General features: G+C 61.4%; 50 protein-coding genes and 2 pseudogenes. 21 read left to right on the forward strand and 31 right to left on the reverse strand.

Annotation, left to right across the window (positions count from 1 at the left end; translation table 11 throughout):
• Positions 1-166: 166 nt before the first annotated feature.
• The 3 genes from FQ668_RS13680 to csiR all read right to left on the reverse strand — a co-directional run bounded on the left by FQ668_RS13680 (position 167) and on the right by csiR (position 2986).
• Positions 167-1558 (reverse strand): HAMP domain-containing sensor histidine kinase, encoded by a 1392-nt coding sequence (locus FQ668_RS13680; protein ID WP_019437049.1) that lies wholly within the window; start codon positions 1556-1558, stop codon positions 167-169.
• A complete protein-coding gene (locus FQ668_RS13685) occupies positions 1536-2216 on the reverse strand; it encodes a response regulator transcription factor (protein WP_010953809.1) in 681 nt (226 codons plus the stop codon). The genes FQ668_RS13680 and FQ668_RS13685 overlap by 23 nt, the downstream gene beginning before the upstream one ends.
• A 74-nt stretch (positions 2217-2290) precedes the next feature.
• Complete coding sequence (csiR, locus tag FQ668_RS13690) at positions 2291-2986, reverse strand: DNA-binding transcriptional regulator CsiR (protein ID WP_010953810.1); 696 nt, start codon at positions 2984-2986, stop codon at positions 2291-2293.
• Between the two features lie 194 nt (positions 2987-3180).
• Between csiR and glaH the strand changes: the two genes are divergently transcribed.
• The 6 genes from glaH to proP all read left to right on the forward strand — a co-directional run bounded on the left by glaH (position 3181) and on the right by proP (position 10843).
• On the forward strand, positions 3181-4158 hold the full coding sequence (gene glaH, locus FQ668_RS13695) for a glutarate dioxygenase GlaH (protein WP_014591232.1): 978 nt from the start codon (positions 3181-3183) through the stop codon (positions 4156-4158).
• A 114-nt stretch (positions 4159-4272) separates the two neighbouring features.
• Positions 4273-5523, forward strand: coding sequence for an L-2-hydroxyglutarate oxidase (gene lhgO / locus FQ668_RS13700; RefSeq protein ID WP_014591231.1), 1251 nt, complete (start codon positions 4273-4275; stop codon positions 5521-5523).
• Between the two features lie 150 nt (positions 5524-5673).
• Positions 5674-7065 carry a GABA permease gene (gabP, locus tag FQ668_RS13705; protein ID WP_144180292.1) on the forward strand — a complete coding sequence of 464 codons (1392 nt, stop codon included), beginning with the start codon at positions 5674-5676 and terminating at the stop codon, positions 7063-7065.
• Positions 7066-7152: 87 nt separating this feature from the next.
• Complete coding sequence (locus FQ668_RS13710; protein ID WP_019437052.1) at positions 7153-8046, forward strand: PA4780 family RIO1-like protein kinase; 894 nt, start codon at positions 7153-7155, stop codon at positions 8044-8046.
• A 161-nt stretch (positions 8047-8207) separates the two neighbouring features.
• Positions 8208-9182: a porphobilinogen synthase gene (gene hemB / locus FQ668_RS13715; RefSeq protein ID WP_010953815.1), complete on the forward strand. Its 975-nt coding sequence runs from the start codon at positions 8208-8210 to the stop codon at positions 9180-9182.
• 158 nt (positions 9183-9340) lie between these two features.
• On the forward strand, positions 9341-10843 hold the full coding sequence (gene proP / locus FQ668_RS13720) for a glycine betaine/L-proline transporter ProP (protein WP_014591227.1): 1503 nt from the start codon (positions 9341-9343) through the stop codon (positions 10841-10843).
• Here proP and FQ668_RS13725 read toward each other — a convergent pair whose 3' ends face one another.
• The 4 genes from FQ668_RS13725 to FQ668_RS13740 form a co-directional block, all read right to left on the reverse strand.
• Positions 10844-11545, reverse strand: a complete 702-nt coding sequence (locus FQ668_RS13725) for a YoaK family protein (protein WP_023389596.1) — start codon at positions 11543-11545, stop codon at positions 10844-10846.
• Between the two features lie 9 nt (positions 11546-11554).
• Positions 11555-12184, reverse strand: a complete 630-nt coding sequence (locus FQ668_RS13730; RefSeq protein ID WP_014591225.1) for a riboflavin synthase — start codon at positions 12182-12184, stop codon at positions 11555-11557.
• Between the two features lie 171 nt (positions 12185-12355).
• Complete coding sequence (gene treS, locus FQ668_RS13735; protein ID WP_019437054.1) at positions 12356-14422, reverse strand: maltose alpha-D-glucosyltransferase; 2067 nt, start codon at positions 14420-14422, stop codon at positions 12356-12358.
• Between the two features lie 191 nt (positions 14423-14613).
• Positions 14614-15531: a LysR family transcriptional regulator gene (locus tag FQ668_RS13740; RefSeq protein WP_010953821.1), complete on the reverse strand. Its 918-nt coding sequence runs from the start codon at positions 15529-15531 to the stop codon at positions 14614-14616.
• Positions 15532-15651: 120 nt separating this feature from the next.
• On the opposite strand from FQ668_RS13740, the gene FQ668_RS13745 reads away from it, so the two are divergent.
• From FQ668_RS13745 to FQ668_RS13755, 3 genes are all read left to right on the forward strand, one after another.
• On the forward strand, positions 15652-16410 hold the full coding sequence (locus FQ668_RS13745) for a 5-oxoprolinase subunit PxpA (protein WP_014591223.1): 759 nt from the start codon (positions 15652-15654) through the stop codon (positions 16408-16410).
• Between the two features lie 92 nt (positions 16411-16502).
• The gene (locus tag FQ668_RS13750; protein ID WP_012052525.1) at positions 16503-17390 is read left to right on the forward strand and encodes an allophanate hydrolase subunit 1; all 888 of its coding nucleotides are present in this window, start codon (positions 16503-16505) and stop codon (positions 17388-17390) included.
• Positions 17387-18358: a biotin-dependent carboxyltransferase family protein gene (locus tag FQ668_RS13755; protein ID WP_012052524.1), complete on the forward strand. Its 972-nt coding sequence runs from the start codon at positions 17387-17389 to the stop codon at positions 18356-18358. Before FQ668_RS13750 ends, FQ668_RS13755 begins: the two co-directional genes overlap by 4 nt.
• 62 nt (positions 18359-18420) lie before the next feature.
• On the opposite strand, the gene FQ668_RS13760 is transcribed toward FQ668_RS13755, so the two are convergent.
• Complete coding sequence (locus FQ668_RS13760) at positions 18421-19269, reverse strand: TIGR03915 family putative DNA repair protein (protein ID WP_014591220.1); 849 nt, start codon at positions 19267-19269, stop codon at positions 18421-18423.
• Complete coding sequence (locus FQ668_RS13765) at positions 19260-20480, reverse strand: putative DNA modification/repair radical SAM protein (protein ID WP_014591219.1); 1221 nt, start codon at positions 20478-20480, stop codon at positions 19260-19262. The genes FQ668_RS13760 and FQ668_RS13765 overlap by 10 nt, the downstream gene beginning before the upstream one ends.
• Positions 20481-20624: 144 nt before the next feature.
• On the opposite strand from FQ668_RS13765, the gene mqo reads away from it, so the two are divergent.
• Complete coding sequence (gene mqo / locus FQ668_RS13770) at positions 20625-22244, forward strand: malate dehydrogenase (quinone) (RefSeq protein ID WP_019438544.1); 1620 nt, start codon at positions 20625-20627, stop codon at positions 22242-22244.
• A gap of 9 nt (positions 22245-22253) precedes the next feature.
• Here mqo and FQ668_RS13775 read toward each other — a convergent pair whose 3' ends face one another.
• Complete coding sequence (locus tag FQ668_RS13775) at positions 22254-23582, reverse strand: UDP-glucose/GDP-mannose dehydrogenase family protein (protein ID WP_019438543.1); 1329 nt, start codon at positions 23580-23582, stop codon at positions 22254-22256.
• Between the two features lie 244 nt (positions 23583-23826).
• Here FQ668_RS13775 and FQ668_RS13780 point away from each other — a divergent pair, with 244 nt between their 5' ends.
• On the forward strand, positions 23827-24873 hold the full coding sequence (locus FQ668_RS13780; protein WP_014591216.1) for a class I SAM-dependent methyltransferase: 1047 nt from the start codon (positions 23827-23829) through the stop codon (positions 24871-24873).
• A 130-nt stretch (positions 24874-25003) separates the two neighbouring features.
• Here the strand turns inward: FQ668_RS13780 and FQ668_RS13785 are convergent, their stop codons facing one another.
• The 6 genes from FQ668_RS13785 to yghU form a co-directional block, all read right to left on the reverse strand.
• Complete coding sequence (locus FQ668_RS13785) at positions 25004-26248, reverse strand: saccharopine dehydrogenase family protein (protein ID WP_003248123.1); 1245 nt, start codon at positions 26246-26248, stop codon at positions 25004-25006.
• Between the two features lie 32 nt (positions 26249-26280).
• On the reverse strand, positions 26281-27378 hold the full coding sequence (gene nspC / locus FQ668_RS13790; protein ID WP_014591215.1) for a carboxynorspermidine decarboxylase: 1098 nt from the start codon (positions 27376-27378) through the stop codon (positions 26281-26283).
• Between the two features lie 185 nt (positions 27379-27563).
• Positions 27564-28481 carry a pyridoxal-phosphate dependent enzyme gene (locus tag FQ668_RS13795; RefSeq protein ID WP_019438542.1) on the reverse strand — a complete coding sequence of 306 codons (918 nt, stop codon included), beginning with the start codon at positions 28479-28481 and terminating at the stop codon, positions 27564-27566.
• A complete protein-coding gene (locus tag FQ668_RS13800) occupies positions 28478-29152 on the reverse strand; it encodes a transcriptional regulator (RefSeq protein WP_026031942.1) in 675 nt (224 codons plus the stop codon). The genes FQ668_RS13795 and FQ668_RS13800 overlap by 4 nt, the downstream gene beginning before the upstream one ends.
• 82 nt (positions 29153-29234) lie before the next feature.
• Positions 29235-30938 carry an amidase gene (locus FQ668_RS13805; protein WP_014591212.1) on the reverse strand — a complete coding sequence of 568 codons (1704 nt, stop codon included), beginning with the start codon at positions 30936-30938 and terminating at the stop codon, positions 29235-29237.
• Between the two features lie 191 nt (positions 30939-31129).
• Entirely contained in the window at positions 31130-31972 is an 843-nt protein-coding gene (gene yghU / locus FQ668_RS13810; protein WP_019438540.1) for a glutathione-dependent disulfide-bond oxidoreductase, read from the reverse strand.
• 201 nt (positions 31973-32173) lie between these two features.
• On the opposite strand from yghU, the gene FQ668_RS13815 reads away from it, so the two are divergent.
• Complete coding sequence (locus FQ668_RS13815; RefSeq protein ID WP_019438539.1) at positions 32174-33220, forward strand: dienelactone hydrolase; 1047 nt, start codon at positions 32174-32176, stop codon at positions 33218-33220.
• On the opposite strand, the gene FQ668_RS13820 is transcribed toward FQ668_RS13815, so the two are convergent.
• From FQ668_RS13820 to FQ668_RS13830, 3 genes and pseudogenes are all read right to left on the reverse strand, one after another.
• Positions 33182-34375 carry an MFS transporter gene (locus FQ668_RS13820; RefSeq protein ID WP_014591210.1) on the reverse strand — a complete coding sequence of 398 codons (1194 nt, stop codon included), beginning with the start codon at positions 34373-34375 and terminating at the stop codon, positions 33182-33184. The genes FQ668_RS13815 and FQ668_RS13820 overlap by 39 nt on opposite strands.
• A gap of 228 nt (positions 34376-34603) precedes the next feature.
• On the reverse strand, positions 34604-36190 hold the full coding sequence (locus FQ668_RS13825) for an ABC-F family ATPase (RefSeq protein ID WP_014591209.1): 1587 nt from the start codon (positions 36188-36190) through the stop codon (positions 34604-34606).
• 20 nt (positions 36191-36210) lie between these two features.
• Positions 36211-36567, reverse strand: a pseudogene (locus FQ668_RS13830) (site-specific integrase); the annotation flags it as partial.
• Positions 36568-36839: 272 nt separating this feature from the next.
• Here FQ668_RS13830 and FQ668_RS13835 point away from each other — a divergent pair.
• Positions 36840-37382: an AAA family ATPase gene (locus FQ668_RS13835; protein WP_019438537.1), complete on the forward strand. Its 543-nt coding sequence runs from the start codon at positions 36840-36842 to the stop codon at positions 37380-37382.
• 177 nt (positions 37383-37559) lie between these two features.
• On the opposite strand, the pseudogene FQ668_RS28990 reads toward FQ668_RS13835, so the two are convergent.
• Positions 37560-38145 (reverse strand): annotated as a pseudogene (locus tag FQ668_RS28990) (substrate-binding domain-containing protein).
• Entirely contained in the window at positions 38066-38539 is a 474-nt protein-coding gene (locus tag FQ668_RS13845; RefSeq protein WP_014591152.1) for an OsmC family protein, read from the reverse strand. The pseudogene FQ668_RS28990 and the gene FQ668_RS13845 overlap by 80 nt, the downstream one beginning before the upstream one ends.
• A 458-nt stretch (positions 38540-38997) precedes the next feature.
• On the opposite strand from FQ668_RS13845, the gene FQ668_RS29160 reads away from it, so the two are divergent.
• Both FQ668_RS29160 and FQ668_RS13855 read left to right on the forward strand, forming a co-directional pair.
• Complete coding sequence (locus FQ668_RS29160) at positions 38998-39327, forward strand: hypothetical protein (RefSeq protein ID WP_019438536.1); 330 nt, start codon at positions 38998-39000, stop codon at positions 39325-39327.
• Between the two features lie 86 nt (positions 39328-39413).
• Entirely contained in the window at positions 39414-39671 is a 258-nt protein-coding gene (locus FQ668_RS13855; protein ID WP_019438535.1) for a hypothetical protein, read from the forward strand.
• Between the two features lie 273 nt (positions 39672-39944).
• On the opposite strand, the gene FQ668_RS13860 is transcribed toward FQ668_RS13855, so the two are convergent.
• Together FQ668_RS13860 and FQ668_RS13865 are read right to left on the reverse strand one after the other, a co-directional pair.
• Positions 39945-40610 carry an SOS response-associated peptidase gene (locus FQ668_RS13860; protein WP_023389601.1) on the reverse strand — a complete coding sequence of 222 codons (666 nt, stop codon included), beginning with the start codon at positions 40608-40610 and terminating at the stop codon, positions 39945-39947.
• A gap of 119 nt (positions 40611-40729) precedes the next feature.
• Positions 40730-42100 carry an HD domain-containing phosphohydrolase gene (locus FQ668_RS13865; protein ID WP_014591150.1) on the reverse strand — a complete coding sequence of 457 codons (1371 nt, stop codon included), beginning with the start codon at positions 42098-42100 and terminating at the stop codon, positions 40730-40732.
• A gap of 197 nt (positions 42101-42297) precedes the next feature.
• Between FQ668_RS13865 and FQ668_RS13870 the strand changes: the two genes are divergently transcribed.
• The 5 genes from FQ668_RS13870 (at position 42298) to FQ668_RS13890 (ending at position 47755) form a co-directional block, all read left to right on the forward strand.
• Positions 42298-43296, forward strand: a complete 999-nt coding sequence (locus FQ668_RS13870; RefSeq protein ID WP_014591149.1) for a cytochrome-c peroxidase — start codon at positions 42298-42300, stop codon at positions 43294-43296.
• Positions 43293-45107 carry a DAHL domain-containing protein gene (locus tag FQ668_RS13875; protein WP_019438532.1) on the forward strand — a complete coding sequence of 605 codons (1815 nt, stop codon included), beginning with the start codon at positions 43293-43295 and terminating at the stop codon, positions 45105-45107. The genes FQ668_RS13870 and FQ668_RS13875 overlap by 4 nt, the downstream gene beginning before the upstream one ends.
• Positions 45104-46507, forward strand: a complete 1404-nt coding sequence (locus FQ668_RS13880) for an ATP-binding protein (protein WP_019438531.1) — start codon at positions 45104-45106, stop codon at positions 46505-46507. The genes FQ668_RS13875 and FQ668_RS13880 overlap by 4 nt, the downstream gene beginning before the upstream one ends.
• A 157-nt stretch (positions 46508-46664) precedes the next feature.
• Positions 46665-47078 carry an alternative ribosome rescue aminoacyl-tRNA hydrolase ArfB gene (gene arfB, locus FQ668_RS13885; protein WP_010953846.1) on the forward strand — a complete coding sequence of 138 codons (414 nt, stop codon included), beginning with the start codon at positions 46665-46667 and terminating at the stop codon, positions 47076-47078.
• Between the two features lie 311 nt (positions 47079-47389).
• A complete protein-coding gene (locus FQ668_RS13890; RefSeq protein ID WP_014591145.1) occupies positions 47390-47755 on the forward strand; it encodes a histone-like nucleoid-structuring protein, MvaT/MvaU family in 366 nt (121 codons plus the stop codon).
• Between the two features lie 131 nt (positions 47756-47886).
• On the opposite strand, the gene FQ668_RS13895 is transcribed toward FQ668_RS13890, so the two are convergent.
• Positions 47887-49269, reverse strand: coding sequence for a PLP-dependent aminotransferase family protein (locus FQ668_RS13895; protein WP_019438528.1), 1383 nt, complete (start codon positions 49267-49269; stop codon positions 47887-47889).
• Between the two features lie 121 nt (positions 49270-49390).
• Here FQ668_RS13895 and FQ668_RS13900 point away from each other — a divergent pair, with 121 nt between their 5' ends.
• Positions 49391-50260, forward strand: coding sequence for a DMT family transporter (locus tag FQ668_RS13900; protein WP_019438527.1), 870 nt, complete (start codon positions 49391-49393; stop codon positions 50258-50260).
• Positions 50261-50371: 111 nt separating this feature from the next.
• On the opposite strand, the gene FQ668_RS13905 is transcribed toward FQ668_RS13900, so the two are convergent.
• From FQ668_RS13905 to FQ668_RS13935, 7 genes are all read right to left on the reverse strand, one after another.
• Positions 50372-51634, reverse strand: a complete 1263-nt coding sequence (locus FQ668_RS13905; RefSeq protein WP_019438526.1) for a GTP-binding protein — start codon at positions 51632-51634, stop codon at positions 50372-50374.
• A complete protein-coding gene (gene nthB / locus FQ668_RS13910; RefSeq protein WP_014591141.1) occupies positions 51631-52293 on the reverse strand; it encodes a nitrile hydratase subunit beta in 663 nt (220 codons plus the stop codon). Before nthB ends, FQ668_RS13905 begins: the two co-directional genes overlap by 4 nt.
• Positions 52294-52334: 41 nt before the next feature.
• A complete protein-coding gene (gene nthA, locus FQ668_RS13915; RefSeq protein ID WP_019438525.1) occupies positions 52335-52916 on the reverse strand; it encodes a nitrile hydratase subunit alpha in 582 nt (193 codons plus the stop codon).
• Positions 52917-53003: 87 nt separating this feature from the next.
• On the reverse strand, positions 53004-54518 hold the full coding sequence (locus tag FQ668_RS13920) for an amidase (protein ID WP_019438524.1): 1515 nt from the start codon (positions 54516-54518) through the stop codon (positions 53004-53006).
• 189 nt (positions 54519-54707) lie between these two features.
• Positions 54708-55232, reverse strand: coding sequence for a group 1 truncated hemoglobin (locus FQ668_RS13925; protein ID WP_019438523.1), 525 nt, complete (start codon positions 55230-55232; stop codon positions 54708-54710).
• Positions 55233-55286: 54 nt separating this feature from the next.
• The gene (locus tag FQ668_RS13930) at positions 55287-56153 is read right to left on the reverse strand and encodes a transporter (RefSeq protein WP_014591137.1); all 867 of its coding nucleotides are present in this window, start codon (positions 56151-56153) and stop codon (positions 55287-55289) included.
• An 82-nt stretch (positions 56154-56235) separates the two neighbouring features.
• Positions 56236-57294: a phenylacetaldoxime dehydratase family protein gene (locus FQ668_RS13935; protein WP_014591136.1), complete on the reverse strand. Its 1059-nt coding sequence runs from the start codon at positions 57292-57294 to the stop codon at positions 56236-56238.
• Between the last annotated feature and the right edge of the window lie 244 nt (positions 57295-57538).

The raw sequence follows: 57538 nt of genomic DNA on the forward strand, positions 1-57538 counted from the left end.
CCGTCCAGGTAGGCTGTGATCGCTGTGAGCTTGAATTGCTCGGTGTACTTACCCATAGATCCCCCAAGGGTTGGATTAGTGTCCAACTTCTTGGGGGCAGTCCAAATGTCGCGCCAACTTGTGGGAGCGGGCGTGCCCGCGAAGGGCCGCAAAGCGGCCCCAGCTTTTACTTGCCTAGATCCGCAAGCGGGCAGTGCAATACCAGCCTGGCCCCACCCAATTCGCTTTCGCCAATCTCCAGCCCGAACCCATGCAGGTCGACGATTGCCGCCACGATCGACAACCCCAGCCCGAAGCCGGCATGGCGGTGGCCTTCATCGCTGCGATAGAACCGTTTCAGCACGGCCGTTCGCTCTTCTTCGGGAATACCAGGCCCGCTATCCTCAATCGCCAAGTGCACGCCGTTGTCATCCTGCGTGGCGGTGATGCGCACCCGACCACCCTCGGGCGTGAACTTGATGGCGTTGCCCACCAGATTCGCCAAGGCCTCGAACAGCAGTTCGCGGTCGCCGTGCAACGCCGGTAGCTGCGCAGGTTGGTGCAATTGCAGTTGAATGCCGCCATCCTCGGCCAATGGCAGGTAAAAATCGTGCAGTTCTACCACCAGTTCATGCGGGTCAAGCTGGACGAAGCCGGCACGGCGCTGACGGTCTTCCAGCTCGCTGATGCGCAATAACCCGCGAAAGCGCGCCATCAAGGTGTCGGTTTCGCCAATGGCCTGGTCCAGCGCTTCGGCTTGCGCAGAATCCACGTCGCTTTGCTGGCGAATACGGTACAGCTGGGCGCGCAGGCGGGTCAGCGGTGTGCGCAGGTCATGGGCAATGTTGTCGCATACACCCTTGACCTCATGCATCAGCCGTTCGATACGGTCGAGCATGGCATTGACGATCGCCGCAAGCATGTCCAGCTCGTCGCGGCGGGCCGACAGTGGCAGGCGGTGGGTCAGGTCGCCGGCGACGATCAGTTCGGCCTGGGCCTGGATCGCCCGTATACGCTTGAGCGGCCTGCGCCGTAGCAGGTACCAACCGGCAAAACCCGGGATCAGGGTCAGCGAGATGCCCCAGAGCAGGGCGTGCAGGATGATCCGGGTAACCACGAACAGCGAGCCATTGTCACGCACCAGCACCAGCCACCGGCCATCCTGTACCTTGATTGCCACCGCGTCGCAGCTGTCGCGGGGCACGCGTGGGTCGTCGGCATCCAGGCAGCGTTCCAGCTCATGGATCTTGCCGTCCAGTTTGAGCTCTGGGGGCAGGGCTCGCACGGTACCGCCAATCGGGTTGAGCTGGCTATCGAACAGGCCGTAGGCGTCAAAGCTGCGCTCCTCGAAGGCCTGGCTGGCGATCAGGGCGTCGTCCAGTTGCTTGCCGCTCATGTGGGCGAACAGGTGCTGGCGCTGCAGCATGGAGTGACGGGTAAGTTTGTTCAGGTAGCTGGAGACCTCGAAATACAGCACCCCCATGAGGATGCTGCTCCAGGCCACGAACAGAAAGCTGTAAAGCGCTAACAGGCGGCTGGTAGAAGAACTCCAGCCTTTAGACGGGTTCAGCAATGGCATAGCCGGAGCCCCGTACCGTACGGATCAGCGGCGACTGGCCGGGTGAGTCGATCTTCTTGCGCAGGCGGCCGATGTGCACGTCGATCAGGTTGGTGCCCGGGTCGAAGTGATAGCCCCAGACCTCCTCGAAAATCATCATCCGCGTGATCACTTGGCCGCTGTGGCGCATCAGGTACTCCAGCAGCTTGTACTCGGTGGGCAACAGATTGAGGGTGTTGTCACCGCGGCGCGCCTCGTGGCTGATCAGGTCCAGCTGCAGATCGGCAACCTGCAAGCGGGTCTGGGTCGTGGGTACGCTGTTACGGCGCAGCAATACCTCGACTCGCGCGGCCATTTCGTCGGAGGCGAACGGCTTGGTCAGGTAGTCGTCCCCGCCTGCACGCAGGCCGCGCACCCGCTCATCGACGTCGGAGAGGGCGCTGATCATCAGGATCGGCGTAGCGATCTTGAGGTTGCGCAGGGTGGTGACGATGGTCAGGCCGTCGACCTCGGGCAGCATGCGGTCCAGGGTGATCAGGTCGTAGCCGCCCGCAATGGCTTTGGCCAGGCCTTCACGGCCATTGTCGGCCCAATCCACTTCCAGACCGTGGCTGGTCAGTTCGGCGACGATTTCCTGGCCGGTGACGGCGTCGTCTTCGATGGTCAGTACGCGAGGCATGCTGGTTCCTGGGCATCTAATGGAGATCTGATTGTGCCAAAGAATAGACAACCGGCGATTTAAGAAAAATTCATCTAGCGGGCACCGATGCCTTCGGCGTGCATGATCTGCGCAATGATCGGTACCGGTGTCATCAGGTGCGAGCGCATCATGGCGCTGGCAGTTTTGGCATCCCGGGCGAGGATCACCTCGACCAGTGCCGCATGCTCCTGGCGCTTGAGCGCCAGCGCCTCTTCGGAAAACACCGTCTGCGTCAGCCACAGGTGGCGGTAACGCTCGGCCTGGTCGAACAGGTAGGTGCGTGCCTGCAGCAGGTGCTTGGAGCCGCAGCCCGAGGCAATGGCAGTATGGAACGCCTTGTGCCGCTCGTCCCACACATCCAGCCGCTGCTCGCGGGTTTTCACTTCCACCACCTTGGCCAAGGTATGCGAGTGGGCCAGCACCGACGCCTCCCAGGCGTCATCGCCGCGCTCGATGGCCAAGGCAATGATCATCGCTTCCAGGTTGGCGCGGGCGTCGTAGATGTCGTTCATCTCATCCAGCGACATGGGCGCTACCCGGTAGCCTTTCTGGCTGATCGCGTTGACCAGGTGCTCGGCCACCAGTTGCGACAGCGCTTCGCGCAGCGGGCCCACACCCAGGTCGTAGCGTTCCTTGAGGGTGCTCATCAACAGCTTTTCACCGGGCTTGAACACCCCGCGGATGATGTCCTTCTTGAGCCTCTCATACCCGCTGAATGCTGAGTTTTGTCGGGGGGCGAGCGCTTCCAAGATCCTGTTCCTCAAAACGTTTTGCCGATCATACCGAAACCCTCTGTAGACGAAAAACAATGGACAAACGCAAATAGTGTCGCTGAAACATAAAAATGTAGACATTTTTGGTTAGTGGCGATATTTTTACCTCGCCCGCACTGATCCAGGTCATGACCGGACGGCGCCACCTACTTTTTAGCCAGGACACTGCCATGAACGCCTTTACGCAGATCGACGAACTTGTCATGCCACTGCCGCTCGAACCGCAGGGCTACACCATCGCCCCCTCGAAACAGTCGCCGCGCCTGCTTGAACTGACCTTTGCCCGGGAAACCGTTGAAGCGTTCGTGCAGGCCGTTGCCCAATGGCCGGTGCAGGCATTGGAGTACAAGTCGTTCCTGCGTTTTCGTGTAGGCGAAATCCTTGACGAGCTGTGCCAGGGCACGCTGCGCCCGGTGCTGCTCAACACCATCCTCGACCGCGCCACAGGCGGCATGCTGATCACCCCGATTGGCCTGGATGATGTGAGCCAGGCCGAAGACATGGTCAAGTTCACCACGGCCTGCGCTCACCTGATCGGCCGTTCCAACTATGACGCCATGAGTGGTCAGTTCTATGCGCGCTTCGTGGTGGTCAACAGCGACAACTCCGACAGTTACCTGCGCCAGCCGCACCGGGTCATGGAGCTGCACAACGACGGCACGTTCGTGAACCAGATCACCGACTACGTGCTGATGCTGAAGATCGACGAAAAGAACATGGAAGGCGGCAACTCGCTGCTGCTGCACCTGGACGACTGGGAACAGTGCGAGGCGTTCTTCCGTCACCCGATGGCCCGTCGCGAAATGCGCTGGACCGCACCGCCGAGCAAAAAGGTTGCCGAAGATGTGTTCCATTCGGTATTCGACACCGATGCCGAAGGCCGGCCGACCATGCGCTACATTGACCAGTTCGTGCAGCCGGAAAACTACGAGGAAGGTATCTGGCTGAACGCCTTGTCCGAGTCGCTGGAAGGCAGCGGCAAGAAGGTCTCGGTACCGGTTGGCGTAGGCAGTTTCCTGCTGATCAACAACCTGTTCTGGCTGCATGGCCGCGATCGCTTTACCCCGCACGAGGGCCTGCGCCGCGAACTGATGCGCCAGCGTGGTTACGTCGCCTTCCCCAAGCCGCTGTACCAGCGCGGGCAATAATGACAGGGCGCGGGGCGGGCGCCCGCCCACGCGTTTTTGCACAAAACAATGCCACCAGGCCCCGTGCGGGCTTTGGTGAGCCTGCCAGGCAATGCCTGCGTGTGAGGTAAGGCTGTGTACGATTTCATCATTATTGGCGGCGGGATTGTGGGCATGTCCACGGCCATGCACCTGATCAAGGTCTACCCGGACGCGAAGATGCTCCTGCTGGAGAAAGAGTCTGGCCCGGCCCGCCATCAGACCGGCCATAACAGTGGCGTGATCCACGCCGGCGTGTATTACACCCCCGGAAGCCTCAAGGCGCGCTTCTGCCTGGAAGGCAACAAGGCGACCAAAGCCTTCTGCACCCAGCACGGCATTCGCTTCGATGAGTGCGGCAAGCTGCTGGTAGCCACCAACGATCTGGAAATGCAGCGCATGAAAGCGCTGTGGGAGCGTACGGCGGCCAATGGCCTGGAACGCTACTGGCTGTCGGCTGACGAGTTGCGCGAGCGTGAGCCCAACATCGTCGGTATGGGGGGCATCTTCGTGCCGTCCAGCGGCATCGTCAATTACGCCCAGGTCACTGCTGCGATGGCCGCAGAGTTCCAGCGTGCCGGTGGCGAAATCCGCTATGGCGCAGAAGTGGTCGGCCTGCAGGAACAGGCAAGTGAAGTGATCGTGCGCACTCAGCGTGATGAGTTGCGCAGCCGTTTCCTGGTGACCTGCTCGGGGCTGATGGCCGACCGCGTGGTGAGCATGCTCGGGCTGCGTACCGAATTCGTGATCTGCCCGTTCCGTGGCGAATACTACCTGCTGCCCAAGCAGCACAATCAGATCGTCAACCACCTGATCTACCCGATTCCCGACCCGTCGATGCCCTTCCTGGGGGTGCACCTGACCCGCATGATCGACGGCACCGTCACCGTAGGCCCCAACGCTGTGCTGGCGATGAAGCGCGAGGGCTACCGCAAGACCGATGTCAGCCCCAGCGACCTGTTCCAGACCCTGACCACGCCCGGCATCCTCAAGGTGCTGGCGAAGAACTTCCGCCCGGGCCTGATCGAGATGAAGAACTCGCTGTTCAAGGGCGGGTACCTCAAGCAGGTGCAGAAGTACTGCCCGAGCATTACCAAAGCTGACCTCACGCCTTACCCGGCCGGCGTGCGTGCCCAGGCGGTGTCGCGCGACGGCAAGCTGATCGACGATTTCCTGTTCGTCAACACCGCGCGCAGTGTCAACGTATGCAACGCACCGTCGCCAGCCGCTACCTCGGCCATCCCGATCGGCGCCTACATCGTCGAGAAGGTGTGCGAGCAGGTCGGCCTGCAGGGCGGCAGCTTCCCCAAGGCCGACCTGTCGGCCAACCAGAGGGCTGCCAGCTGACACCCCGGTAACACCTCCTGCGGTTTCGTTTTACTCAACCCGTACTGCCCTGCTCACCATTCAGGGCAGGGCGGGCTTTTTCGCGCCTGCGTCGGTGACGTGCAGCCGGCGGCCCCTGCGTGGGCATGACAAAAACAACAAGGTAGCGCCATGCAAACCCACAAGAACAATTTGAGTCATGGATTGAAATCACGGCATGTCACCATGCTGTCCATTGCCGGCGTGATCGGCGCCGGGCTGTTTGTCGGCTCTGGCCGCGCCATCGCCGAAGCGGGGCCGGCCACCATCCTGGCCTATATCCTGGCGGGCGGCCTGGTGGTGCTGGTGATGCGCATGCTGGCCGAAATGGCGGTTGCCTCCCCGGACACCGGCTCGTTTTCAACCTACGCTGACCTCGCCATCGGCAAATGGGCCGGTTACACCATCGGTTGGCTGTACTGGTGGTTCTGGGTGCTGATCATTCCGATCGAGGCCAATATCGCCGCTACCATCATCAACTCCTGGGTCCCGCAGCTGGAGATCTGGGTGTTGTCGTTGGTGATCACGTTGCTGCTGACGGCCACCAACCTGTTCAGCGTGAAGAATTACGGTGAGTTCGAGTTTTGGCTGGCACTGGTCAAGGTGGTGGCCATCGTCAGCTTCATCGCCCTGGGTGTTTGCGCCATTTTCGGCCTGTTGCCGGGGTCCGGCGTCAGCGGCGTCTCGCGTTTGTGGGATACGGGGGGCTTCATGCCCAACGGCTTTGGTGCGGTGCTGAGCGCGATGCTGATCACCATGTTCTCGTTCCTCGGGGCCGAGGTGGTGACCATTGCTGCGGCTGAATCCGACGAGGCGGGCAAGCATATTTCCAAGGCCACCAATTCGGTGATCTGGCGGATAACGCTGTTCTACATCCTGTCGATCTTCATCGTCATCGCACTGGTACCGTGGACCGACCCACGCCTGGCGACCGAAGGCTCTTATGTCACGGTGCTGGACACCCTCGGCGTGCCAAATGCCAAGGCCATCATCGACTTCGTGGTGCTGACGTCGGTGACCAGCTGCCTCAACTCGTCGCTGTACACCGCCTCGCGCATGGTCTATTCGCTTAGCCGCCGGGGTGATGCCCCGGCCTGTGCGCAGATAACCAGCCGCAGTGGTACACCCGTGGTGGCAGTCTTGTTGTCGACGGGGGCTGCATTCCTGGCGGTGATCGCCAACTACCTGGTGCCGGCCAAGGTGTTTGGCTTCCTCATGGCAAGCTCCGGCGCCATTGCCTTGCTGGTGTATCTGGTCATCGCCATTTCCCAACTGCGCCTGCGCCAGCGCCTGACGGCACAGGGCAAGACACTGGGTTATCGCATGTGGCTGTTCCCGTGGCTGACCTGGGGCGTGATCCTGTTCATCAGCGGTGTACTGGTATTGATGCTGTTCCGCCCGGATCATCGCCTGGAAGTGGTCTCGACGATGGTGCTGGCGGTGTTGATGGTGTGCTCGGGGGTGCTGGTGACCCGGCGCCGGGCGCGTGGCGGGGCCGTGGCTGGCGTAGGGCAGGGCGCCTGATTCGTCCGGCCTGAAGACAGACGAGCAAGTCGCATCAGGCTGTGAGAGGATGTCCGCCAACAAAGCCAGGACCCTGAACGCAGCCTGATGAAGACGCCTAAAAGAATCGAACCGTTGATCGAAGACGGCCTTGTCGACGAAGTACTACGGCCGTTGATGAGTGGCAAGGAAGCCGCTGTGTACGTGGTGCGCTGTGGCAGCGAGGTACGCTGCGCCAAGGTCTATAAAGAAGCCAACAAGCGCAGTTTCCGCCAGGCCGCCGAATACCAGGAGGGCCGCAAGGTACGCAACAGCCGTCAGGCCCGGGCCATGGCCAAGGGCAGCAAGTACGGCCGCAAAGAAGCCGAAGATGCCTGGCAGAACGCCGAAGTGGCAGCGCTGTTCCGTTTGGCCGCCGCAGGTGTGAGGGTGCCCAAGCCTTACGACTTCCAGGACGGCGTGCTCCTGATGGAGCTGGTCACCGATGCCGATGGCGATGCGGCCCCACGGCTGAACGACGTACACCTCGAAGCGGAGGATGCCCGCGCGTTCCACGCCTTCGTCATTCGCCAGGTCGTGCTGATGCTGTGCGCCGGAATGGTGCATGGCGACCTGTCCGAGTTCAACGTGCTGCTCGGCCCGGACGGGCCGGTGATCATCGACCTGCCGCAGGCAGTGGATGCAGCCGCCAACAACCACGCCTTCAGCATGCTGCAGCGCGATGTGGACAACATGGCCCATTATTTCGGGCGCTTTGCCCCGGAGCTGAAAAGCACCCGCTATGCGCAGGAGATGTGGGCGTTGTACGAGGCCGGTGAGTTGCTGCCCGACAGCCCGTTGACCGGGGTGTTCGAGGATGACGAACATGAAGCTGATGTAACCGGGGTGATGCGTGAGATCGACGCCGCCCGGATGGACGACGCTCGTCGCCGTGCAGCACGCGCCGAGGCCGAGCATGGGCCGGCCAAGGCAGAGGAGGTAACGCCGCCCTGGCTGCAGTAGTTTATTCCTGTACCGCCTCTTCGCGGGTTTACCCGCGAAGAGGCCAACACAGGCAAACCCCGGCCGTTGCCATTGACGCAAGACACAATCTCGTCATTTAGCCTTTTCACTGGCGCGCGACAGGCATAAGGTATACGCCGTTCAAATTCCCTGGAGCTGTCATGTCCAACCAATTCCCGTCCGTTCGTCCCCGCCGCCTGCGCCAGAACGAGTCCCTGCGCACGATCTTCCAGGAAACCGAGTTCCGCCTTGAAGACCTGATCCTGCCGATCTTCGTCGAAGAGGGCATCGATGATTTCGTGCCGATCACCAGCATGCCCGGTGTCAACCGTATCCCCGAGAAGCTGTTGGCCCAGGAAATCGAGCGCTATGCCCGCGCCGGTATCAAGTCGGTGATGACCTTTGGCGTATCGCACCACCTGGATGCCGATGGCAGCGACACCTGGAACGAAAACGGCCTGGTTGCGCGCATGTCGCGTATCTGCAAGGACACCGTGCCGGAAATGGTGGTGATGTCCGACACCTGCTTCTGCGAATACACCAGCCACGGCCACTGTGGCGTGCTGCATGACCATGGCGTGGACAACGATGCCACCCTGGCCAACCTGGGCAAGCAGGCAGTCATCGCCGCTGCTGCCGGTGCCGACTTCATTGCCCCCTCGGCGGCGATGGACGGCCAGGTGCAGGCTATCCGCAGTGCCCTGGACGGTGCCGGCTTCCACGACACCGCGATCATGGCCTACTCGACCAAGTTCGCCTCGTCGTTGTATGGCCCGTTCCGTGAGGCCGGCGGCACCGCACTGAAGGGTGACCGCAAAAGCTACCAGATGAACCCGATGAACCGCCGCGAAGCGGTGCGCGAGTCGCTGCTCGACGAGCAGGAAGGGGCGGACGTGCTGATGGTCAAGCCGGCCGGTGCCTACCTTGATGTGATCGCCGACATCCGCGCCGCGTCGCGCCTGCCACTGGCGGCGTACCAGGTGAGTGGCGAGTATGCGATGATCAAGTTCGGCGGGCTGGCCGGTGCCATCGACGAAGGCCGGGTGGTGCGCGAAAGCATTGGCGCAATCAAGCGTGCCGGTGCCGACCTGATCCTGACCTACTTCGCCATGGACCTGGCGCGCGAAGGTATCTGAAGCCAGGCCTTGGTCATGAAAGCCGCTGCCATTGCAGCGGCTTTTCTCTGGGCGCCGTTGGGTGGTGCCGCAAACGCACAAAAAAACAGTAAGCGCTGAATTATTTAGTGTCCTGTTGTATCTGATCCCTTAGAGCATTCATCGACAGGGATACGGGTATGAAACCTCGCAAGAAAAGCGTCCAGCCAATCGGCCTGAAGGACATCACCATCGTCGACGACGCCAAGATGAAGAAGGCGATCACGGCCGCCGCGCTGGGCAACGCCATGGAGTGGTTCGACTTTGGCGTATATGGCTTCGTCGCTTATGCCTTGGGCAAGGTGTTTTTCCCCAACGCCGACCCCAGCGTGCAAATGATCGCGGCCTTGGCCACCTTCTCGGTGCCGTTCCTGATCCGGCCTCTTGGCGGGTTGTTCTTCGGCGCCTTGGGCGACAGGTTCGGGCGGCAGAAAATCCTTGCCGCGACCATCGTGATCATGTCCCTGAGCACCTTCGCCATCGGCCTGATACCGTCCTATGCAAGCATTGGTATCTGGGCGCCGATCCTGTTGCTGCTGGCCAAGATGGCCCAGGGCTTTTCGGTAGGTGGCGAATACACCGGTGCCTCGATCTTCGTTGCCGAGTACGCGCCCGACCGCAAGCGCGGCTTTCTCGGCAGCTGGCTGGATTTCGGTTCGATTGCCGGCTTTGTGCTGGGCGCAGGGGTGGTGGTGCTCATTTCCACGGTGCTGGGTGAGGAAAAGTTCCTCGAATGGGGCTGGCGCCTGCCGTTCTTCCTGGCCCTGCCGCTGGGCATCATCGGCCTTTACCTGCGCCATGCGCTGGAAGAAACACCTGCGTTCCAGCAGCACGTCGACAAGCTGGAACAGGGCGATCGTGAAGGCCTGGCCTCCGGGCCCAAGGTGTCGTTCAAGGAGGTGGCCACCCAGCACTGGCGCAGCCTGGTGACCTGCATCGGCGTGGTGATTGCCACCAACGTCACCTACTACATGCTGCTCACCTACATGCCCAGCTACCTGTCGCACAACCTGCACTACAGCGAAGACCATGGCGTGCTGATCATCATCGCGATCATGGTCGGCATGCTGTTCGTGCAGCCGATCATCGGTCTGCTCAGCGACAAGTTTGGCCGACGGCCGTTCATCATCGTCGGCAGTGTCGGCCTGTTGGCCTTGGCCATACCGGCATTCATGCTGATCAACAGTGGGGTGCTTGGGCTTATTTTCGCCGGCCTGCTGATCATTGCCGTGCTGCTGAACTTCTTCATCGGCGTGATGGCCTCGACGCTGCCGGCCATGTTCCCCACGCACATCCGTTACAGCGCCCTGGCCAGCGCCTTCAATATCTCGGTGCTGATCGCCGGCCTTACCCCAACCCTCGCTGCGTGGCTGGTGGAGACCACAAACAACCTGTACATGCCTGCCTATTACCTGATGGTGATCGCTGCTGTCGGCCTGGTCACCGGCCTGACCATGAAGGAAACCGCCAACAAGCCCCTGCGCGGCGCGGCACCCGCGGCATCGGATATCGAAGAGGCGCGTGAACTGCTGCAGGAGCACCACGACAACATCGAGCAGAAGATCGAGGACATCGATGCGCAGATTGCCGAGTTGGAAGCCAAGCGCGAGAAGTTGGCATTGCAGCACCCGCGTATCGAATGATCAGCGCGGCATATAGCCACGCTGCCAGGACCGCGGGATGAACCGCGATACCAGCGCCAGCACGCAGGCCAGCGCACAACTGCCGGCCAGCGCCTGCAGGCCTAGGTGTTGTTGCAACCAGGCGCCGAGCGCGGCGCCCAGCAACATCCCGGCCCAAGGTATCAACTGCACTCGCCAGCCATTGCGCCGCTCGCCCAGCAGCCAACGCCCCAGGCCACGGCCGAAACGCGACAGGGCGCCCGTAACATAAGTCAGGCCAATGGGCAGGCCATTAACTTGTTCCACTACCGCATTGATCATGCCCATGGCCAGCGTGGCCGCCAACAGCGCAGGGAAGGTGGCCGGCAACGGCCACGTTGCCGCGAAAGCCAGCAGTGCGGCAACCACCAACAGCACCGGCCAGGCTCGACGGCGCAATCCGCGAGCCAGGAGCACACCCAGTGCATTGCCCGCAACGAAGCCCAGTACGGCGCCACTGAGGCGTAGCACAAGGGCCAGGTCAGCTTCACTGATGGCCACCGCCAGGCGTGTGGTGTTGCCACTCATGAACGACACAAAATCGCCCAGTGCCAGCAAGCCGATGGCATCGGTCATGCCGGCAAGCACCGAGAGGGCGGCGACCAGGCCGAGGCCGACGCGACCACGCATTACCTGCAGGCGCAAACGCCTCGCTGAGCGCGCGGGGAGGGCGTTAGGGAGCATGTGCAGGCCTCAGGGCAGGAGTTTTTCGCGGGCCAGAGTACCTTTGATGGTGCGCTCTACCACATCGACCAGCACCATGGTCTGGTGGTCGACCTCGATGTTGAGCAGTTCACCTGGGTGGTAGCTGGCGAAGGTAGTCTGACGCAGGGTTTCCGGGATCAGGTTGATGGTGATCACGTTGTCCTCCACGTCAGCGACAGTCAGGCTGCAGCCATTGACCCCGATGAAACCACGCGGGAACACGTACTTGCCCCATTGCGGCGGCATGCGGAACTTGATGAAGGCGCCGGTTTCCTTGATCGACAGCTCGACGATCTCGGCGGTGGTGGCGATGTGGCCGGCCATCAGGTGGCCGCCGACTTCGGCGTTCATCTTCGCTGAGCGTTCGATGTTCACGCTTCGGCCAGGCTTGAAGCTGCTCAGATTAGTGCGTTCGAGGGTAGCGGTCATGGCCTCGAACCTGACCTGGCTGCCGTCGATTTCGGTCACGGACAGGCAGGTACCTTCGACACTGACGCTGGCACCGATTTTCAGCTCGTCGAGTAGTTCCGGGGTGAGGTCGATGGTGAACTGGTTGTGGCCCGGGTAGGTGGTCACATCAAGCAGAGGGCGGACGGCCTGGACGATGCCGGTGTACATGGAGTTGCTCCTGGGCACGGAAAAGAAAACTTCCGAACGCTATGCCCGTAGCGCAGTAAATGCAAGACCGGCTTCTGGCTGGCAAGCCGGCTTGCGAGTCTGGCGCCAGCGTGGGGCAGGCGGCGTGCTTGTGGGCGAAACCGGTTTGCCGACGGCAGGGCCACTGCAGATTCAAACATGCCCGCTGCTGTTGACGATCCGCAGGCACAGCGCCTCGTACGGGTCCAGGTTCACCATCAGGCGCCCGTCCTCGGTCAAATCGCCTTCGACCGTCTCGTTGATCATGTCGACCACCGGCCCAGGTGTGAACCCGGTCAACAGCAGTTCCTCGGCAATCGCGTCCTGGCCGAAGTTCAGCGCAGTGATCTGGATACCGCGGCCGGCTGGCAGCTCATGCACCATCACCAGCAGCCCCGGGCTGCTCACCTCAGGTACCAGCACCTGACGGCTGGTGGCGATGCCATAAGCCTGGCGCACAGCCAGCAGTTTCTTCACCTTGCAGGCAAATGAATCACCCTCGTCCAACTGCCTGTCGAGGCTGCCGTACAGCGCCCGGGCACGCGGCATGCCACGCACTGAAGCTTCTGCCTGTGGGTCAAGCCCGGCGAGGTCATAGCCGCCCCGGTGAATCCAGCGGGTATCGCCATCGAGCATGCGTTCGGCCACCGCTTCGGCGGGCAAGGGCAGGGCACCGACCAGGTCCCAGCCGGACAAGGCGACCACCCCCGGCTGCATGGCGTTGTACATGACCAGCAGCAGGTGCACCTTCTTGATCAGTTCGATATCCGCTACGCCAATCTGTTCGAGGTCGCGAATACCCAGTGCAGCAGCGATCAGGCTGGCGGTGGTGCAGGCAATGCCGTTGGTCACGAAGCGCAGGTTGTACGGCGCATGTTCCCCCGACAGCCGTTCGTAGATCTCTTCGCGGATATGTTCGCGCAGGATGCTGCCAGGCAGGGTCTGGCCCTTGTACAGGTACATGTCGTGCGCGTGCAGTGTCCAGAAGTGCACCAGCTCCACGGTCAGCTCGTCATGGTTTTGCAGGGCATGGATCAGCGAGGCCGGGTCGATGCCGAAGGCGTGCATCTCCTTGAGCATCAGGCGCAGGAACTCGGTGTCGCCCGTCAGCAGGGCATGCTGGTAGGCCGGCCGGGTAATGAAATCGTAGGACAGGTCGGCACCACCCCTGGACATCTGCGCAATGTCATCGAGGGTCAGGTTCAGCTCCTGGAAGCTGAAACCGCCGGCCTTGCGGATCATGCCACCGATCAGCTGGTTGCCGACGAGCGACAGCGGGTGGCTTTCTGACCAGGCGGTGCCGCTGGCGCGGGTTTCCACGCCGAGAAAGCCGTTGGCGTCCAGGCGCAGGCCGCGTGCACCCAGGCAGTCCAGGGCGTGCAGCGCGTCACCAATGATCATCTGTTGGGCGGCGAAGGTAGGGTCCAGCCAGTTCAGTGAGGGCTGACCCTCCTTGAAGTAGTGCAGGTACACCCAGCGGCGGGTCTTGCCGTCGACACCTGTGATCGGTGGCGTAGCGCTCCAGTCGGTTTCCTTCACGCCCGGCTCGAAGAAGATTACCCGTTGCAACTGGCCAACGATGTAATGGCGCGCCTTCAGCTCGTCACACTGCGCTGGCAGCAGATTGACCGCATCGCGCCCGGCGGGCACCTCGGGCAGCAGCGTCCAGTCTTCTTCGCGGATCTCGACCATGTGGTACAGCCCCGGGTAGGGGCCATGGGCGATCTCGGCCAGGCGGAAGTCGGCGCCCTTGCCGGTGTGCGAGGGGATCAGGTCGTCGATGGTCACGGCATTGTGCGCAGCGGCCATGCGGCTCATCTGGATCAGTTCCTGCTCGCTGCCGTACAGCGGGTCGATGTCGAAGCTGATGCGGTCGAAGTTGCCGTCCACGCTGGGGGTAAGTTCGCGGCCGCGGATGCCTCCGGACAGTTTGATCGGCCCCGTGTGCAGGCCCTGTACGCCGATCTCCGACAGGCGCTTCCACAACGCTTCGTGGGCCAGGGCACCGAGCACCGAGCAACCCTCGGGCGCGATGATGGCGTCGGGGTAGACGGTCAGCCACACCGAGGCGATTTCGGTGGCGCGGCGGGGCTGGGCCTCGGCGTAGGGTTGTTGCCACAGGCGCGACTGGCCTGAGTACAGGCTGGCACGCGCCTGGGAGGCCTTGAGCATGGCACGATCTTCGAGCCATTTGACGTATGACGGGTCGGGCTGGGTCATTTCGCGTCCTCTTTGCGTGTCGGCACCGGCTCAGATTATGACGGCATTGCGGCGTGAACGTTCGGCTCGAGAAGGGTGTTGGTTTCTTCGCGGGCTTGCCCGCTCCCACAGGCTGCCATACCGCTGAAGATTTGCGCTGCACCTGTGGGAGCGGGCGCGCCCGCGAAGGGGCCGGGCCTGCAAAGGCAGGCTCAGCGCCGGGCCGACAACTGCTGCGGTGCCAGAAACGCATCATGGAAGTAATTGCGCACCGCCTGCATCGCCGGGCTGAATGCCCGTTCCCGGTGCCAGGCCAACCCCACGCTCATCGGTGTGACCGGGTCGCTGATGGTCACCGTCTCGATGCGCTTGCCCTCCAGCGACCACGGCCGGTGCACCAGGTCCGACAGGATCGCCACTCCGCTGCCATTGGCGACCATGCTGCGCACCGCCTCCACCGAACTGGTCCGCACCCTTACGCTTGGCCGTTGACCGGCCTGCTCCCAGTAGCGCATGGCACTTTGCTCGGCCTCATCCACGGTCAACAGGATGAACGGCTCACAGGCCACCTCGGCCAGGCTCACGGCCGATCGCTCGCACAGTGGGTGATGCCCGGGCAGCCACAGCCGGCGCTCGGAGTTGAACAGGGTTTCCGAGACGATGTCGGGGTGAGTGAGGTTGGCGGTGAGCACCACCGCCATGTCGAAACGCCCCTCCAGCAGGCCTTGCTCGATGGCGCTGCGCTCCTGCTCGTAAAGCTCCAGGGTCACGCCCGGATGCCAGTGCTCCAGGCGCTGCAAGTGGTGTGGCAGGAAGTAGCCGATCACTGTGTAACTCGCCGCCAGGCGCAACAGGCCACTGGCACGCACGTCCGGTAGCGGGCTGTTCAACGCATCGTCGACACTGCGCAGGATGACGTAGGCACGGTTCAAGAAGTGCCGGCCGGCTTCGGTCAGGCTCATTCCTTGGGCCGAGCGCTGGAACAACAGCACGCCGAGCATCGCTTCCAGCTCCTTGATGGCCGTAGTCACTGCCGACTGGGAGATATTCAGGTGGATAGCAGCTTGGGAGATCTGGCCGATTTCAGCGGTGGCAACGAAGTAGCGGACCTGGCGCAGGGTGAGTGACACAGTAGGCTCCCGGGGTATCTGTTTTTCAGAAGGTACCCCATCTGTTTATAGATCTTCCCAAGGGGGTGCAGAGAATCTAACGTGGCTTGCATGCAGTCACAAGTGCCAGGAGACGCGGTCATGCTAGCAGTGGATTTCAACTCGGACATGGGTGAGGGCTTTGGCCCGTGGACTATTGGCGACGGCGTCGATCACGAACTGATGGGCTACATCAGCAGCGCCAATATCGCTACCGGTTTCCATGCTGGCGACCCAGGTACGATGCGCCGCACCGTCGAGCGCGCCAAGGCCCTTGGGGTTGCGGTGGGAGCACACCCGGGTTTCCGCGACCTGGTCGGCTTTGGCCGCCGGCACATCAATGCCTCGGCGCAGGAACTGGTGGACGACATGCTCTATCAACTGGGCGCGCTGCGTGAAATCGCCCGTGCCCAGGGCGTGCGCCTGCAGCACATCAAGCCGCATGGGGCGCTGTACATGCACTTGGCGCGTGATGAAGAAGCGGCGCGCTTGCTGGTGCAGAACCTGCGGGTGATCGAGCCCGAGTTGCTGCTGTACTGCATGCCGGGTTCGGTGATCTGCCGCATTGCCCAGGAAATGGGGCAGCCGGTGATTCGCGAGTTCTATGCCGACCGCGAGTACGACCTGAGCGGGTCGATCGTGTTTACCCGCAATGTGCGTGGCTACGAGCCCCAAGCCGTCGCCGAGCGGGTGCTGCGTGCTTGCTGCCAAGGCGTGGTGCGCACGGTCGAAGGCCAGGACCTGGCGATCGAATTCGATTCCATTTGCCTGCACAGTGACACCCCGGGCGCGCTGGACCTGGTCGAGGCCACGCGCAGGGCACTGGATGCGGCCGGCATCGGGGTGCGTGCGCCGCGCTGAGCCTGTCAGGCATCCGGCAAACAGACAAGCCGGAGCCCGTGCATTTTGTTTTCGCCTGCCTTTCTATAAAGATTCCAAGAAAAGGAACTGTCATGGCCGAACCGCTTGCTACAACCCCGATCCGTTACAGCTTCGGCGCCGACGAGCACCTGTTTGCCGAAGTCAGCGAAAGCATGTCGCTGGAGGCCTTTTTCAAGGGTATGGCCGTCACCCGTGCGGTGGAGCGCATGGCCCTGGATGGCGTGCTTGATGTGTGCCTGGCCAATGCGTCGTTCCAGGTCCGCTTCGACCCGGACCGTATCGCCCCCGAGGCACTGCTTGAAGCCGTGCGCGGCGCCGAAGCGCAGGCGGTGGCCGAGCGTTCGCTGCAGACGCGGATCATCGAGATCCCGGTGCTGTACAACGACCCCTGGACCCATGAAACCCTGATGCGCTTTCGGGATCGCCACCAGGACCCGACCAGCACTGACCTGGAGTACGCCGCGCGCATCAACGGCCTGGCCGATGTCGAGGCCTTCATCGCCGCCCACAGTGGCGCGCCATGGTTCGTTTCGATGGTCGGCTTTGTCGCCGGCCTGCCGTTCATGTTCCAGATGGTCGAGCGCCAGCGGCAGCTGCAGGTGCCCAAGTACCTGCGCCCCCGTACCGACACGCCCAAGCTCACCCTGGGCCATGGCGGCTGCTTTGGTTGCATCTACTCGGTGCGCGGGGCCGGGGGCTACCAGATGTTCGGCGTCACCCCGGCACCGATCTACGACCCGCAGCAGACCTTGAATTACCTGAAAGAGCACATGGTGTTCTTCCGCCCGGGGGACATCGTGCAGTTCAAGCCTATCGACCGCCGCACCTACGACCAGGCGGTGGCGGAAGTGGAGGATGGCTGCTTCGACCTGCGCATTCGCCCGGTGGCGTTTTCCCTGGACGCCTTCCTCGCCGACCCGGTCGGCTACCCCAAATCGTTGCAGGAGGTGCTGGCATGATCAAGGTACTCAAACCGGGGCTGGCCACTTCTGTACAGGACCTGGGCCGCGAAGGTTACTACCACCTGGGTATCCCACCGTCCGGCGCACTCGACCAGTACGCCTTGAGCGCAGCCAATCACCTGGTGGGCAACCCGGCCGGCGCTGCGGGCCTGGAGTGTGCGCTGGTGGGGCCGGAGCTGGAGTTCCAGCAGGACGCACTGGTCGCTGTGTGCGGTGCGCAGATGCCAGCGTTGCTCGATGGCCGCGAGCAGCGCCCGGACACTGCGTTTGCCGTGCGGGCGGGGCAAGTGTTGCGTTTCGGCTTTCCAACAGCGGGCGCCCGGGCCTACCTGGCAGTGGCCGGAGGCATCGATGTGCCCGAGGTACTGGGTAGCCGGTCCACCTACGCGCTGGGCGCGTTGGGTGGCTTTCATGGGCGCAAACTGATGGCGGGCGACCTGCTGCCGGTCGGCGTGCCCAGCGGCAAGACCCGTGCCGGTGCAAGCTTGCCCATGGCCCTGCGTCAGGCCCTGGGGGGCGAGGTGGTGTTGCGGGTGGTGCCTGGGCTTTACTTCCACCGCCTGACCGAGGCTGCAGCGCAACGTTTCTTCACCGATGCCTGGACGGTTGGCTCCGAAGCGGACCGTATCGGCTATCGCTACAAAGGCGGCGGCGCCTTGAGTTTCCAGCCGCGCGAGCAGCCGTTCGGTGCCGGGTCGGATCCGTCGAATATCGTCGACAGCTGCTACCCGATCGGATCGATCCAGGTGCCGGCAGGGTTGGAACCGATCATCCTGCATCGCGATGCAGTGTCGGGGGGCGGCTACGCCATGATCGGCACGGTGATCAGTGCCGACCTCGACCTGATCGGGCAGATGCAGCCCAACCAGCAGGCGCGGTTCCTGCCGGTGAGCCTGGAGCAGGCACTGGAGGCGCGGCGTTCGTACAAGAAGAAGCTGGCCTGCCTGGCCAGGCTCTTCAGCTGAGCATCATGTTTTCGCTGTAGCTGCGGCCTTGTGCCCCGACGGGGCCGCATCGGGCTCCGCGGCTACACCGAGCGCGCAGGCTTGCTGATGGTCTTGCCGGTTTGCGAGGCCACCTCAAGGGCTTGGCCGTCCCGCTGTTTGCCTTGGCGCGCCAGGCCTTCAAGCTGCGGTATAAGCATGCCTTCCGGCAAATGCCGCCAGAACCGCCCTGGCATGTGCAGGCGCAAGGCATCCGGGTTGAGGCGGGCCGGGTTGAAGGTATGGCGGTAGTAGGTGCGCCAGAGTTCGGCGCCGGGGTCTTCGGCGTTGCGGGCCCACTGGCGCCAGGGCTCGGGGCACTGTCGCTGGTAGTCGAACGACTGGCCGTCGAAGCGAATGCCATCCTGTGGCGTGGCAATCAACCAGCGCAAACGCCCCAAGCGGTCGGCGAAGTGGGCGCTGGCGCTGTGCAGAATGTCGTGTGCCGGCTCGTGATAGGCCACCAGATCCAGCTGCAAGTGCTCTGCCAGTTCCTCAGGCAACGGCACGAAGCGTACAAACGCGTGCAAGTGATGCGCCTCGCGGGTTACCTGCTTGATGCGCCGTTGCAGCTCACTGCCCAGCCGGTCACCGGCCAGCATTGCCGTGCGGTCGCCATGGGCGACACGCCACAGCACTTCATACAGCAGGTTCCAGCGCTGTTCGCCACGGTAGCGAGAGGCCTGCTCCAACTGGCTCAGCAGTGCGGCCGGGACTTTGGCCCGGAAAGGGCCAGGCCCTTCAGGCGGCGCAGCCGGCACGGCCAGCAGGTCCGCCATCGGGCCTTGCGACCAGGTGACTTCCGACGGGTCGATGCCATGGCTCAACAACACCCGGGCCTGGTCGCGCCAGGTGGCGAACAGGTCGTCGCAGTCGAGTGCGATCACCCCCATAACCCCATCTGCACGGGCGCTGGCGGCTCACTCAAGCGCGCTCGCAGCAAGCCGCTGCGCAGCTCGGCCTGGGCGGGGCGGTAGTCACTGGTGACGATGAACGGCCGTGCCTTGTCCAGCACGCAGCGCAGCTGGATCAGGTCGTCATAACGGATGCGCCGCTCCCGGCGCAAGGCGACCAGGCGCTGTACGCTGCGCAGGCCGATGCCGGGGATACGCGCCAGTAGCGCAGGTTCCGCGCGGTTCACGTCCAGCGGGAACACGTCGCGGTTGGCCAGCGCCCAGGCCAGCTTGGGGTCTATGTCCAGTGCCAGGTTACCGCTGTGGCCCAGCAGCTCGCCAGCCTTGTAGCCATAGCCACGCAGCAGGAAGTCGGCTTGATACAGGCGGTGTTCGCGCAGCAGCGGTGGTGCGGCGAGGGGCACGCTGCCGGGGCTGTCGGGGATCGGGCTGAAGGCGGAGTAGTACACGCGCTTGAGCCCGTAGCCCTGGTACAGCGACTCGGCATTGCGCAGTAAGGTACTGTCGTCGGTGCTGTCGGCGCCGACGATGACTTGGGTGCTCTGCCCGGCCGGGGTAAAGCGCGGCGCCCTGGGCTCGTTGGCCACGGCCTGCTGGCCCTGATGGATCACGCCCATGGCCTGACGAATGGTGCGCCCTTGCTTTTCCGGCGCCAGGCGCTTGAGGCTGGCGTCGGTGGGCAGTTCGATGTTGACGCTGAGGCGGTCGGCCAGGCGCCCGGCCTCTTCGATCAGCAGCGGGTCGGCATCGGGGATGGCCTTGAGGTGGATGTAGCCGCGGAAGCTGTGTTCTTCGCGCAACAGCCGGGCCACACGGATCAGCTGCTCCATGGTGTAGTCCGCCGAGCGGATGATGCCAGAGCTGAGGAACAGGCCGCTGATGCAGTTGCGCCGGTAGAAGTCCAGGGTCAGGCGTACCACTTCCTCGGGGCTGAAGCGCGCGCGTGGCACGTTGCTGGAGCGGCGGTTGACGCAGTACTGGCAGTCATACAGGCAGAAGTTGGTCAGCAGTACCTTGAGCAGTGATACGCAGCGGCCGTCGGGGGTGTAGCTGTGACAGATACCCATGCCATTGGTAGCGCCCAGGCCGTCAGCGCCGCGCGAATTGCGCTTGGGCGCACCACTGCTGGCGCAGGAGGCGTCGTACTTGGCTGCGTCGGCAAGGATGCCGAGTTTGGCGATGAGTTGCATGGTGGCTGACCTGCGATACTGAGTATTCATACAGTATTTTGAGATGTGGCCGATTGCAAGTGTTTGTGCGTCGTCATACCCGACTAAACGCGTCGGCTAAGCTTGTGGCTGAACCACGGACAGCAACGAGGCGCGGGAGAGGTTATGAAGATCACCATCAAGCCAAAACTGGCGATGGCCGGGCTGGCCTTGGCCATCGGCATGCTCAATGCCCAAGCGGCGGAAACCAGGAAGGTCGATGTGCTGCTGGTGGGCGGCGGCATCATGAGTTCTACCTTGGCCGTGTGGCTCAACGAGTTGGAGCCCGGCTGGTCGATGGAAATGGTCGAGCGTCTGGACAAGGTAGCCGAGGAGAGCTCCAACGGCTGGAACAACGCCGGCACCGGCCACTCGGCCCTGGCGGAGTTGAACTACACCCCGGAAAAAGACGGCAAGATCGACATCAGCAAGGCGGTTGAAATCAACGAGTCGTTCCAGGTAACGCGCCAGTTTCTCGCCTGGCAGGTCAAGCAGGGTGTGCTGAAAAATCCGCATTCGTTCATCAATACCACCCCGCACATGAGCTTTGTCTGGGGCGATGACAACATTCGTTTCCTTAAAAAACGCTACGAGGCCCTGCAGGCCAGCCCCCTGTTCAAACCCATGCAGTACTCCGAAGACCACGAGCAGATCCGCAAATGGGTCCCGCTGATGATGGAAGGCCGCGATCCCAACCAGAAGCTGGCCGTGACCTGGACGCCGATCGGCACCGACGTCAACTTTGGCGAGATCACCCGGCAGTATGTGGGTTACCTGCAGACGCGGCCGAACTTCGATCTCAAGCTGTCGAGCGAAGTGCAGGACATCACCCGTAACGACGACGGTTCCTGGCACGTCGAGTACAAGAATCTGAAGAATGGCAGCAAGGCAGCCACCGATGCCCGGTTCCTGTTCATCGGCGCTGGCGGGGCGGCACTGCCGCTGCTGCAGAAGTCGGGTATCGACGAGGCCAAGGACTATGGCGGCTTCCCGGTCGGTGGCTCGTTCCTGGTCACTGACAACCCGGCTATCGCCCAGCGCCACATGGCCAAGGCCTATGGCATTGCCGCAACCGGTGCGCCGCCCATGTCGGTGCCGCACCTGGACACCCGGGTACTTGATGGCAAGCGCCTGATCCTGTTTGGGCCGTTCGCCACCTTCTCGACCAAGTTCCTCAAGCAGGGCTCATTGCTTGACCTGCTCGCCAGTACCAGCGTGCACAATGCCTGGCCGATGGTGCGAGTAGGGGTACGCGAGTTCGACCTGGTGCAGTACCTGATCGGGCAGGTGCTGCAATCGGACGATGACCGCTTCGAAGCGCTGCGCACCTACTTCCCCGAGGCGAAGAAAGAAGACTGGCGGCTGTGGCAGGCGGGTCAGCGGGTGCAAATCATCAAGAAAGACGAAGCGTTGGGCGGCGTGCTCAAGCTCGGTACCGAGGTGGTGACGTCCAGGGACGGCAGTATCGCCGGCTTGCTGGGGGCCTCTCCCGGTGCGTCGACCGCTGCGCCTATCATGCTCGATGTGTTGAACAAGGTGTTCAAGAACAAGGTGGCGTCGCCCGAGTGGCAGGCCAAGATCAAACAGATCATCCCGTCCTATGGCATCCGCCTGAACGACCACCCGGATCAGCTAGAGAAGGAGTGGGCATATACCAACGAGGTGCTGCAGCTTGAGCCGCCTGTCAGTCCGCAGCGCCCTGAGTCGATAAGGCCGGCTGACAGCCAGGGAGTGGCCAGCCGGTAATCATTGCAGTCAAGCTGGCGCAATCTTGCCACGTCCGATGCCGTAGTAAGTCAGCCCTGCCGAGGCCATGTGCTCGGGTTCGTACAGGTTGCGGCCATCGAACACCACCCGGTCGGCCAGCTGCTGCGGCACCTCGTCCAGGTTGAGCACACGGTAGTCCTGCCATTCGGTGACGATCACCAGGGCATCGGCGCCCCGCAACGCATCGTCCTTGCAGGGCACCAGTTGCAGGTCGGCACGCGGGCCGTAGTGGCGCCGGATTTCTTCCATGGCCTGAGGGTCGTGAGCCTGCACCCGCGCGCCCGCGGCCCACAGTGCTTCCAGCAGGACCCGGCTGGAAGCTTCGCGGATATCATTGGTATTGGGCTTGAACGACAACCCCCACAGGGCAAACACCTTGCCCCGCAGGCCGCCAGGGTAGTGGCGCTGGATCTTGCTGAACAGCCGGCCCTTCTGCTGCTCGTTGACCGACTCTACTGCGCGCAGCAACTGCGTCTCGAAGCCTTCTGCCTCGGCACTGTGGCGCAAGGCTTGCAGGTCTTTGGGGAAGCACGAGCCGCCAAAACCGCAGCCAGCGTAGATGAAGTCGTAACCGATGCGCGGGTCCGAGCCGATGCCACGGCGCACCATTTCGATATCGGCCCCCAGGTGCTCGGCCAGGTTGGCGATTTCGTTGATGAAGGAGATCTTGGTGGCCAGCATGCAATTGGCTGCGTACTTGGTCAGCTCGGCACTGCGCGCGTCCATGACCATGAACTTTTCGCGGTTGCGGTTGAACGGCAGGTAAAGCTCGCGTAGCAACTCCACTTCGGCCGCTTCTGCGCCGCCGATGATGATGCGCTGGGGGCGCATGCAGTCATCCACCGCAGACCCTTCCTTGAGAAACTCCGGGTTGCTGATCACCTGGAAGCGGCTGGTATCGGCCACGGCCTGGGCGATGCGTGCCTTGATGCGGTGTACCGTACCCACCGGCACGGTTGACTTGTTGACGATGACTTTGGGCCCGTCAGCGTGCTCGAGGATGCTGTCGACCACGGCGAAAACGTGCTTCAGGTCGGCGCTGCCGTCGGCTTGCGGTGGAGTACCGACGGCAATGAACTGCAACCTGGCATAGTTGGCAGCCACTGCGGCATCAGTGGTGAAGCGCAGCCGACCGCAGGCGAGGTTCTTCTCCAGCAGCGGCGCAAGGCCGGGCTCGAAGATCGGGCAATGGCCTTCATTCAGGCTGGCCACCCGATCGGCATCGACATCCATGCACAACACCGAATGGCCTACCTGGGCCAGGCACACCGCCTGGGTCAGGCCGACATAGCCGGTTCCGAAAACCGTGACCTTCATTTGACAGCTCCTTGATAGGAAAGCTGAAAAAAAATGTCACATCGTTGTTTAGGAATTGTGACCTGAAGGATGCGCGCGTGGACCATATGGCCGTTATTCCACGTCGCCCAGGCAGAGCATCTAAACTTACTGACAGCTCGCGGTAGCGCGTTGTACCGCGAACGAAAACCCTTGAACCGACCACCGCCTTCCCGGAGCGGATGTCCCTCGTTGGCGATGGCCTTCTTGCAGAGGAGGGCAGGTCATGGACGAGGCAAGGCTTCACGATTTCATGGGCAAGCTGGTGGGCGACATGGGCGCGGCGGCGACGCTGGCCAATGTCATTCTCGGCGATGAACTGGGGCTGTACCGGGCCATGGCCGACAGCCAGGCGGTCACCCCTGAGCAACTGGCGGAAAAGACCGGCTGCCACCCGCGGCTGGTGCGAGAATGGTTGAATGCCCAGGCGGCATCGGGCTACATGGTCCATGACAAGGGCCGTTTTGTGCTGCCTGAAGAACAGGCCATGGCCCTGGCGCTGGAGGACTCCCCGGCTTACATGGCCGGCGGCGCGGCAGTGGTGGCGGCGCTGTTCCATGACAAGGACAAGCTGGTAGCCGCCATGCGCGGCGATGGCGGGTTGGCCTGGGGCGATCACCACCCGTGCATGTTCAGCGGTACCGAGCGGTTTTTCCGGCCGGGGTATCGCACCTTCCTGGTAGCGGATTGGCTGCCGGCACTGGAGGGTGTGGTGGCCAAGCTGCAAGCGGGCGCCAAGGTGGCGGATGTGGGCTGCGGTCATGGTGCCTCGACGCTGGTGATGGCGCAGGCGTTTCCGGCGTCGACCTTCGTGGGGTACGACTATCATCAGCCTTCGATCGTCACCGCCAACGCGCGTGCACGTGAAGCGGGGCTGGAGGCGCGGGTGAGCTTCCAGCAGGCCAGCGCCAAGGAGTACCCGGGGCATGACCATGACCTGGTGTGCTTCTTCGATTGCCTGCACGACATGGGTGACCCGGTCGGGGCAGCCCGGCATGCCTACCGTGCTTTGAAGGCTGATGGCACGGTCATGCTGGTTGAGCCGTATGCCGAGGACTCGCTGGAGGGTAACCTGACACCGGTCGGGCGCTTGTTCTATGCAGCCTCGACGTTTATTTGCACGCCCAATTCGTTGTCGCAGGAAGTGGGGCTGGGGTTGGGTGCGCAGGCCGGGGAGGCGCGATTGCGGGCGGTCTTCGAGGAGGCAGGGTTCAGCAGGTTCCGGCGGGCGACGCAGACGCCGTTCAACCTGATTCTGGAGGCCCGCAAGTAGAACGTGATCTTGTGCCGGATTCTTCGCGGGCTCGCCCGCTGCCACAGGTTACGTGCTTGTTTCAGGCCTGTGGCGATCCTGGACCTGGAAAGCAGAAGGGGTGCTACATGGCACCCCTTCTGTTTGTCGCTTAGGCTTCAGCGTCCCAAGGACGATCGCCTTTTTCATCTTTGACGCGGGTCGGCAGGCCCATCACGTCCAGCGCCTTGAGGAACGGCTCGGCTGGCAGCTCCTCGACGTTGACCATGCGCTTGGCATCCCACTCGCCACGAGCGACCAGCAGGGCAGCGGCCACTGGCGGTACCCCGGCGGTGTAGGAAATGCCCTGGCTGTCGGTCTCGGCGTAGGCTTCTTCGTGGTCGGCCACGTTGTAGATAAACACTTCGCGGGGCTGGCCATCCTTGGTGCCTTTGACCAAATCGCCGATACAGGTCTTGCCGGTGTAGCCAGGGGCCAGCGAGGCCGGGTCTGGCAGTACGGCCTTGACCACTTTCAGCGGTACCACTTCCAGGCCTTCGGCGGTTTTCACCGGTTGCTCGCTCAGCAGGCCCAGGTTCTTCAGAACCGTGAACACGTTGATGTAGTGCTCGCCGAAGCTCATCCAGAAGCGCACGTTCGGGACGTTGAGGTTCTTCGAAATCGAGTGAACTTCATCGTGGCCGGTCAGGTACAGGTTTTGCGAGCCTACCACTGGCAGGTCGTCGGTACGCTTGACCTCGAACATGGTATTGCTGGTCCACTGGCTGTTCTGCCAGCTCCACACTTGTCCGGTGAACTCGCGGAAGTTGATTTCCGGGTCGAAGTTGGTGGCAAAGTACTTGCCATGCGAACCGGCATTGACGTCGAGAATATCGATCGAATCAATGCTGTCGAAATACTGCTGCTGCGCCAGCTTGGCGTAGCTGTTCACCACACCCGGGTCGAAACCGACGCCGAGAATGGCGGTAATGTTCTTTGCCTGGCACTCTTCGAGGTGTTTCCACTCGTAGTTGCCGTACCACGGTGGGGTCTCGCAGATCTTGCCCGGCTCTTCGTGGATAGCGGTGTCCAGATAGGCGACACCCGTATCGATGCAAGCACGCAGCACCGACATGTTGAGGAAGGCGGAACCCACATTGATCACGATCTGCGATTCGGTTTCGCGGATCAGCGCCTTGGTTGCCTCGACATCGAGGGCATTGAGCGAGAAGGCCTGGATGTCGGCGGGTACCTTGAGGCTACCCTTGGCCTTGACGCTGTCGATGATGGCCTGGCATTTGGAGATGTTCCGTGACGCGATGGCGATACGACCCAGTTCGTCGTTATGCTGCGCGCACTTGTGGGCCACCACCTTGGCGACACCTCCTGCACCAATGATAAGAACGTTCTTCTTCAATTTACCCTTTGCTCCTTACTTGAAAGCCGGTCTTACGACAGGCTGGAAACGTAGTCTTCGAAACCGAACTCGCGGACGACTTCGACGCTGCCGTCGAGCTGCTTGACCACGATGGAAGGCATCTTCAGCCCGTTGAACCAGTTTTTCTTGACCATGGTGTAACCCGCCGTGTCGATGAACGACAGGCGATCGCCAATGGCCAGCGGACGGTCGAATTGGTACTCGCCGAAGATGTCACCGGCCAGGCATGACTTGCCGCAGACCATGTAGGTATGCTCGCCGTCATTGGGGGCCATCTTGGCGTTGAGGCGGTAGATCAGCAGGTCGAGCAGGTGCGCTTCGATCGAGCTGTCGACCACGGCCAGGTGCTTGCCGTTGTACAGGGTGTCGAGCACGGTCACTTCCAGCGAGGCGCTGTTGGTGATGGCGGCTTCGCCCGGCTCCAGGTAAACCTGCACGCCGTATTTTTCCGAGAACGCCTTCAGGCGCGCGCAGAAGGCGTCTACTGCATAGTCTTCACCGGTGAAGTGAATGCCGCCACCAAGGCTGACCCACTCGACCTTGTGCAGCAGGTGGCCAAAACGCTCTTCGATGTGCGTGAGCATCTTGTCGAACAGGCCGAAGTCACCGTTCTCGCAGTTGTTGTGGAACATGAAACCGGAGATCTGTTCGATCACCTGCTCGATCTTCGCCGGGTCCCATTCGCCCAGGCGGCTGAACGGGCGGGCCGGGTCGGCCAGCAGGTAGTCGGAGCTGCTGACCTGCGGGTTGACGCGCAGACCACGCACCTTGCCTTCGGACTGGTCGGCAAAGCGTTGCAGTTGGCCGATCGAGTTGAAGATGATCTTGTCGCAGTTCTCAAGCATCTCCTCGACCTCGTCGTCGGCCCAGGCCACGCTATAGGCATGGGTTTCGCCGGCAAACTTCTGGCGGCCGAGCTTGAGCTCGAACAGGGAGGACGAGGTGGTACCGTCCATGTACTGCTGCATCAGGTCGAACACCGACCAGGTGGCGAAGCACTTGAGGGCGAGCAGCGCCTTGGCACCAGAGTGTTCGCGCACGTAGGCGATCTTCTCCATGTTGCTGAGCAGCTTGGTTTTATCGATGAGGTAATACGGCGTCTTGATCATTTAAAGGCCCCCGGCCAGGCCGGCCAAAAAAAGGACACGCATTGTGCCTTCACTTGCCGCAGACCGAAAGGGCGGGATACGCATTTCGTCAGGGTTGACGCTATTGCGAGGGCTTTTTCGGTTGCGGCGAGCCTAGTAGATCAGGTGCATGTGACTGTCGTAATCACCCCCGACAGATGGCAGCTTCAGTCTGCCTGATGCAGCCAGGCCCGGATCTGCTCCAGTGTTGCGGTAGCGCCGCCACAGACCACCACCAGTACATTGCGCAAGGCGCCCAGTGCCTTGGCATCATAGGCCACTGCCAACGCCGCCCCGCACGCGGGCTCGACCAGCACACGGTGGTCCAGCAAAAACCGCTCACAGGCCTCCAGCGCTGCGCGATCGCTGACCAGATGGCTGTGCACCGGATGCTGCTGCACGCACGTCAGCGCCTGATCAGCCACACGCTTGGCCCCCAGCGACGTCGCCACCGAGGCGATGCGCTCCAGCTCCACCGAATGCCCAGCCTGCATGGCCGCATGCAGCGACGCCGCGCCCTCGGTTTCCACTGCCAGCACCGGCACATCGCCCCAGCCATTGCGCTTGAGCCCCTCTACCACGCCACTGAGCAAGCCGCCCCCGCCGACTGACAACACCACCGCGTCCGGCTTCAGGCCGGCTTCGGCCACTTCATCCACCAGGCTGGCATGCCCGGCCCACAGCAGTGGGTCGTCGAACGGGTGGATGAAAGCATCGTTCGGGCCTACCAGTGTCTGTGCCAGGGCGTTGGCCTCTTGCCATGAACTGCCGTGCACCACCACCTTGGCGTCTTCCAGGTGCAGCAGCTGCTTGGCCAGTTCGGTGGTGGTTTCGGGTACCACCACGGTCACCGGCACCCCCAGCTTGCGTCCGGCGTAGGCGACTGCCAAACCGGCATTGCCACCTGACGAGGACACAAAGTGCCGGGCGCCACGCGCGTGGTGTACCTCGCAGGCGTGGCCTACACCGCGCAGTTTGAACGAACCGCAGGGTTGCAGGGCGTCGAGCTTGAGCCAGATATTACGACCGGCCGCCAACGACAGCGGGCGCGATTCGATCAGGGGGGTATGAATGTGCAAGGTCATTGGCTGGCTCCGCGTAGTTGCTCGAGGTAGTTGTAAATGGTGTAGCGCGTCACGCCGAGGGCGCTGGCAGCCTTCTCGACGCCGCCCTTGACGATGAACAGGCCGCGCTCCTGCATGACGCGCACGGCCTCGACCTTGGCCTGTTTGTTCATCCGCCCCTGGCCGCTGCGCTGCAGGGCGGCCTGGATGATCTCGCTCATCAGCAGCTCCATGTCGGCAGGTTCGTTGACCGCAGGTATGGCCCCCAGCGGCTGCAACTGCTGGAGAAAGTTCATGGCAGCATCCAGGCCGGTGACGTCGGTGTTGACGCACAGGCTGGCGAACGGGTGGCCGCTGCTGTCACGGAAGATTGCCGTGGCACTTCGTAGCGTGCGGCCTTTGAGCGTAGTGGGGTAATCGGGCAGCACCACCGGCTCACTGCCGTGCTGGTCGGCCGAGGCCTGCATCAGTGCCTTGAAACCCTGGTCCTGCTCCGGTGCGGCGAGGATCGGGCTGCCTAAGCTGCGGCCGGAAAGATGACCGTTGATGATCGCCACCACCGAGTGTTCGGGGTGGTCAAGGTCGTGCAGGAGTATTTCCATATTGCGCGCGGCAACGCTGCCCAGGGCCTGGATGGCGGCCTTGAGCACGGTGAGGGTGAGTTGGCGTTCTTCGCTGGGGGTGATAGGCATGGCAGATCGCAAAATCAACTGTTTGTGCATTTTTACACATATGGTTGAAATTCGCGATCTGCTTTTGTGGGCCCTGTAAGACTCAGCCGAGCGCCGGCGTGCGCGGCGGAATCATCCGGCGCGAGCCGGTGGCTTCGAACGCGGCAGCAAAACTCAGCAGCGCGTTGTCGCTATAGGCCTTCCCGGCAAAGGTCAGCCCCACCGGCATACCGATATCGGCCATCACGCCCATCGGCACGGTCACGGTCGGCACGCCCAGGTGACGGATTGCCAGGTTGCCGTTGGCTACCCAGACACCGTTGCTCCAGGCGATGTCCGCCGATACCGGGTTGATATCGGCATCGGCCGGGCCAACGTCGGCTACGGTGGGGAACAGCACCGCGTCCAGGCCCAGCTTGTCCATCCAGTCTTCCAGGTCCAGCTTGCGGGTCTGCTCCAGGCCGCGCAGGCCGTCGGGCAGGGTCTCGATCTGGTCCCAGGTCTTCAGGCCACGTTTGGCCATGTTGACGTACTCGTCCATGCCGGCAGCCAGGTCATCTTCACGGTTGGGCAAGGTGCCCGGGTCGTGGGGGAAGATCTTCAGCCCGTCGACATCGGCCAGGCGGTTAAGCTTGGGGTCATCGTTGGCGCGCAGGAAGTCGTCAAAGGCCCAGCCCGACAGTTCCCACAGTTCATCATGCAGGAATGCTTTGCTGACGATGCCACGGTTGTACACGGTCGGCGCGCCTGGGCGGTCGCCTTCGCAGTTGGACACCAGCGGGAAGTCCACTTCCAGTACCTCGGCACCCGCCGCTTCCAGGGCCTGGCGTGCTTGTTGCCACAGGTCGATCACCGTGGCGCGGGTGTTGATGCGTTGGCCGGTCGGCCCACCGATGCCTGGCTTCTCGGCGGTGCCCGCGTCGGGATCGGCATTTATATACATGCGTGGTACGCCAAAGCGCTTGCCCTTGAGCGCGCTGGCATCTACCGCCAGTTCAAGGTACGAAGCCGGACGTACCGTCGAGGCAGCGGGGATTGGCACCCATGGCTGCAGGCGCCACAGGTCGCCGCGCTTGTCGGCATCATCGGCTACCACCACGTCGAGGATTTCCAGCAGATCGGCCATGGTGCGGGCATAGGGCACCACCACGTCCATGGTCGGTGTCAGCGGCCAGTTGCCACGCACCGAAATCACCCCGCGCGACGGGGTGTAGGCGCACAGGCCGTTGTTGGACGCCGGGCCACGGCCGCTGGACCAGGTTTCTTCGGCCAGGCCAAAGGCGCTGAAGCTGGCGGCGGTGGCGGTTCCGGCACCGTTGGACGAGCCCGAGGCGAAGGGCGCGGTCAGGTAGTTGGCGTTGTACGGGCTTTCGGCGCGGCCATAGACGCCGCGTTGCATGCCACCGTTAGCCATGGGCGGCATGTTGGTCTTGCCCAGGCACACGGCACCGGCGGCGCGCAGGCGCTCGATGGTGAAGGCGTCGCGCTGGGCGACCAGGTCCTTGAAGGCAGGGCTGCCGGAGGCGGCAGTCAAGCCTTTGACCAGGTAGCTGTCCTTGGCGGTGTAGGGGATGCCGTCCAGCGGGCTAAGCACTTGGCCCTTGGCGCGGCGGGCATCGGAGGCCTCGGCTTCTTTCAGCGCCTCCGGGTTGCGTACCACTACGGCATTAAGGGCAGTGGCCGTGTCAGCGCCATCGTAGGCGTCGATGCGCGCCAGGTAGGCCTTGACCAGCTCGACCGCTGTCGTGCGGCCCGACTCGAGCGCGTCGCGCAGCTCGGCAATGGAAACCTCGGTTACCTCGATCATGCGTTCACCAAAAAAATGTGCAGGTGGGGGCTAATGCGAGGAGTGTACAAGAAGGGCTTGGCGGACGCAGGTTTGCGCAGGGGCAAATGGTTTTATGCAGGGGGGCATTGTCGGGGGTGTTCACAGGCGTCACCGGGCCCATTATGGGGGCGGCCTTTTATTGTCAAAGGGCCGCTCCCACACGGTCTGCGTCAACCTTCCAGGTCGGCGGCGCTATGGCGCTCCGGCACCTGGCTGTGTTCATCTCCCCAGGTACGGTTCACGCGTGTACCGCGCTGCACAGCAGGGCGCTGGGCGATGTCCTCGGCCCAGCGCTGTACGTTCGGGTACTCGTCAACCGCCAGGAACTGCGCAGCGTCATACAGGTTGCCGCGTACCAGCTGGCCATACCACGGCCACACGGCAATATCAGCAATACTGTATTCCTCACCGCCCAGATAACGGCTTTCGGCCAAGCGACGATCAAGTACGTCCAGCTGACGCTTGGCCTCCATGGTGAAGCGGTTGATGGCGTACTCGAACTTTTCTGGTGCATACACGTAGAAGTGGCCAAAACCACCGCCCAGGTAAGGCGCCGCACCCATCTGCCAGAACAACCAGTTCAGGCATTCGGTGCGCGCAGCCGGCGATTTCGGCAGCAATGCTCCAAACTTTTCTGCCAGGTACAGCAGGATCGAACCTGATTCGAACACCCGCACCGGCGGCTCCACGCTGCGGTCGAGCAGGGCAGGAATCTTCGAGTTGGGGTTGACCTGGACGAAGCCACTGGAAAACTGATCACCCTCGCCGATGCGAATCAGCCAGGCATCGTATTCGGCACCGGCGTGGCCCAGGGCAAGCAGCTCTTCAAGGGCAATGGTGACCTTGACGCCGTTGGGCGTAGCCAGGGAATACAGCTGCAGCGGGTGTTTGCCCAGCGGCAGGTCCTTGTCGTGAGTCGGGCCGGCTACCGGGCGGTTGATGCTGGCGAACTGGCCGCCGGAGGCTGCGTCGTTGCGCCAGACTTTGGGTGGCACGTAGGCAGGCTTGCTCATGCATGAATCTCCTTCAAAGGCGCGAAAACGGTCACGTGAAAACGTTGACCTGCATCTATGCCACGGGTTCGACGCAATGCGCAAATGCACAGGGTGCAGGCGCAGCTTGCATGACGGCGGTTTCATCCAGTTTTCATCCGGCACAACTCCGGCCGGTTTTATGCTGGGTTATCCCTTCGTCCTGTAAGGAACCGCTGGCCGATGACCCTTGCACGCTGCGTGTTGGCGCTGGTCCTGCTCGGCGGCCTGCTGGCCCGCGCCGAGGCCGCGCCGTGGGTTGCCGGCCTGCACCTTATGACCTTGACCGACCCGGTCGATAGCCGCCCGATGCAAGCGCTGGCGTTCTACCCGGCCGTTGGCAAAACCCGTATCAGCCGTATAGACGGGTATCCCGTCGACGTGGCCGAAGAGGCGCCCGTCGCCATGGGGCGATTCCCGTTGCTGGTGCTGTCTCACGGCAATACGGGCAGCCCATTGGCCTTGCATTACCTGGCCACGTCGCTGGCGCGGCAAGGGTTCGTGGTGGTGGCGGTGGTGCACCCGGGGGACAACGTGCGCGACCACAGCCGCCTTGGCACCCTGAGCAATCTTTATGGGCGGCCGCTGCAAGTCAGCGCGGCGATCACCGCAGCGCGTGATGATGCAGTGGTCGGGCCTTATCTGAATGACGGCAAGGTGGGTGTGATCGGCTACTCGGCCGGCGGAGAAACCGCGTTGATCCTGTCTGGCGCACGCCCCGACCTGGAGCGTCTGCGTCAGTACTGCCTGGAGCGCCCGCATGACGAAGACGCCTGCAAGACCCACGGCATCCTGATTGCCGACCGTAGCGAACTGGCGCCCGAGACCGACCCGCGAGTGGGGGCGGTCATGTTGATGGCGCCGCTGAGCCTGTTGTTCGGGCGCCATGCGCTGGCCGGTGTGCAGGTACCCGCACTGATCTACAGTGGCGACAGCGATCAGCTTGTGGCCGTAGACCGTAATGCCGAGGCCTTGGCCCGCAAACTGCCGGTTACACCGGACTACCGCCTGTTGGCCGGTGCCGGGCATTTCGTGTTCATGGCCCACTGCGATGCCGAGCAGTACGCGCGAATGTCGGCGCTGTGCAAGGACGCCGATGGCGTCGACCGCCGGCATATCCATCATTCGCTGCAGCGAGAAACGGCAGCGTTCTTCAGCCAGGTGCTGGGAGCGCCAGCGCCGGCTCAGCGTTCAGCTGCGACGGGCGCGCCGCGCCAGCCACAACGTTAGGCCGACCCCGGCCAAGGCGAGCAGGGCAGCCACGCAGAAGATCGAGGCATACCCCAGGTGTACCGCCACGGCGCCCATCACCGGGCCGGCAATGGCCAAGGCCATGTCGAAGAACACAGCATAGGCACCCAGCCCTGCGCCGCGGCTGCTGCTGGGGACTTGTTTGATCGCTTCCACGCCCAATGCCGGGTAAACCAGCGACAGCCCGAAACCGGTCAGCCCGGCGCCAACCAGCGCCCAGGGCGGCGAGGGCGCCAGCCACAGAAGGCTCAGGCCCAGCACTTCGGTGGCCATGCAGGCGACCGCCACGTTGTACCCACCAAAGCGGTTGACCGCGTTGACGAACAGCAGCCGCGAAATGATGAAGCACACACCAAACGCACTCAGGCACCAGGCCGCACCGGCCCAGCCGCGCTCGAGGTAATACAGGGTGACGAAGGTGGTCAAGGTGCCGTAGCCGATCGAGGCCAGGGTCAAACCCAGGCCACACGGGGCAACCCGGCCAAACGCCGACCAGAAGGGCAGGCGCTCGCCGCGCATCACGACCACGTCGGGGCGCTTGCGAAGCACCAGCAGGGCAAGGGTTGCCAGCACCAGCAAAGCCGGCCCCAGCACGCTGAAGTCCATCCCGTCCACGGCCAGAACGCCAACTGGCGCACCGATGGCGATCGCGCCATAGGAGGCGATACCGTTCCACGAGATCACCCTGGCAGTGTGTTCGGGGCCGACCTGGCTGATACCCCAGCTCAAGGTGGCCACGCCGATCAGCCCTTGGGCGATGCCCAGCAGCAAGCGTCCACCGAGCAGCAGTGCCAGGCTTAGCAGCGGCAAGGTGAGGGTCCAGGCTGACAGCAACGTCAACACCCCGCAACCGGCAATCCCCAACAGGCCAAAGCGGATGGCCTGTTTCCCTCCCAAAGTGTCCGCCACCCTGCCTGCAAACGGGCGGCTCAGCAGCGTGGCCAGGTACTGCAGGCCAATGGTTACACCGGCGATCACTGCACCAAAGCCAAGCTGGTCGTGCACATAGCTGGGCAGCACCGCAATCGGCAGGCCGATGCAGAGGAACGCAATGAAGGTATAGAAAACGATCGACAGGATCTGCAGGGTGATGTGCAGGGTGTTACTGGCGGGGGCAGGTTGTTGCGCGGTCATGGGCTCTTTCGCGGGCGGGCGGTTGGGCGTGGTCCCATCATGGCCGTTGCGCGAAGGAAAAGACAGCAGGCTAACGAATTATTCGTCGGGCAGTGCCGGTCGGTGGGATGGGGATGGACTCCGCTCCCACAGGGACCGCACAGGTATTGGACGCTGGTGGGGCCTTGGGAGAGCGGGCAAGCCCGCGAAGAGGCCCGGCCATCCGAGATGGCCAGGCCGTCCCATCAATCAGACCAGCACACCCTGGCTACGCAGGTAGTCGTCGTAGGTACCGCTGAAGTCCACCACACCATCGGCCGACAGCTCGATGATGCGCGTGGCCAGCGACGACACGAACTCGCGGTCGTGGCTGACGAACAGCAGGGTGCCCGGGTAGTTTTCCAGCGCCAGGTTCAGCGCTTCAATCGATTCCATGTCCAGGTGGTTGGTCGGCTCGTCCATCACCAGCACGTTCGGCTTCTGCAAAATCAGCTTGCCGAACAGCATGCGACCTTGTTCACCACCGGAAATCACCTTCACCGACTTGAGGATTTCGTCGTTGGAGAACAGCATGCGCCCCAGAGTGCCGCGGATAACCTGCTCACCAGAGGTCCACTGGCCCATCCAGTCGAACAGGGTCATGTCGTCTTCGAAGTCGTGGGCGTGGTCCTGGGCGTAGTAGCCCACTTCGGCGCTGTCGGTCCACTTTACCGAGCCGGCATCCGGGGTCATCTCGCCGACCAGGGTGCGTAGCAGGGTGGTCTTGCCAATACCGTTGGGGCCGATGATCGCAACGCGCTCGCCCGCTTCGACGGTGATGTCGAAGTTCTTGAACAGCACCTTGTCGTCGAAGGCTTTGGCCATTTTCTCGACGACCACGGCCTGGCGGTGCAGTTTCTTCGCTTGTTCGAAACGAATGAACGGGCTGACGCGACTGGACGGCTTGACCTCGGCCAGCTGGATCTTGTCGATCTGCTTGGCACGTGAAGTGGCCTGCTTGGCTTTGGAGGCGTTGGCCGAGAAGCGGCTGACGAAGGTCTGCAGCTCGGCGATCTGGGCTTTCTTCTTGGCGTTGTCCGACAGCAGCTGCTCACGCGACTGGGTGGCTGCGGTCATGTACTCGTCATAGTTGCCCGGGAACAGGCGCAGCTCGCCGTAATCCAGGTCAGCCATGTGGGTGCAGACGCTGTTGAGGAAGTGCCGGTCGTGGGAAATGATGATCATGGTGCTGTTACGCGCCGTGAGGATCGTTTCCAGCCAGCGGATGGTGTTGATGTCCAGGTGGTTGGTCGGTTCGTCGAGCAGCAGCACGTCCGGGTCCGAGAACAGCGCCTGGGCCAGCAGGACACGCAGCTTCCAGCCCGGAGCCACTTCGCTCATCGGGCCGAAGTGCTGGTCCAGCGGAATACCCAGGCCCAGCAGCAGTTCACCGGCGCGGGACTCGGCGGTGTAGCCGTCCATTTCGGCGAATTCGGTTTCCAGCTCGGCGACGGCCATGCCGTCTTCTTCGGTCATTTCCGGCAGCGAGTAGATACGGTCACGCTCGGCTTTGACTTTCCACAGCTGGCCGTGGCCCATGATCACCGTGTCGATCACGGTGAATTCCTCGTAGGCGAACTGGTCCTGGCGCAGCTTGCCCAGGCGGGTATTCGGCTCGAGCATGACCTGTCCTGCGGACGGCTCCAGGTCACCGCCGAGGATTTTCATGAAGGTCGACTTGCCGCAACCGTTGGCGCCGATCAGGCCGTAGCGGTTGCCGTTGTTGAATTTGACGGAAACGTTTTCGAACAGCGGCTTGGAGCCGAACTGCATGGTGATGTTAGCGGTGGAGATCAAAGGGCTTACCTATCAGTAACTTACGACGCTGGGCTTTCAGCTGATACCGATTTGATACCAATCTTGAGTTTTTCCAGCTCGCTCCAGTCGGAGCTTGAATTAAGCCAACGGGCATACGTCGACAGCAGCATCTGAATGCTGTGACCCAGCTGTTGGGCGATAAATGCGGGGTTGAGGCCGGACATTAAGCGTATTGTCGCATAGGTGTGACGGCAGTTGTATGGGGGGCGACGCTTGATCCCCAATTCAATCAGCACAGGCACCCACTGTTTGTGGAGATCGGAGATCCGTTTCACGCACTCCGCATTCCTCGACGGCGGGGGCGGGAACGGTGTTTCGGTCACTGCTCCCTTTTCCTCTCTGCGGCGATTCGCGTGCAGAACGACGAGTGGTGCCTGCAAAGACGCTGCATGCAATTGGAGGCGTTCGAGGTGGTCAGCGCTTATCCTTAAACCAAGCTGCCGGCCGTGCTCAACCAAACGACGAACTCAGTGGCCAGCGCCACGATGAGTTACACCACTTGAGGCGTGATCAGTTGCCGACTTGCAACAAACGCCCAGAGCATGAGAGCGCTTGCAGTTGACCACGTCGCCCATTGCCGTAAAATCGCGCGCCCAAAATTCAGCAGGCATGGCAAGAGGGAGCTTGAATGCAACGGGTGATGATCATTGGTCAGCCAGGGTCTGGGAAAAGTACCCTGGCGCGCAAGCTTGGCGAGCGCACAGGCTTGCCTGTCGTGCACATCGACACGATTCATTGGCAGCCAGGGTGGGTCGAGCGTAGCCGGGACGAGAAGACGCGTCTTTGTCATGAGATCGAGGCCCGTGAGCACTGGATCTTCGAAGGCGGGCATTCCACCACATGGAACAACCGGCTGGCCCGCGCTGACATGGTGATATGGATTGATCGCTCGGCTCCGCTTCGATTCTGGCGCGTGCTCCTCAGAACGATGTTGAACCGCGGTCGATCCCGGCCTGACTTGCCGGACAACTGCCCGGAGTTGCTGGCCAATCTGCCGGAGTTTTTCAGGTTCATGTGGCGGACGAAAGCCTCGTCTCGGGAAGCGATGAAGCGATTCGTAGCGACGGCCCCGCCGGGCTGTCGCGTGGTCTGCCTGCGGACCAATCGGGATACCGATGTTTTTCTCGCGAGTATGGGCACGCAGCCTGATCAGGTTGTGCAAGGTCATTAGATGCCAGATGAGCTTCTCACCAATCACCCCACAGGCAGCACGGCTGTACCGAAACTTGCAGCCAGCCTGAGATCGATGTGCTGGTCGAGGTTTCAGCGCATCGCAATGAGGCCGCGCGAGACGAGGTGTTGCTGACGCAGGGCTAGATACGCGGCAGTGACCTGTCGGCGTTCGCAGTCAGCTTGCTGCATGGGGTAGCGGTGTCAAGCCACTATCTTTGATTGCTGCGTCGGCTTCTGGCGATGCCGGATAGTCGAGGAGCCCTGGGCTGCGGCATGATGCTGGCTCCTGCTCACGACAGCACCTGAATACAGGGTCATGGCGAGGGAGCAGGATTTTAGAGAGGTTTACACCGCTTGCGCTGTCGGAGTAAGCGACAGAGCTGCTGTTTTGCAGCACTTTGCGCACGTCCTCGCCTTTGCGCACGGCCATAGCAATCAAAGACTTTCCGGATCTATTCGACTTGTTTTGTCGGCGTCACCGCTGGCCACCAGGTTCTCGAGGGCAAACCTACCATCAGTATGACATCCGTCTGCTCACCATGGGCGAGCCTGTTTGGGACGGCCTGAGGGGGCTCACCCATCGAAGGAGCGGCCTCTCGTGAAAGAGAGCCTCGCCCCTTCTATTGATAGCGTCGATTAGAAGCCATTGTTAAACAAAGGAAACAGTTGTATTCAAAACATCTAGTCCTGATGCTTGATAACAGCACTGCATCTGATAGGGAAGTTAACTGAGTTGGCAATAAAACATTCGTGGTGAGCATCGTCATGCAGGCGTCTTGCAAGATCCAGATCTGACTGGCTGCTGATAATGACCTGAGGCCTTAACTCAGCGTCTTTGAAATGGCCCTTGCGCTGGCCATCCCCTTCAAGCATCCGGCCCACCGGGTAGTCGACATATTCCAGGACGTTCACGTTGTTGACTGCGCACAGATGAAGATACCAAAGCTTGTGGCAGGCCGAGATCGAGGCCAGCAACATGTCTTCAGGGTTCCAGCGTTCAGGGTTCCCGCGAAAGGCGGGGTCGGCAGAGCCAAGGATAGGTGCCTTGCCTGGAGCCTCCACGTTGAAGTCTCTCTGGTACGCCGTGTAACTGGCAGTACCTGCACCCGTGTTACCTATCCAATTTACGGTGACAGCGTAATGGTGCTCTTTCATGGTCACTCCTGTGTCGAAAGACGGCCGGAAAATCTTGCCCATCGCTTGGGTGCGGTTATCTTGCTCTCGATTGAGGGCTCTCCACCAGCATCTAGTGTTTGCAGCGACGCATGAGCAATCCGAGCACATGCAATGAACCGATGGAACTCCAAGGCCGATACCGACGCCAAGGCTGCAGAACGTGATGCGTCATGCTCCAGGTTGCCTGTCCGCTAGGCCAGGTTGTCCATCCGCCGGTAATTCATGGCGCTCGCCTAGCGGAACACCGTAGCCACATTCCTTGAGCGACCGTGCGCTGATCGCGCGGCGCTTGAAGGGGTGGGTGGTGGTGTGATCACGGCTGTTAAATGAAAAAAGCAGATGTAAAAAAATGTAACACACACCTTCAGCAGTGGATTCATTGGAACAGCTGTGTATTCTGTCTCTCTAGTCAAGAACATGAGTTCAAGGTCCGTTCCATGCGTAATCGCGGCAAAATCTATTGGGAATGGGCCAATTCTGCGTTGCATTCCCGAAACTACGATGAGCGCCTACCCTGTGGCACTTTAATCAACATCCAAGCCCGACTCTCACTTGAAAACGCCACTCAACTTTTCTTGGGTATCTACGGGAAAAAAGGCGTGCTCTTGCTCGAAGAGGTACACCCTGACTGCCGTGGACAGAAACTGTCTGCGGCGATGGCCTGGGCGCTCGAGCGTGCTCACGACTGGGTCGCCAAGGCTTTTCCTGCGCCCAAAGCACCAGGGCCTGAACCACTCCCGCGCAGAGGCTCGCGTCTTCACGGATAACAATGCAGGGAAAACGGAACGCTCGTCAGATCGCTTGAGTCGTATCTCCATCAAAAGCGCATTGAGGCGCCCAGTTGGAGAAAGTGATGAGCCTTCAGTCCACCAGTCATGACCTTTACGTGCATTCCTACCTTGGTTACCAGGCATCGATTTACGTGCTGTGGGAGTCGAGCGTCGAATTTCCCACAGGGATGTTGGTCGAGGTAGGGAAGCCGGGCGCAACGGCGCGAACCCTGCGTGTGAGTCGACCATTCTCCTCTTCGACAGAAGCCATTCTCGAAGGGAAGGTTATGGCTGAACAGTACGTGGAAAGTCAGAAAAGCGGAGCTTGTTCTGCCGGGTGAGTTCGCCGAGGTCTGCGATCGGACCCACCGCAACCACGGGCGGGTCGACCGCCTTCGAATCTGTGCAGCCTTTGATAACGGTATTCCCTGTTCGTCGAGTCGTGCCATTTCAACAGTAACCGCTTGCGTAAGTGCCATTGTGGACGGTGGTGTTACTAATCATCGTGCTGCGCGGGTTCCAAGTCGACCCGGCCCCCCGAGTTGAAACCCTGCACATCAGTGGTCCATGATGTTGCGCTGCCGGTACTAGGGCCGGCATGGTCTACTACTGCTTCACTGAAGCGGCTCTATCAGTTCGGCGCCTTGGTTGCGCACATTGCCAATGGCTGTGCTCACTCGATACCACTCGAAGGCCTCGGCTGGCTCGCCCAGGTTGAGCGCCATCTGCTCGGCTTGTTCGCCCGGCGTCGCGGTTTGCATCCACTCACGCGCAAGGTCTGGGGCCAAAACCACTGGCCTGCGGTCGTGCACATCTACCATTCCGCCCTGGGCATCGGCCGTAATGATGACGAACCCGTCATGCTCGCTGCCAGCGAACTGGCCGATGCAGGCGCAAAGGGAAGGGCGCCCGTCCCGGCGTCGGATGTAGTACGGCTGTTTCTTCGGTCCGCCTTCATCGACCCATTCATACCAGCCGTCGATCGGCGTTATGCCTCGGTGCGGCCAGATCGCCCGGAAGAAGGGGCCGTGTGCCACCTTTTCGACCCTGGCGTTGATCGGCGCGGCACGATCGGTCGCCCAATGCGGCCGCCAGCCCCATCTCACCAGGTCCGCCCGCGGGCCTGCTTCATCCACTCGCAGCACTGCCACCGGCGTGGTCGGCGCGACGTTGTACCGGCCAAGTGGCTGGTCGCCGACGTTGTTCCGCCAGGCTTCTGGCAGGCTCAGGGTTTCGACAAAGTCGTGTATGCCTCGGTACTGACTCAACCTTCCACACATGCGCGGCCCTCCTGCCAGAAAAAGCATAGCGCTTGGGCGTATCGCCGGTGTGGCGGGGGGACGGCGTGCTGTACGTGCAGTCCCGGAGGTGCAAGGCTGAATGAGCGCCCCACCTCCATTCAGCACGGCGCCAAGTCCGATCTTCCAGGCGTTATAGGGTCGTTCGAGGGGACCCGAACGAAAATGCAGTACTTACCACCCTCCATCGATTCAAAGGCCACCAGCTTTTCCACCAGCGCGGCGCTCAAAACCTTGCCAGCGTTAAGCAGCAACATGCCGTTGTCGGCGTTCAGGTTGCGCGCAAGCACCATTCCCGGCGCCAGGTCACGCGTGGTACACACCTGGACTTCAGGGTCCACCAAGGTGAGATCGCTGTGGAACGATGCGCAAACCTGGACGAAGTCCTCTAGGAGCGCCGGGTCATACAACCGGCCGGCATACTTGCGCAGGTAGAGCAAGGCCTCGTCACTGTTCATCTGCCGTTCAAGAATCAAACCCCGTTGCAGCTCAACGAAGTCCACGGCCAGCTTGAGCAAGCGAGCGCCGAACGGGATAGCTTCACCCTTGAGCCGGTCGGGGAAACCGCTGCCGTCCCAGTGCTCCTGGTGATGCAGGATCAGGCGCGCGGCATCTTTCATGGGCTCAAGGGTCATCAGCAGCGCTTCACTTTGGCGTGGGTAGTCGCGATAGCGGTCGCGGTCGCTGTGCATCAACTGGTCCGAAGGGGCAACGATCATGCTATCCGGCCAACTCAATTTGCCTATGTTGTACAGCGCCGCAGCCATGGCCAGATCGCGGCTGATCGCCTCGTCCAAGGCGTGGGCCCGACAGTAGCAACGCACCAGTTCGATGATCTGCCGATTGGTCTGCTTGGCTGGAGGCAGCCGCAGATTAGCCAGCATCGAGAACACCTCGGTCCCGGTAACATAGCTGTGTTTCAGCTCTTCGTAGGCCAGATCGAGCATGTCAGCGGTCTGTTGCAGCTCCGTGGTACGGGCTGCGACGCGTTTCTCCAGGTTGATATTGAGTAGTTTCAGCTGGGCGTTCTGCCGACGTGCCAGCAGCTCCAGGCGTTGGCGCTCGCGTTCGGAATGCTGGTGCTCCAGGGCCTGGCGCAAGGTCAGTAGCAATTCGTCGTCGTTCCAGGGCTTGCTGATGTAACGGTGGATCTGACCGTCATTGACGGCCTTGATGATTGCGCTCGGGTCGGCGTAGCCGGTCAGCAAGATCCTGACGGTCGAGGGGTGATGCTGATTGACCTGCGCCAACAAGGTGGCGCCGTCCATACCTGGCATACGCGCATCGCTCATCACCAGGTCTACCGGGCCCTCGGCCATTTGCGCCAGTGCCTGTTCGCCGCTGGTCGCCAGCTTCACGTCATAGGGTTGGCCACGCAATAGCCGACGTAGACTGTTAAGAATCGACTCCTCGTCGTCTACTAGCAACACGGTCGGCCGATAGGGTGGGTTCGGGTTCGGTTGCACTTCCATGGCAGGCCTCACGCGGTCGATCGATGGAGCACTCGAGCTCAACGAGTGCTTAGGTCAAAGGCTAGATCATTTTTCCGCGACAGGTGTCGGAGCAAGGCGTGGCGGGTGGCAGGCAAATTGTCTGGAAGGCATCTAACCTGACGGCATGGCACCACCCTTCTGTATATCCGTAAGCCCAGGGAAAAGGATTCTCCCGGATGTTCGCGCAGACAACCTGTCGTTTTCGTTCCGTTCTTCACCCGCAGCGCTTGCGACGTTGCCTGAGCCTGTGGGTGCTACTCGTTCTGAGTGTGGACAGCGGGGCCGAGCTGCTGGACGAGCCGCTCAAGCCGCTGCCTCCGATTCCCACTCTGGCACCTGGGCGTGTCGAGCTGGGCCGCCAGCTGTTCAACGATCCGCGGTTGTCGCGCAACGGCACACTGTCCTGCGCCAGCTGTCATCGTCTGGATACGTACGGGGTCGATGGCCGGGCGTTCTCCATGGGTGCAGATGGCCTGCCGCTTGCGGTCAATACGCCAACGGTACTCAATGCCAGTCTTAATTTCCGACAATTCTGGAATGGCCGGGTCGAGTCACTCGAGGAGCAGGGGAATGCCGTGATCACCAGCGCTCACGAGATGGGCGGAGACTGGCGCGTGATCGAGCAGCGCATCGCCGCAGACGTGCGTTACCGTCAGGCGTTCAAGGATGCCTACCCGGACGCGGTGACAAAGGACAACATCCTCAGCGCGTTGGCCGATTACCAAAGGACGCTTCTTACCCCTGGTGCACGTTTCGATCGTTACCTGCAGGGCGATACCGAAGCGCTCACCCTGGAAGAAAAATACGGCTACCAGCGCTTCAAGGACTATGGCTGCATCGCCTGCCACCAAGGGGTGAATATTGGGGGCAACATGTTCCAGAAATTTGGCGTGTTCGGCGACTACATCGCGGATCGCGGCCACCCCACCGAGGCGGATCAGGGCCGCTTCAACGTGACCGGAGAGGAGGCCGACCGGGGTGTGTTCAAAGTGCCGAGCCTGCGCAATGTGGCGATGACCGCGCCCTATTTCCACGATGGCTCGGCGCCTACGCTGGAGCGTGCGATCGACGTGATGTTCCAGTATCAGCTTGGACGAATCCCAAGCGATGAGGACCGCAGGCTCATCATGCTGTTTCTCAAAACCCTTACTGCTGAAAAGGCGGGTCAGCCATGAGGGTGATTTCTCGGCGTACAAGCCTGATTCTATTCAGTGGGTTGGTCTTTGTACTGGCGTCGATGCTGCTGTACTTGTACCTGAATTCCGGGTCTGAGCAGACCCAGACCTACAACGAATCCCGAGATCTCATTCGTCAGCTCAAGCAACAGGATGCAGTATGGGAAAACGAGGTGCTCAAGGCCCGGGTAGCCGTCTCCCATAACTACGATCCACTTGTGATCCCTCTCAAGGAGATGAAGCGGCTGTGGGCACGATTCGACCGCCGGGAAGCCGAGCAAGGGCGCGATGACTCAGACCAGTGGCGCGATGCCCATGACGGTTTTCTTTCTGCGTTCGGGGAAAAGGCTCGGCTCGTGGAGCAATTCAAGTCGCACAATGCCTTGCTGCGAAATTCGTTGGCATTTCTACCCACAGCCGAGGACGGTATTCAGGCCCGGATCAACACCATGCTGGCCCCGAATCGGCAGGAGGTACACGTATTCGTCACTGACACTTATGACCTCTTGCTAAGTGCCCTGGAGTTCGCGCAGGTTACCTCTGTGGAAAGGGCTGCCGAGATAGAGGTGGGGTTAGGCAACTTGGCTGTTAACACGGAGAACCTGCCCAAAGAATTCCAGACGCCCCTCAATCTGTTGAGCAATCACGTGGCGTTGATCCTGCGCGAGCAACCTGTCGTCAACCGCCTGCTCGAGCAGATCGAGGCGATTCCGGTCGACGAACGCCTGGATACGATCACCAGCCTCCTGGACAGGGATCAACAGCAGGTTGAAAGGATCAACCGTAAAAACCATCTCTACACGTTATGGCTATCAGGCTTGCTGATGTTCTCGGTCATTTGCCTGGCTGCGTTGCTGGTGCGCAGCTTCGCCGAGGTGAGACGGGTCAACAACGCATTACAAAGCGCCAATGACGTCCTGGAACAGCGGGTCGAGGAACGCACCCTGGAGCTCCGGAACGCTCAGAGCGAGCTGTTCAACGCCGCGCGCCAGGCAGGTATGGCGGAGATCGCCACCAATGTGTTGCACAACGTGGGCAACGTGCTCAACAGCGTGAACACATCCTCTGATCTCATCGCTCGAACGTTGCGCAGCAGCAAAACCCAGGGTTTGGGCAAAGCCATGCAACTGTTCCGCGAGCATGCCACTGACATCGGTCGGTTTCTCGACGAGGATCCCAGAGGCCGGTTGCTTCCCGGCTACCTCAACCAGCTGACCGAGGCGATCGCCGATGAACAGAAGGAGATGGCGATCGAGCTGGAACGAATGAACAAGAGCATCGACCACATCAAGGAAGTGGTGGCCACCCAGCAATCCTATGCCGGCGCTAAAAATGTGCCAGAGCCGCTGTCGGTCAACGACCTGGTCGAGGACGCGCTGCGCATGAACGCAGGCGCGTTGACCCGGCATCAAGTGAGGGTAGTGCGCGACTTCGCAGATCTGCCTCTGGTGATGGGCGACCGGCATCGGCTGTTGCTGATTCTGATAAACCTGATCAGCAACGCCAAGTACGCCATGTCCGGCCCCGGCAGCGACCCGCGGACGATGATCCTCAGGACGCGCATCGTTGAGGGGGGCTTCCTGGAAATGAGCGTGCTGGACGAAGGCGAAGGCATTGCCCCTGAAAACCTGCAGAAGATCTTTGCCCATGGCTTCACCACGCGCAAGGACGGGCATGGCTTCGGCTTGCACAGTTGCGCCCTGGCCGCCATCGAGATGAATGGTCACCTGACCGCACACAGCGACGGCCCTGGCTTGGGTGCTGTCTTTACCCTGAGGATCCCGCTGATTGCGGTGACGGAGCCTGCATGAGTGACATGATCAATCGCCGGATCCTGCTGATCGATGACATGCCGACTATCCACGAGGACTTTCGCAAGATCCTTGCCCCGGCCAGATCGCAGAACTCTGAGCTGGACGAGATGGAAGGGTTGTTGTTCGGCGAGCAGGTCAAGAACGAACGACCGGTATTCGAACTCGATTCAGCCTATGGCGGTGAGGAAGGACTCGGCCTGCTGAAGCGTGCGCTGCAGGCCAGCAAGCCCTACGCGTTAGCCTTCGTCGACATGCGAATGCCAGGTGGATGGGATGGCGCTCAGACCATTGAGCACCTGTGGGAAGAGGACCCGCTGTTGCAGGTAGTCGTCTGCACCGCCTACTCGGACTATTCCTGGGATGAGTTGCTCGACCGGCTGCAGGCCCACGATCGCCTGCTGATCCTGAAAAAACCGTTCGACAACATCGAGGTCCAGCAAATGGCCAGCACCTTGCTGACCAAGTGGGAAATGACCCAACGAGCCTCGCTGAAAATGCACCAGCTCGAACAGCGGGTAGAGCGGCGTACCCAGCAACTGACCCAAGCCAGCGAGGCGCTGCAGCAGGAGATCGAGGAGCGCAAGCAGCTGGAAAGCCAGCTGGTGCAATCGGAGAAGCTCGCCTCGTTGGGGCAGATGGCCGCCGGCGTGGCGCACGAGATCAACAATCCGATCGGTTTCGTGTCCTCCAACCTGGGCACTCTGGGAGGGTACTTCCAGCAACTGGCAGCGATGCTCGACGCCTATCGCGAGGCCGAACTGAGGCTCGGCGCAAACGAAACCACTGGGCGCTTGCAAAGGCTTCGTGAGCAGACGGAGCTGGAATTTCTCATGGAAGACATCCCGATCCTCATCAAGGAGTCCAAGGACGGAATCGGTCGAGTGGCGCATATCGTCAAGGACCTCAAAGACTTCTCGCGGGTTGACAGCGCTCAGCAGTGGCAATTAGCCGATTTGCAGCAGGGCATTGACTCCACGCTTAACATCGTCGCGAGCGAGCTGAAACATAAAGCCGACCTGGTAAAACGGTACCAGCCGTTACCCCCTGTCGAATGCCTGCCGTCGCAGATCAACCAAGTGATAATGAACCTGGTGCTCAACGCCGCCCAAGCCATGGGCCCCGAGCGGGGCACCATCACATTGGGCACTGCTCATCAAGGCGCCTGGGTGTGCATCGAAGTTGCAGATACAGGCGCGGGGATAGCACCGGAGAACATCAAGAAGATCTTCGATCCTTTTTTCACCACCAAGCCCGTCGGCCAAGGCACCGGGCTAGGCCTGTCCCTTTCCTATGGCATTGTAAAGAAACACGGTGGGGAGATAACCGTATCAAGCCAGGTCGGAGTGGGAACAACGTTTCGTGTACAACTGCCGGTAAAACAGAGCGTAACGCTTTGATAGCGCACGCGTTCTAGCGCTGGCTGGCATGAAGTGCAGAGCCCCGACCAGTGGAGGGCTCGCTTGGGTCGGCTTGCGCACTGATTCAAAGAACCCTGCATTGTGCTATGGGGGAGCGGCGCAGTCTGTGATAATGGGCAATGACAAGGGCCCTATCATGCTGACTATCTCCAATAACGTGCATCTGCCAGATGCCGAAATCGAACTCACATACATCCGCGCGCAAGGCGCGGGTGGGCAGAATGTCAACAAAGTGTCCAGCGCGGTACACCTGCGCTTCGACATCCCGGCCTCATCGTTGCCCGAGTTTTACAAGGCGCGGCTGCTGGCGCTGCGTGACAGTCGCATCACCGGCGACGGCGTATTGATCATCAAGGGCCAGCAGTACCGCACCCAGGAGCAGAACCGTGTTGACGCATTGGCGCGTCTTGCCGAGTTGATCATCACCGCAGGCAAGACCGAAAAGAAACGCCGCCCCACTAAGCCGACCCTCGGCTCGAAGACCCGCCGCCTCGAAGGAAAAGCCAGGCGGAGCACTGTCAAGGCGGGGCGGGGGAAGGTGGAGTTCTAGGGTCTGTATGAAAACCTTGAGACGAAGTTCAGGCAAGGCGAAACAGCCGAGTAAGCGGAGTCTACGGGTTAGTAATTGAGCATTCCGAGGCTGTTCTCAACGCAGCATCACCAAGTATCAAGGTTTTTCATACAGCGCCTAGAAGGAGATGTACCCAATCGTCGAGCTGACGGTAGATCTTCCGGTCACAGAATGGGGGGACGGGAGCAGCAGCAAGAAGGAAAAAGACTGGCCGCTGATTTTAATTTTGGTTTGAACTTGAACTGCGTTAGGATTCTCTAAACAGCATCCACGTATTCAGGAGTATGCACATGTCGCGTTTGGCAGAGTTTAGACAGCTTGAACAGAAGTTGGCGGCCCAGTTGGCCGAACTGGAAGCCATGAAAAGCAGCGGTGAGCTTCAGAAAGAGATCGAGTTCGAGACCAAGCTGCGTGACCTGCTAAGCAAATACGGTTACAGCCTGCGCGATATCATCAACATCCTGGATCCTCAGGCCAGTCGCCGGTCCGCAGCTCCTGCGGCTACAGAGAAAGCCCCACGCCGTGCTCGGCAAGTGAAGCAGTACAAGAACCCGCATAATGGAGAGGTCATCGAGACCAAGGGTGGCAACCACAAGCTGCTCAAGGAATGGAAAGCCCAGTACGGGGCAGAAGAAGTGGAATCCTGGGTGTCCTGATTTGTGCTTATGTCGCCCTCATTGCACTAGCTGAAACACTTTGTCCCTTTTCGAGGAAGCGACAGCGTCGCCTCCTCGAAATACGGCGTTGGGCGGAATGAGCTGACGTGGTTAAACAGGAAGTTTCGCGACTAAGCACTCAGGGCCCGTTTCAACACTTCGTAAATTTTGGCATCAGCCGATTGGGCAACGTTGAAACGGAGGAAATCACCCGCAGCCATCGACTGGCTGAACGCATTTCCGGGCGCCAGCACTACACTTTCATTCAAGCAAGCCCGAGCCAGCGTTGCTGCATCCTTGCCTTGAGGAAGTTGGCACCAGACGTACATGCCTGACTGGGGCGTTATCCAGGGCTTGATACCAATGGCTTGAAGCCTCGCCACCGTTCTGTCCATAGCCTCGGCCAGCCTGAGGCGAACACTTTCCATGTGTTTCCGGTACCCGCTATCGGTAATCGCCAGATGGATGATGTCCGCGGCCAGGCGGCCACCCCCGAATGTGGTCGCAATCTTGAGATCGACCAGGCTCTCGATCCAGTCACTGCGAGCCGCGATGTAGCCGCATCTAATCGAAGCAGAGATGGTCTTTGAAAAGCTACCTATCTGGATGACACGAGAGAGGCCATCGAAGGCAGACAGCCGTGGCGCTGGTGCATTCTCGAAATCCCCGAAGATGTCGTCCTCTACGATCACCAGGCTGGAGGTGTCGGCCAGCTTTAGCAACCTGTGTGCCGTGACCGGAGACAGGGTGGCGCCGGTCGGGTTGTGGATGCCTGAATTGGTTATGTACAACCGGGGAGAATGCGCGAGCAGGGCAGCGCCAAAAGCATCGATGTCCGGGCCCGTCGCGGTGTAGGGAACGCCTACGATGTTCACCCTGTGCGCTTTCAGCAGTGCGTGAAAATTGAAATAGCAGGGGTCATCGACCAGCACAGTGTCCCCCGGCTCCAGCAGAAAACGGCAGATCAGGTCGATGGCGTGGGTGCCGGACTCAGTCAGCATGATCTGTTCAAGAGGGGCTTCGATCCCGATGCCTTTCAGCTTCCGTGACAAGAATTGCCTGAGAGGCAGATGCCCAAGTGGCGAGGCGTACTCAGTCAGTTTCGACGTGTCAGAACGGGCAACGGTTCGAAGCGCTTTGCGCAAGCCGGCTTCGAACATCCAGGAGGCAGGTAGCCAACCGCACCCCGGTTTCAACGCATCGCTAGCGGTGTCAAGAGACTGGCGCGAGATCCACAACGGGTCCACTTCACGATCAAGCCTTGGGCCGAGTTCGGTGAGTACCAAGGGCGCCACTGGCCCGGCTACGTAAAAGCCGGAGCCAGGACGAGAGTTGAGTACACCCTCAGCCATCAACCTTTCATAGGCCTCAAGCACCGTAGAAACCGACACCTGCATGGTCTGAGCCATCGCACGCACCGAGGGAATTCTTGCGCCTGGTGTGTAGGTTCGAGAGGCTATCCGCGACTGGATTTCACCCATGACAGTTCGAATACGCGTTCCGTCCCGTTTCATCGCACCCTCAACTGTGCTGGAGTCATATGCATAACAGTTTGGTTTAAGTGTATTGGATTGTACATGGTCTGGGTGAGCCTGTCGGTGATGTACTGAGCCTTGGCTTATTGAGGACTTAACGATGGAAAAATCAGCAAGCGGGTGGATCAACGGTTTCATAGGTGTCGCCATTTTTGCGGGTTCGTTGCCGGCAACCCGAGTGGCAGTGGCCGACTTCGAACCGACGTTCCTCACCTGTGCCCGGGCAACAATTGCCGCCATGCTGGGCGCGCTTTTTCTGATCGTGCTACGCCAGCCTCGGCCCAAACGGCGGGATTTGTCGCCTTTGGCCGTAACAGCGCTCGGCGTTGTTATCGGTTTCCCGCTACTGACAGCATTTGCCCTTCAGCACATAAGCTCTGCTCACTCCATTGTTTTTGTCGGGCTCCTGCCATTGTGTACCGCAGGATTTGCGGTTCTGCGGGGCGGTGAACGACCTCGGCCCTTGTTCTGGCTGTTCTCGTTGACAGGTGCCGGGTTGGTCGCTGGCTATGCGTTGATGAACGGAGGCGAGGCGTCGGCGGTGGGCGATCTGCTGATGTTGGCTGCCGTTGTGGTCTGTGGGTTGGGCTATGCCGAAGGCGCGCGCCTCTCGCGGACATTGGGTGGTTGGCAGGTGATCAGCTGGGCGTTGCTGGTAGCGTTGCCGTTCATGCTGCTGCTGACGGTGGTCAATCTTCCAGCCTCTGATGACTTTGCCAGGGTAAGTGCCCCGGCGTGGTTCAGCTTTGTCTACGTTTCACTGTTCAGCATGCTGATCGGGTTTGTGTTCTGGTACCGAGGGCTCGTCCAGGGGGGGATTGCGGCTGTGGGCCAACTGCAACTCTTTCAGCCGTTCATGGGGCTTGGGCTGGCAGCGTTGCTTCTGCACGAGCATGTCAGCTGGACGATGCTTCTCGTGACGCTGGGTGCTGTCATCTGTGTTTACGGGGCCAGGAAATATGCCCAATAGATGAACAGCCAGGCAGAGTGCAATGTCGAGCTGATGGGGTTAACGGGGCCGGTTGTCTCGCCACTGCAAAACGGTTGCCGACTTTCGGCGAGACGTACTCCGCACCTCCAACTAGAAAATGGCATCAGCCGGTAATGACTGCGTCTTGCTGGCTGACAAGGCCCGGTTGTCGAACGCGCTGCCCCCCGGCAACCTTGCCCAGGCCAACGGACCGATGGCGATTTCTTCTACACTCAGCAGGCAATGGTCGAGTTCGCGTTGCAGTGTCTGGGTATCCAGGTCCTGGCCAATGAACACCAGCTCCTGACGGCAATCGCCGACGATGCTGTCCCACTTGGCCATGATGCCCTGCAAGCGATACTTGTCCTGTGGCCACTGTGACGTGTCGATGAAGTTCCACCAATGGCCAACGTAGTCCCATTGAAACCGCTGGCCGCTGTGTACCAGCAAGCCGATTTCGCGGTGGCGGCTGGCAAGCCAGAAATAACCTTTGCTGCGCAGAAGACGGCCGTCGCGCCAGGGCCGTGCAAGAAAATCAAGCAAGCGTTGCGGATGGAACGGGGCGCGCGCTCGGTAGACCCATGACGTCACGCCATAGGTCTGCGACTCGCCGGCCGGGGTGTCGTGCGCGTCCATCTGTTTCATCCAGCCGGGCGCTGCGGCAAGGCTGGGCAAATCGAACAGCTGGGTGCCAAGGATGCTCGACAGGGCGACGTTGCCGGCCACCATCGGCAGGATCTGTGCGCCTGGATTGAGCCCGGCGAGAACTGCCTGCAGGGCCTGGTACTGCGCCTCGTCGACCAGGTCGCGTTTGTTGACCAGAATCACATTGGCATACTCGACCTGCTCGATCAGCAGATCGGCCAGCGGGCGCCTGCTGTCATCCGTGGTGACGTCGGCCCGCGCGACGGTTTCGGGAGAGTCGAGCATGGCCATGAACTGGCTGGCATCGACCACCGTCACCAGCGTATCCAGCCGCGCCAGTTCGCTGAGGCTGAAACCGTTGGCGTCGAGAAAGGCAAAGGTCTCGGCGACTGGCATCGGCTCGGAAATCCCGGTGGACTCGATCAACAGGTAATCGAAACGCTGCTGGCGCGCCAGCGCGCTGATCTGCTCAAGCAGGTCGGCGCGCAGGGTGCAGCAGATACAGCCGTTGCTCATCTCTATCAATTCATCCTGGCCACGATACAGCGCAACGTCGCGCTGGACCTGGGCGGCATCGATGTTGACCTCGCTCATGTCATTGACGATAACCGCCACCTTCAGGCCCTGGCGGTTGCGCAGGATGTGGTTGAGCAGGGTGGTCTTGCCTGCGCCGAGGAAGCCTGAAAGGACCGTCACCGGCAGCCGGCCTGCCTGGGCGCCGGCACTCATGCGCGCACCACTCGCGGGCTTTCGACCCTGTCCAGATAGCTTTCGAACAGGTCTACCACCACCAGGCCGTCGTCTGCGGCATCGCCCCACAGGTCCCGCACGCGGAACTCGACATGATAGGTCGGTTGATGCGCAGCGCTCTGGTCGCCATGGCCAATCGCGTCCGGAAACGGCCACTGTTCAGTGGTCCGGTGCAGCACTACGCCTTGCTTGCCGCGCACGTATGCAGGCATGCGCACATGCCCGGCCACGTATTCATCGCGTACGATGACCCGATCGCCCACTTCAAAAGGCGCTCGCCCGATAATTGCAGCACGCCCTTGCGCATGGGCGGGGTTGGCCAGCTTGAAGTGCGAGCCGAGTGCTTCATCCAGTTCGGCCTGGGTGATGACGCCTGTTTCGACCAGCAGCGTGGCAGTGGCGATCACATAACGTTCGTAGTATTCGGTGCCGACGTGCTGGCGCACGTCAATGCGTTCGACGGCATGACGTATTTCGTCGACGCTGAACTTGTTCAGGTGGTCGACGCCGATGAACATCAGGCTGTAGGCCAGGTGTTCCCAGTCCTGCTTGAACACCTGCTTGTAGCTAAGGCTGTTGATGCGGTGGGGCACTTTGCCAAAGCCCTGGAAACCGCCGAGATCGTGAAAGCCATCCATATTGAACACTCCGGAAGTTGAATGGGGTTGGGCGGCCTTGCTCAGCCAACGCGGGGCAGGGCGACGCCGATCAGCACATCCTTGGTGACCAGTTGCCGCAACTGCTCTTCGCTCATATGCTCTGAGCCCGCTGGTCGTTGCGGTAGCACCAGGTAGCGGCTTTCAGCGCTGGTGTCCCAGACCTTGACCACCATGCCGCCGGGCAACTCGGTGCCCAGCTCGCGCAATACCGTGCGCCCCTCCCGGACCAACCGTGCACGGAATTCGAAGCCCTTGTACCACTCAGGCGGCAGGCCCAGCACCGGCCAGTTCGTGCAGGAGCACAGGCTGCAGACGATCACATTTTTCAGCTGCGGGGTGTCTTCCAGGGCGACGATGTATTCGCCTTGTGGGCCGGTGAAGCCGAACTGGGCGCAGGCGGCCGTACCGTCCTTGAGCAGCAGCTCGCGAAACTGCGGATCGACCCAGGCCTTGGCGACGATGCGCGCGCCGTTTTCCGGGCTCCAGCCGTGTTCCATCAGCTGGGTGAGCTGTTCGATGTAGCCCTCGGGGATGAGGTCTTTGCGCTTGAGCACTGCAAACAATGCGCGTGCCCGCTCACCAGGGGTTGAAGTTGCCGTCATGGGATTACTCCTCTCGTCCAACACGGTTGTTGAAATCTGTTGTTGTGCCAGTTGTTTTTTGCAGGGGCGCAGCGCCTGCTGCCTGGGTCACAGCGTGCGCCAGTCCACCGCGGCCTCGAACGCTGCCGCTGCCTGATAGATCGTGCCTTCGGCATAGTGCTTGCCGACCAGCATCAGCCCGACCGGCAGGCCATCGACCAGGCCGCAAGGGATGGACATGGCCGGGTGACCGGTGATGTCTTGCGCGGCGGTATTGCCGAGCATCTCCAGCGCGCGCGAGACACTCTCGGTGATCGAGCAACCTGGCGCAGGCAGCGGCTGGGCGATGATGGGCACGGTTGGCATTACCAGCAGGTCGTAGCGCTCCAGCGCCTTGTCGTAGCCGGCGCGAGCGAAACGGGCGATGTTCTGCGCCTTCGCGTAGTAACGGCCGTGGTAGTGTTCCAGGCCAAACTGGCCAACCAGCATGCACAGCTTGAGCGAGGGCGACAGGGCGTCGGCCTGGGTCCGCCAGCCGGCCTGCTTGTCGAGCAAGGCGACGTCGTACAGGCCCTTCCAGTTAAAGCCCGCGCCGTTGCCGTGCATCATCTGCATGGTCAGGCCTTCGCAGCCGATCGGGCTCCATAGCGAGCCCGCCAGCGTATGCTCGGGAACCGATACTTCCTCGACCACTGCACCCAACGCCTCGAAGCGAGCGATGGCGCTGCGCACCTTGTCGCCAACGCGCTGATCAAGGTTAGCGAGCTGGAAACCTTGCTGGAGGATGCCGATACGCAGCCCGCGTACACCGCGCTCGAGGTAGTTGCCATAGGTATCTACTTCGGGCACGCCCTGGCGTGGGTCAAGGCCGTCGGTACCGGCCATGACCTCGAGCATGAGCGCGTTGTCGCGCACGTTGCTGGTCATCGGACCGACATGGTCGAAGGTGGCCTCGATCGCCATCACCCCGGTATACGGCACCAGCCCGAAAGTCGGCTTCATGCCATAGATGCCGCACCACGCTGCGGGAATACGCGCTGAACCGCCCTGATCGCCGCCCACCGCCAGGTCAACTTCGCCCGCAGCAACCAGCGCGGCGCTGCCCGACGACGAGCCGCCGGTGCTGAAACCAGGGCGCAATGGGTTGTGCACGGGTGCCGGGTCCGAGGTGTGGCTGGCGCCGGACAGGCAGTAGTGCTCGCAAGTGGCCTTGCCGAGGATGGTCACCCCGGCGTCGAGCAAACGCGTAACCACGGTGGCATCGAATGACGGTACAAAACCGGCCAGTGGCGCGGCACCGTTCATCATCGGCACGCCCGCCAGCGAGATGTTGTCCTTGAGTGCAACCGTTTTGCCGAGCAGTTTGCCGGTGCTGGCGCCCATCACCTCGGTACGGTAGTACCAGGCGTTCAACGGGTTCTCCCGGCTGGAGGGGCGGTAACCCGCAGTGCGCTCGTAGCGCACCAAGGGGATGAAGTCCGGCAGTTCGTCGACCAGATCATAAGCGTCGAGGCTTGCCTGCATGAGTGCCAGGTATTCGCTGGCTTGTTCGGGGGTCAGCTGCATGTGCAGGCGGCTGGCGAGGGCCTGCAACTGTTCGAGCGTCGGGCGGATGATGGCCATGGGGTGTCCTGTTTCCGGTGGCAGGCCGCAGGGGCCGGTAAATGACTGTTCGAGAGGCTCGCCGCGGCTGGGCCTGGTAACAAGCTAGCGCCAGCGCGCGAGCGGTACTTGGTTGAGCAGGACAGTCGCTTTGTTGAGCAGGACTGCGTTGCGCCAAGTGGAGTGCGTCCTGAATGTGGCCGGGTGGGCTTACGGCTCCAGCTTGGGCACGGCTGCCTGCTCAGCCGAATCGGTGCGTCCGGGCCACACTACGCCGACGCTTTTCATGCCTTTGGCCGGGTCCATCGTGGGGTTGGCCAACACCACATCGCGGTAGGAGGGGCTGCCGATCACGGCGGGTTTGAACTTGACCAGGAAATCGTTGACCTCCTTGCGCAGTTCCGGTGGCAGGTTGTAGTCGTTGTAGCACTCCTCCAGGCAATCCAGCGTGGCTTGCCAATGAACCTCGGTAAGCCCCATGCCGCGGTGTGCGGTAACCATATCCCGGCCGCGGTACTTGGCGTTGCCACCCCAGTGTTGCGAGAGGAAATCGACGAAGTTGATGTGTTCCTTCTGGAAGGTCGACTCGGACATATGTGCCCAGATATGACCGATCGCCGGGTGGGCCATGGTCTTGCGCAGTACCGCGCCGGCGAACTGGTAGATAGCGTCGTAGCCGCCAAGGCGGGTATACAACGAGGGCTGCTGCTCAGTGGTTGCCTGTTGATCAGTCATGTACTGGTGCTCCGTATCTGCTGGGGGGGCTTGCTGGTGCCGTCGGGCCTTGGGTTAAAAGACCCGCACGTACCTGAGGTTCAGGCGGAAGTTTTCCTTGGGGCCGTTTTCTACCGCGAGGTCACGGCCCAGTTGCACCTGCAGCTGGTCCTTGGCGGTGAAGAACTTGTTCGCGGTGACGCGCAAGTTGGTGGTTTCGGCGCGGTCGTCCTGCGCCGTTCCGTCAATCTGGTTCTCTCCGCCCCAGGTGTGACCGAGGCCAACTGCCAGTGAAGTGCCAGGGTCGACGATGTAGCGCCCCATCAGTTGTGCCCCGTAGGAAACCTCCTGTTCACGGCGCGCAGAGCTGGAGCCGAAGTCGTCGTTGTCGCTGTACCAGATGGCATCACCGACCAGGTCTACAGCCCATTTTTCGCCCACATGTTTGACGTAGGCGGCCTGCAGATCGACCTTCCAGCGGTTCTCGCCAAGGTTGAGCGCATCGTCGCGGTCGTAATTGCCAGTGGGGGCGGTGAGGTAAACGGTGGCGCCAAGGATGTCGTTGGCCTCGTTCAAGCGGTACTTGAGCGGCGCCGTCAGGGTGAGGTCGCCGACGCCGCTGGTGTTGCCCAGGGCCGAGGCATCGCCGCTGCTCGATACGCGGCCGAACGGCAGCAGAAATTGCGGCTCCAGGGTCAGTCGATCAGTCAATTGATAGACGTGCAGCAGCCGCAGGATGCCGACGTTGGAGGTCAGGTTGAAATCGGAGCTGACTTTGTGGCCGTTGGCGTAAGCGCTGTCGGTGGTGGAATGCTGGTAATAGACCACACCGATCGTTGCACCCACCGGCAGCGCTTCATAATCACCCGGATCAACTTCGAACGCTTGCGCACACACGCTTGGCACGGCTGCCGCGAGCATCAGGTAACGGAGCTGTTTCATGGACAGAGGTCCTTTATTCTGGGCAAAAAGAGCCCCACTACCGCAGGGACGGCAGGTGCGGGGCTAAACGTGGAGTTGGGGGCTAGTTGGAACTGACTTTTGCGTCGCGCAACATGCCGGTGTGTGGGTGGCAGTTGATGTATTCGAACACCTGGCTGCTTGCATCCGACACGGAGACTTCGTGATAGAGCCGCAACTTCTCGAGCCCTGCCGCTACCCGAAAGAAGGTGACGAAAATACGCAGATGGGTGGGGTGCGATTCCGCCCAGCGTTCGAGTTTCTCCAATGAACGCCAGTGGCCGATGTTGTAACTCATGTCGAGTACATTGCCGTCAGCGTCGATATTGCGTACAAAGCGATTGCTGTAACAGCCCAGCGGCTGGCCGTTATCGCGCAGAAAATCCATACCATCCTGCAAGGTCGGCAAGATTTCATCCAGGTACAGCGAGCGCTCAGCCGCTTCTGCCGCTGCCCAGTCCTGGCCCGAGCGAATCAAGGCGATATTGTCATGGCCGATCACCACTACCCGACCGCCTTTGGCCGGGTCGCCAGCCACGACTCGCAGTTCGCCGTTCGGGTTCATCCAGTCCGTTTGCGACACCGGGAAACGGTCGCGCATCGAGCCCCAGTAACCGTGCTCCTCGATCTCGCCACTGGTGTTGTCCATGATCGCCCCGACCCCGGGCAAATCGCTCTGGAACGCATACAGCGTCTCGAACTGCTCGGCCCGCGGCGCGGTGATTTCGCGGTAGTAACCAAGGCCATCATTCAAGCGTTGCGGCGAACTCCACCAGCCATCCACCTCAGGCGAGCGTGACCAGCGGCAGTAAGCGCCGGTATCTTTCCAGTAGCCGACGATCATCAGGTTGTCGTAGCCACTGCTGTCGGTGTGGTGCGTCAGGTCGTGAGTCAGCGGGCCGTCGCTCAAGCTAAAGCTGCCGAGAATCTCGCGCATCGCCTGCAAGGCCCGCTCACGCTGGCTATCTCCCCGGTACTGCACCCCCAGATAGGCCATCACTACTTGCGTCAGCTGCTCATCAGCGCGGCCGACCCACATCGGGAAGGGCGGCTGGTAATCATCAGGTACCCGGCGCGATAACGTGCGCGGGCACATGAGGTGTTTATCGATTGCAGATTCCATCACAGGCTCCTTGTTATTTTATGTTCAGAACACGCTCAGCTTTGCCTGGTGCGTTTGCCAGCCGGGCGCGCAGTGCACACGCCGCCCACTCGAGCACCCACGATAAAAACTCTTCGGGCACCAGGTCGCGCCTATGCAGCCACCTGAACTCGTCGGCTATTCGCTGTTTTTGTAATTGCATGGGCTACCTCATCAGCGCAGTTGCTGGAAACAACGTGAGGTAAAAGTTAGGGAGGACTGGGCA

This window comes from Pseudomonas sp. Kh14 (assembly GCF_900291005.1).
GTDB classification, from domain to species: domain Bacteria; phylum Pseudomonadota; class Gammaproteobacteria; order Pseudomonadales; family Pseudomonadaceae; genus Aquipseudomonas; species Aquipseudomonas alloputida.

Excerpts from the sequence above, each read along its gene's own strand:
- FQ668_RS13680 (WP_019437049.1), bottom strand. The coding sequence starts at position 1,558 with ATGCCATTGCTGAACCCGTCTAAAGGCTGGAGTTCTTCTACCAGCCGC.
- FQ668_RS13685 (WP_010953809.1), bottom strand. The coding sequence starts at position 2,216 with ATGCCTCGCGTACTGACCATCGAAGACGACGCCGTCACCGGCCAGGAA.
- glaH (WP_014591232.1), top strand. The coding sequence starts at position 3,181 with ATGAACGCCTTTACGCAGATCGACGAACTTGTCATGCCACTGCCGCTC.
- gabP (WP_144180292.1), top strand. The coding sequence starts at position 5,674 with ATGCAAACCCACAAGAACAATTTGAGTCATGGATTGAAATCACGGCAT.
- FQ668_RS13710 (WP_019437052.1), top strand. The coding sequence starts at position 7,153 with ATGAAGACGCCTAAAAGAATCGAACCGTTGATCGAAGACGGCCTTGTC.
- hemB (WP_010953815.1), top strand. The coding sequence starts at position 8,208 with ATGTCCAACCAATTCCCGTCCGTTCGTCCCCGCCGCCTGCGCCAGAAC.
- proP (WP_014591227.1), top strand. The coding sequence starts at position 9,341 with ATGAAACCTCGCAAGAAAAGCGTCCAGCCAATCGGCCTGAAGGACATC.
- FQ668_RS13725 (WP_023389596.1), bottom strand. The coding sequence starts at position 11,545 with ATGCTCCCTAACGCCCTCCCCGCGCGCTCAGCGAGGCGTTTGCGCCTG.
- FQ668_RS13730 (WP_014591225.1), bottom strand. The coding sequence starts at position 12,184 with ATGTACACCGGCATCGTCCAGGCCGTCCGCCCTCTGCTTGATGTGACC.
- treS (WP_019437054.1), bottom strand. The coding sequence starts at position 14,422 with ATGACCCAGCCCGACCCGTCATACGTCAAATGGCTCGAAGATCGTGCC.
- FQ668_RS13745 (WP_014591223.1), top strand. The coding sequence starts at position 15,652 with ATGCTAGCAGTGGATTTCAACTCGGACATGGGTGAGGGCTTTGGCCCG.
- FQ668_RS13750 (WP_012052525.1), top strand. The coding sequence starts at position 16,503 with ATGGCCGAACCGCTTGCTACAACCCCGATCCGTTACAGCTTCGGCGCC.
- FQ668_RS13755 (WP_012052524.1), top strand. The coding sequence starts at position 17,387 with ATGATCAAGGTACTCAAACCGGGGCTGGCCACTTCTGTACAGGACCTG.
- FQ668_RS13760 (WP_014591220.1), bottom strand. The coding sequence starts at position 19,269 with ATGGGGGTGATCGCACTCGACTGCGACGACCTGTTCGCCACCTGGCGC.
- FQ668_RS13765 (WP_014591219.1), bottom strand. The coding sequence starts at position 20,480 with ATGCAACTCATCGCCAAACTCGGCATCCTTGCCGACGCAGCCAAGTAC.
- mqo (WP_019438544.1), top strand. The coding sequence starts at position 20,625 with ATGAAGATCACCATCAAGCCAAAACTGGCGATGGCCGGGCTGGCCTTG.
- FQ668_RS13775 (WP_019438543.1), bottom strand. The coding sequence starts at position 23,582 with ATGAAGGTCACGGTTTTCGGAACCGGCTATGTCGGCCTGACCCAGGCG.
- FQ668_RS13780 (WP_014591216.1), top strand. The coding sequence starts at position 23,827 with ATGGACGAGGCAAGGCTTCACGATTTCATGGGCAAGCTGGTGGGCGAC.
- nspC (WP_014591215.1), bottom strand. The coding sequence starts at position 27,378 with ATGATCAAGACGCCGTATTACCTCATCGATAAAACCAAGCTGCTCAGC.
- FQ668_RS13795 (WP_019438542.1), bottom strand. The coding sequence starts at position 28,481 with ATGACCTTGCACATTCATACCCCCCTGATCGAATCGCGCCCGCTGTCG.
- FQ668_RS13800 (WP_026031942.1), bottom strand. The coding sequence starts at position 29,152 with ATGCCTATCACCCCCAGCGAAGAACGCCAACTCACCCTCACCGTGCTC.
- FQ668_RS13805 (WP_014591212.1), bottom strand. The coding sequence starts at position 30,938 with ATGATCGAGGTAACCGAGGTTTCCATTGCCGAGCTGCGCGACGCGCTC.
- yghU (WP_019438540.1), bottom strand. The coding sequence starts at position 31,972 with ATGAGCAAGCCTGCCTACGTGCCACCCAAAGTCTGGCGCAACGACGCA.
- FQ668_RS13815 (WP_019438539.1), top strand. The coding sequence starts at position 32,174 with ATGACCCTTGCACGCTGCGTGTTGGCGCTGGTCCTGCTCGGCGGCCTG.
- FQ668_RS13820 (WP_014591210.1), bottom strand. The coding sequence starts at position 34,375 with ATGACCGCGCAACAACCTGCCCCCGCCAGTAACACCCTGCACATCACC.
- FQ668_RS13835 (WP_019438537.1), top strand. The coding sequence starts at position 36,840 with ATGCAACGGGTGATGATCATTGGTCAGCCAGGGTCTGGGAAAAGTACC.
- FQ668_RS13845 (WP_014591152.1), bottom strand. The coding sequence starts at position 38,539 with ATGAAAGAGCACCATTACGCTGTCACCGTAAATTGGATAGGTAACACG.
- FQ668_RS29160 (WP_019438536.1), top strand. The coding sequence starts at position 38,998 with ATGCGTAATCGCGGCAAAATCTATTGGGAATGGGCCAATTCTGCGTTG.
- FQ668_RS13855 (WP_019438535.1), top strand. The coding sequence starts at position 39,414 with ATGAGCCTTCAGTCCACCAGTCATGACCTTTACGTGCATTCCTACCTT.
- FQ668_RS13860 (WP_023389601.1), bottom strand. The coding sequence starts at position 40,610 with ATGTGTGGAAGGTTGAGTCAGTACCGAGGCATACACGACTTTGTCGAA.
- FQ668_RS13865 (WP_014591150.1), bottom strand. The coding sequence starts at position 42,100 with ATGGAAGTGCAACCGAACCCGAACCCACCCTATCGGCCGACCGTGTTG.
- FQ668_RS13870 (WP_014591149.1), top strand. The coding sequence starts at position 42,298 with ATGTTCGCGCAGACAACCTGTCGTTTTCGTTCCGTTCTTCACCCGCAG.
- FQ668_RS13875 (WP_019438532.1), top strand. The coding sequence starts at position 43,293 with ATGAGGGTGATTTCTCGGCGTACAAGCCTGATTCTATTCAGTGGGTTG.
- FQ668_RS13880 (WP_019438531.1), top strand. The coding sequence starts at position 45,104 with ATGAGTGACATGATCAATCGCCGGATCCTGCTGATCGATGACATGCCG.
- arfB (WP_010953846.1), top strand. The coding sequence starts at position 46,665 with ATGCTGACTATCTCCAATAACGTGCATCTGCCAGATGCCGAAATCGAA.
- FQ668_RS13890 (WP_014591145.1), top strand. The coding sequence starts at position 47,390 with ATGTCGCGTTTGGCAGAGTTTAGACAGCTTGAACAGAAGTTGGCGGCC.
- FQ668_RS13895 (WP_019438528.1), bottom strand. The coding sequence starts at position 49,269 with ATGAAACGGGACGGAACGCGTATTCGAACTGTCATGGGTGAAATCCAG.
- FQ668_RS13900 (WP_019438527.1), top strand. The coding sequence starts at position 49,391 with ATGGAAAAATCAGCAAGCGGGTGGATCAACGGTTTCATAGGTGTCGCC.
- FQ668_RS13905 (WP_019438526.1), bottom strand. The coding sequence starts at position 51,634 with ATGAGTGCCGGCGCCCAGGCAGGCCGGCTGCCGGTGACGGTCCTTTCA.
- nthB (WP_014591141.1), bottom strand. The coding sequence starts at position 52,293 with ATGGATGGCTTTCACGATCTCGGCGGTTTCCAGGGCTTTGGCAAAGTG.
- nthA (WP_019438525.1), bottom strand. The coding sequence starts at position 52,916 with ATGACGGCAACTTCAACCCCTGGTGAGCGGGCACGCGCATTGTTTGCA.
- FQ668_RS13920 (WP_019438524.1), bottom strand. The coding sequence starts at position 54,518 with ATGGCCATCATCCGCCCGACGCTCGAACAGTTGCAGGCCCTCGCCAGC.
- FQ668_RS13925 (WP_019438523.1), bottom strand. The coding sequence starts at position 55,232 with ATGACTGATCAACAGGCAACCACTGAGCAGCAGCCCTCGTTGTATACC.
- FQ668_RS13930 (WP_014591137.1), bottom strand. The coding sequence starts at position 56,153 with ATGAAACAGCTCCGTTACCTGATGCTCGCGGCAGCCGTGCCAAGCGTG.
- FQ668_RS13935 (WP_014591136.1), bottom strand. The coding sequence starts at position 57,294 with ATGGAATCTGCAATCGATAAACACCTCATGTGCCCGCGCACGTTATCG.